This window comes from Dokdonia sp. Asnod3-C12 (genome assembly GCF_045063975.1).
GTDB lineage: Bacteria > Bacteroidota > Bacteroidia > Flavobacteriales > Flavobacteriaceae > Dokdonia.
Map to the genome: position 1 here is coordinate 2,208,286 of NZ_JBEFNY010000003.1, position 57,671 is coordinate 2,265,956.

Below are 57,671 nucleotides of genomic sequence, written 5' to 3' on the forward strand. Positions count from 1 at the left end.
TTAGTGCTGCAAAAAAGACAGCTGGCGCAAGTGATCTTATATTTATAGGCGGTAGTACTTTTGTGGTAGCAGAAATTATTTAATTTTTCTTCAAAAAGATTTCAAACTATTAAACTTTAATTCTATATTTGCACCCGCAATAAGAGAAAGGCAGTAGTCAAGATTTTATTGTTACCTGATTATAAAATATCGGGGCGCATAGCTCAGTTGGTTCAGAGCACTTGGTTTACACCCAAGGGGTCGGGGGTTCGAATCCCTCTGCGCCCACAAACAAGAAGCGACACTCTTGTATAAAAAAATAGTCGGGCGCATAGCTCAGTTGGTTCAGAGCACTTGGTTTACACCCAAGGGGTCGGGGGTTCGAATCCCTCTGCGCCCACAAAGGCTTCCAGAAATGGGAGCCTTTTTTGGTTTGTATGAGTTTCTACATCTACATATTATTTTCTTCTAGTCTCAATCGATATTATATTGGTTCGACTAATGATGTAGAAGAACGTTTCAAAAAGCATTTGTCAAGTAATAAAGGTTTTACTTCAAAAGCAAAGGATTGGGAAGTTAAGTATACAGAGTCTTTTGAGACTAGGAGTGAGGCGGTGCAGCGCGAGATGCAAATAAAGAAATGGAAGAGCCGCATTATGATAGAAAAGCTTTTTAAAGCATAGCGATAGTTTTGTAAAATATACTCAGAGCATCCCGATTTTACATCGGGAGAGTCGGGGGTTCGAATCCCTCTGCGCCCACAGAGGCTTCCAGAAATGGGAGCCTTTTTTCGTTTACATGAGTTTTACGTCTACATATTATTTTCTTCTAGTCTCAATCGATATTATATTGGTTCGACAAATGATGTAGAAGAACGTCTCAAAAAGCATTCTTCTATAAAATTAAATTAAAGAGCGAGATTTTCTCAAAGCAATGTGCACTCAAATAGGCTGTCTTTAGCTATTTCTTCTTTATTTATATAATTACTTGTAACAAACTCTATATATGTCATACCTATGCTACAACTAAAAAGCAACAGGTATGATTCTCAGTTTAAAGAATGTTTCAAAAACATATAGCAATGGTGTAAAAGCCTTAGATGATGTAACTATAGATATTAAGGCAGGAATGTTTGGTCTTTTGGGGCCTAACGGTGCAGGAAAATCATCTCTTATGAGAACCATTGCCACGCTTCAAGAGCCAGATATAGGAAGCATAGAGTTTAATGGACTTGATATTCTTAACAATAAAATTGAGTTTAGAAAAACCTTAGGCTATTTACCACAAGAATTTGGGGTGTACCCAAAAATGAGCGCAAGCGACCTCTTGCATTATTTTGCAAGTTTGAAGGGGATTACAAATAAAGCAGAGCGTAACGCAATTGTTGATAAAGCTTTAGAAGTTACAAATCTTAGTGACGTGCGCGATAAGCACGTTGCTGGTTACTCTGGAGGAATGAAGCAACGTTTTGGTATTGCACAACTCTTACTTAATAATCCTAAACTTATTATTGTAGATGAGCCTACTGCTGGTTTAGATCCTGCAGAGAGACATCGATTTTTAAATGTATTACGTGAGATAGGCACCAATCACATCGTTATTTTTTCTACGCATATTGTAGATGATGTTAAAGAACTATGTACTGATATGGCAATCCTTAATGGAGGAAGAATATTATCGCAAAGCACACCTAAGGAATTAGTACAAAGTCTATCTGGTCATATCTGGAAGATATCTGCTTCTAGAGATAAAATAGACGAACTACAAAAGCAATACAATGTGATTTCTTCAAGCTTTAATGATACCAATGATCTAGATGTAAGAGTATATAGCACTACCTCACCTGGAGAAGGTTTTGAATCTGCGGTTGCAACCCTTGAAGACGTATATTTTACTACGTTAAATCAGAACCAACCTGAAAACGTACAGTAATATGTTTAGCACAATATATCTACACGAAATAAGAACGTGGTTTAAGAAGCCACTTTTTTACATTTTTGCAGCAATCATGTTTTTACTAGGAGTCTTAATTATGGCAGCTGGTTTAGGCGTTTTTAGTAGTGATAATGTCACAGTAACGAGCAATGTATATCTTAATAGTCCGCTGGCAATAACGGGTATTTTATCCCAGCTGGCATTGCTATCTTATTTGTTAATTCCATCAATTACTGGAGGAACTATAGATAGAGATTTTAAAAATAACATGCATAATGTATTGTATTCTTATCCTCTTACAAAGGTGCAATACCTTCTTGCAAAGTTTTCTGCTGCAATAACGGTAAATCTTTGTATTGCCGCTGCAACTATTTTAGGGTTACTGATAGGTTCTATATTGCCTGGCGCAAATGAAGAACTTTTGGGACCTTTTGGATTATGGAACTATATACAGCCATTTGCGTTCATAATTTTCCCTAACGTACTTTTTTATAGTGCTATTGTTTTTGCTATTGTGGTGTTCACACGTAACATGAATATAGGTTTCATGGCCATACTTACCATGATTATCATACAGCTTATCGCTACAAGCATGGCTGATAATGCAGATGACAAATTTTGGTTCTCATTATTAGACCCTATGGCAAATGTGGCACTGGCAGATGCAACAGAGTACTGGACTCCAATTGAGCAAAATAGTCGTTCTATACCTATGGTAGGAGCATTACTGTATAACCGTTTATTATGGGCGGGGATTTCATTTGCAATCTTATTTGGGGTTATAGCACGCTTTAATTTTTCTCAACATGCAATGACCATTCGTCTTTTTAAGAAAAAGACGGTAAGAGCAACTAAGAAAAACTTTAGTGAAGTAAGAAACATTGAAATGCCAGCAGTATCTACAGATTTCTCTCTCGTTGGGCAGTTAAAAACATTGTGGCTATTGGTTAAAAGTGATACTAAATATATAATTACAGGCTGGCCATTTATTATCATTAGTTTTCTAGCAATTGTACTTACCATTGTTATGATGAGTTTTTCTCAGCTCATTTTTAACACGGCTATACTACCAAAAACATGGACCATGCTTGCAGAGCCATCTGCATACATTATAATATTTTCATTTTTACTTATTCACCTGTATGCTGGATTCTTGATGGATCGCTCCAGAGCAGCTCATCTTAACCAGATAGTCGATGTAACGCCTACAAAGGACTGGGTGTTTCTAGTGTCAAAAGGGATATCGCTATTTCTCATGACAGGCTTTCTACAAGTAGTACTTATTCTTTGTGGTCTAGCATTTCAAACGGCAAATGGTTTTTATGATTACCAGATAGACCTTTATGTATTCCAAGCTTTTTTTATCAATATCTGGAAGTATATTCCGTGGATTTTGATGGCGCTTCTTGTGCATACATTGATTAAAAACAAATGGCTAGGCCTTGTGACTTTATTAGTGCTTGCTGTTGCGATTCCATTATTGCAAAATGCAATTGGAGTAGAGCAGGCTATCTATGATTTTAATTCGGGAGGTACACCTAGTCCCTCAGATTTTGATGGTTACGGTTCTGTATTACCTCGTTTCTATACGTTTAGGGTCTATTGGATCTCATTTGGTATTATTCTTTTAATGGCAGCTATTTTATTCTACAGACGCGGTATGGGGACAAATGTAAAAGGTCGTATCGCTTTCGCGAAAGCGAGATTATCTACACCCATCATTGCAACGGCAGTAGTTTCTCTAGTGATATTTTTAAGTATAGGTAGCTACTCTTGGTATGTAAATAATGTTGAGAATGAATTACTCACAGGAAAGGAACGTGAAGAACTACGCGTGCAAGCCGAAAGAGATTTAGGAAAGTATGCAGGAATACCACAACCTAGACTCGTAGCTGTAAATACGTTTATGGATATGTATCCAAAAACTAGAGACTTTAAAGCAGGAGCAACATTTACCATGATTAATAAGGATAGTGTTGCTATAGATACATTACATGTGAATCTCACAGATTACCCTACAGAAATCACGCTAGACAGAGATGCAGAAGTGGTTTATGATAATGAAGATTATAACTATAGGATGTATGCTTTTAGTAAGCCTATGCAGCCTGGAGATACTTTAGTGTTTAAGTTCACCATGCATAATGAGGAGAATAAATTTCTAGATGATAAGTCGCCTATTTCTACTAATGGAACCTTTGTAAATTATGGTATGTTTCCTTCTATAGGTTACAATGATAATTTTGAATTGAGAAACACACAACTACGTGAAAAGTATGAGCTAGCACCTAAGGATCGCTTACCAAATCCAGATGCTCCTGGGGCAAGAGATCGTAGTTATATAGGTGGTTATAGTGACTGGATAGACTTTGAGGCTACATTGAGTACTTCTCCGGAGCAAATAGCGATTGCGCCAGGTTATCTCATTAAAGAGTGGGAAGAGGATGGAAGAAAGTATTTTCATTATAAAATGGATTCAAAAATGCTCAACTTCTATTCTTTCTTAAGTGCAGAATATGAAGTAATGCGAGAAGAATATAAAGGAATTAATCTTGAAATTTATTACAATCCTGGTCACACTTATAACCTTGATCGTATGATGAATGGTATGAAAAAGGGCCTGGCTTATTATAATGAGAATTATACACCTTACCAGCATAAACAAGTTCGAATTATAGAGTTTCCAAAGGCGTACGGGAGTTTTGCACAAGCATTTGCAAATACAATTCCTTTTAGTGAGGGAGTTGGCTTTGTGGCAGATGTAGATGATGAGGATCAAGATGCAGTAGATTATCCGCTGGCAATAACGGCGCATGAGCTAGCACACCAGTGGTGGGCACACCAAGTGATAGGAGCACAGGCTAAAGGAGCAACATTACTTTCAGAAAGTATGTCTGAGTATAGTTCGCTCAAAGTGCTTGAGAAAACCTACGGTAAAAACCAGATGCGTCGTTTCTTAAAAGACGCGATGGATGGATATTTGACAGGTAGAACTAGTGAGCAGATTAAGGAGCAGCCGTTAATGTATAATGAGAACCAACAGTATATTCATTATCAGAAGGGATCATTAGTATTATATGCTATGAGTGATTACTTAGGAGAAGGTGTCTTTAACGGTGTGGCAAAACGCTTTGCCGAGAAATATCAATTTAAAGGACGTCCTTATCCAGTAGCTACAGAGTTTGTGGCAGATATAAAAGCGGTCACACCAGACTCGCTTAAATATCTAGTTACAGATATGTTTGAGACCATCACGCTTTATGATAATAAAGTAGAAGATGCCACTTATACAGAATTGCCAGATGGTAGTTATGCTGTACATATAGATGCGATTATAAGTAAGTATCGTTCTAAAAAGAAAGGTAAAAAAGAATATAAGTCCATCGCAGGCGATAGTCTTTCATTTACTCCAGAAGGTGAGGAGGATGCCATTGCATCGCTACCACTAGCAGATTATATTGAGCTAGGAGTTTTTGGCGAAGAGGATGAGGAAACAGGAGCAGAGAATGTGCTCTATTTAAAGAAAGTAAAAGTGAGCGACATCAATAATAGTTTTGATATTATAGTTGATGAGAAACCAGTAGAAGCTGGAATAGATCCTTTTAATAAATTAATAGACCGTCGTGGTAGTGATAACCGTAAGAAAGTAAAAGAAAACGGGAGCGACAAGGAAGAATAATTTGTGGTGATTTTTAAAAGTAAAAACCGTAATTCTTATATAGAATTACGGTTTTTTTATGCTTAGTAATAAGTTGCTATCGCAATATTATGATGGATTTATAGCCCTGCCGCATTATACAACTTAGCCTTTGCTGTAAGCTCCTTTACAGAAAGTGCATTTGCTTTAAGTCTTGCGTCTATTAACTTTTGCTCGCGGGAGTTAATGAGGAATAGTGAACTTTCTCCTAGAAAGAATTTACGCTCCTCTGCTTTTACAAGGGCTTCATAATCTACCACAATCTCAGTGATGAGGTTGTTTTGTTCTAAAAGGGATGTAATCTCTGCCTCTGTGGCGTCAAGCTTGTTTTTGATAGCCAGGGAAGTTGCTGTACGTTCAAACTCGGCGTCTTGTACTTTAAGCTTAGCAAGATTTAAATCTCCACGTTCCTTACGCAAGAAAATAGGAAAGCTTACATCTAAAAAAGCCTTGTAATTTGCTGTATTGAAACCATCTAATCGATCTGCATCTGGTGATAGAAAATTGTATTGCAAGTTTACCTTAGGAAGCAGCTTATTTTTCTTTAAAAAGCGATCTACTTCTAGCCCATCAATCTTTGCGTCTAGACTTTTAAGTTTAGGGTGATTGTTTAAAAAAACCGAGGTATCTGTAATGCCTACTAATAATAATGAAGCGTCTAGCACTGAAAGTTCAGGTTTTTCTGGATATACTGTTTCTTGTATTTCTAAAGGAATACCATCTATCCATAAAAAATTACTAGCAACAAGACGTGCCTTCTGCGCGTTGAGTGACGCAGCTTCTAGGTCAAGTCTTCTTGTCTGAGCAGTGATTCTGGCCTCTGTGATGTCTATGGATGCTTTGTCACCTTCGGCTACGCTCCTTGTTACGGCATCTAGTCTGGTGGTAGCATTCTTCAAAAATGTATCATAAATGACTTTCTCATTTTCTGTTTCTACCCAGTCAAAATAAGCTAAGCTCGCCTCATAAATTAAGTTGTTTACGAGTAAGTCACGATCTGCGATGGTTTGCTGTTCAAAAAAGCGCGCTTTCTTTAACGTAGCCATGCGTTCATTAATAAGAAGCCCTTGTGCCAGTGCAAAGGAAACTCCGGCGCTATATAATCCATCTTCGGGAACGGTAAGGTTAGGGTTGAGAAACTCACCTGTGTTTTCCTCAAAGCTTCCTTTTAACTCAATTCCGTACCAAGTAGGGATTTTAAAAGTAGCGTTAAGCTGATCAAAATATTCGGTGTCTTTAAATTTTTTACGGTCATAGTCTACCTCAATTTTTGGATCAAAACCTCCCCTTGCTTTAAGTAGATTTGCTTCTCCTGTGCTTAACACTAATTCGGCTTGTTTGATTAATGGATGATGTTGCTTTACATACCCTAAGTATTCCTCAAAAGAAATAGTTTGCGGAGAAAGTACAGGTGTTTGAGCTAGTCCCGCTTTCGCGAAAGCGTAACACAACACAAGTACTGTATATTTTATAAGTAACCTCATTTTTTCTCTTTTCTAGGAGTTAATGTGCCTTCTGGTAAATAGTAATCTGGTGGAAATCCGTTGAGTTGTCTCCATAACTCGTACCAGATAGGAACATCTTGTAGTAAGGCGATTGTTTGTGCTCCAGAGCCTACACGTACATTTTTTGGCCATGCTTCTGCTTCTTTATCTGGCGCGATAAGCACTCTAAATTTTCCATTAGTACTAATGAATGTTTCCACAGCAACTACGGTTCCTCCATAGGTTCCGAAAGAGGCGTCTGGCCATCCACTAAAAACAATTGCCGGCCATCCGTCAAACTGGACGCGTATTTTTTCTCCAGCGTGTATGAGTGGTAAGTCTATGGGTCTCACAAAAGTCTCCACGGCTAGGTCATAGTCGGCTGGCATGATTCCTACTAGTTGCTCTCCTTCTTTAAAAGTTTCTCCTAGCCCTGCTTTAATCGCTTTATTTATGAATCCATTTTGAGGAGCTGTGATATACTGCAGTGCGCTACGCATCTCGTAGTTGGTGCTTGCATTTGCTAGTTTGCTCACTTGGGCTTCAGTGTCATATTGCGCACTAGATGCACTAAACTTGTCACTTTGTGCTTTGCTTATCTTCTCGGCATACGTGGCACTTGTTCTAGTTATATCTATAGATGCGTTAAGTACATTATTTTGACTTGCGAGTAGCTTATTATTTTGAGAGATTAATTTTGCCTCTGTCTCTTGTAGCTTTAATCGCTTGTCTTCTACATCTGCGGTAGATTTTAAACCTTCAGACTCAAGCGTAGCAGTACGTTCATATTGTTTTAAGGCAATATCACGATTAGTTGTCGCAGCAACAAGATCAATACTATCACTTTGCACTTTAAAACGAGCTTGTTTTAATTTATTTTCTGCCTGTTGTAGTTTTAATCCGCGTTCACGTTGCAAAGCTCCTAACTGATTTTCTAGTGCTATTACTTTAGATTTATAAGAACCTACCGCATTACTCTTTGCATCGCGTTGCTGTCTCGTACGTTCAGCAAGGAGAGGATCTTGATACTCATTTTTGATTTCAGAAATGCGTAAAATAGTATCTCCTTTTGCTACATAGTCTCCTTCCAGCACGTACCATTGTTCTACACGCCCAGGAATGGGAGATTGTATGGTTTGCGGTCTTTGATCTGGCGTTAAGGTGGTCACATATCCTTTGCCATTCACGTTTTGCGTCCATGGTAAGAAAAGTACAATAACACCTATGATAGCAAATGCTAGCAAAAATCTATTGAAGTATTTGTAGTGACGTGCTTTATACGCCTTTGCAAATGCAGAATACCCTTCTACATCTACCGTTTTATTAAGCTGATTATTAGATATGTTAAGCATCGCTTATTTGTTTTTTGAAATGATGTTACCTTTATCTAGCACTATATGTTGATTACACATCTCTTGCCAGTCTTTATTATTACTTGCTACTATAAGCGCCCATGGTCTCTCAGGACTTGCTAGATATGTCATGATCTCTCTAGCTTGTTTTCCTTCAAAGTGTTCTAGAGCATCCTTAAGTAATAATATCCTTGGGTTGTGTACAAAAGCTCTAGCTAGCAGTATGCGTTTTGAGATAGTATGTGGTATTTTCTGTCCCTCTGGAAACAGTTTAGTTTGTAAACCATTAGGCTGCGTGCGCACAAACTCTTGTAGGCCTACTATTTTAATCACCTCATTTACACGAGTTGTAGAAACATCTGTATTACCAAAACTTATATTTTCAAGAATAGTCCCTTCAAAAGGGTTTTGCTCTGGTAGTACCTGGCCTATTTTTGATCTATAAGCATTAGGTCGCATTCCTTTGAAAGAGAAGTTGTTTACATAGATACCTCCAGAAGATGGCTGTATAACTCCAGAGAGTAACTTTAATAACGTAGTCTTACCAGATCCAGATAATCCTGTTATTAATATGCGATCATTATCTTTTACATTTAAGTCAATCTCATTAAGAATAGCGCCAGTTTCTTGAGTGCTATAGCTTACTTTATCCATCTGGATATCGATAGTATCGTTTATCTCAAAAGGATCTGAACCATCTTGTGGTTCCAGTTTTTTATCAACTACTTGTCCTATTTTTTCAAGAGAAGTAAGTACATCATAAAAACTTTCTAATCCAGAAATGAGTTTCTCGACAGAACTTATAACTAAAAGTATAATGATCTCAGCCGCTACAAACTGTCCTATATTCATTTGCTGGTTAAGAACTAGTAAACCACCTATAACTAAAAGCCCTGCTGTAACGAGTACCTTAAAACCTATCATCTGTATAAACTGTATCATCAATACTCTAAAGTGACTTTCACGCGCCTCTAGGTATGATTGTGTGAGCTTATTGTTGCGATTCATAGCAAGTGAAGTACGACCAGAAAGCTTAAAGCTTATAAGTGATCGTGCTATTTCTTGTAGCCAGTGTGCAACTTTATACTTACTCTTAGACTCTGCAAGACTAGTTTCAAGACCCTTCTTTGCTGTAAACTTGAATACTAAGTACACGAGTATCACAAGTAGAAAACCATATATGATGAAGAATGGGTGGTAAAAAGAAAGTAATATTAACCCAAAGAGTATCTGCAGTATAGCCGCAGGAAAATCTAATAAGATTTTTGATAATCCTTTTTGCACGGTAAGCGTATCAAAAAATCTATTTGCAAGTTCTGGTGGGTAGTAATTGTCTAGTTCGCTCATTTTTAATTTAGGAAAGCGATACGCAAACTCAAAAGAAGAACGAGTGAAAATCTTCTGTTGTATGTTTTCAAGGATGCGTACTTGCATTAATTGCAAGATTCCTTGAAAAGCCACTCCTAGTGTAACGAGAATAACAAGTACAATCCAAGAAGTACTCACCTGAGCACCCTGAATGAGGTTAATAATAGCTTGGATACCTAGTGGTAATGTAAGCGCTACAAGTCCAGCAAAAATTGCGTAAAATAAAATTTGCTTAATATCTCGTCTATCTAGTTCGAGCATATTTACAAATCGTTGCCAAGGTGTCATTTCTTTCATTGAAAAACGGTGTTTTTCATCTCCATAACAGAGATTTTTGTTTAAATAATATCTTAGTTGATGGCTTTAAAAACCATGTCTGTATAAAACTTTTCTATTGTATTCAATCCTTCTTCTACGTTAGTAAGCGCAGGAAGATGTTTTGAGAAATAACGTTGATGGTGTGCTCCTTCTATCACTGTAGAGATAAGCATGTGAGGAAATGCATACGCTGGGTTAATCTCAAGAACAATATCACTTATGCGTTGTACCACACGTTTATACGTTTTATAATACCCCTTTGCGTTTTCCTTGTCTACATCCTTTGTGTGGTATGCTTTTGACGACTCTGAGATAATAATACGATGTAGCAACATCTCATTTACATAAGAAATTGCGCTATCTTGAGTAGCATCCTTAGTGATAAGCGCTAGTGCACTTTCAAGTTTTATCTTAGGGTTAGAAACGTTTGTAGTAGAGAATACAAGTTTATACTCTACCCAGCTCCAGTACCAGCTTGTAAGATAGACTAGTAAAGTGTGTTTACTATCAAAGTATCTGTAAATCGAACTTTCATTTGAGTTAATTGCTACACCTAGTTTCTTAAATGTAAATTTCTCAAAGCCCAGCTCATCAATCATTTCTATACTCTTGCTCACGATATTCCTGCCCAGTTCTGTAGTCTCGGGATTACGCGTATACAACGCTGGATCAATAGTAATTTGTACATGCAATTCTTCCATGCATCAAAGATATGATAGTAATACTATTATAATATAAAGTTTAACTATTTATTATGAAAATATAACTATCAAAAAAAGCCCTGAGAAGGGCTTTTGATTTTATGAAGTAACGCTTTCGCGAAAGCTAAACTTTAAAGAATGTTAGGCAAGGTTGATAAATACCTTGCTATCGTCTTCTCACTGAATTTACTGTACAAAGCATTAAGTTCCATTGGTGTGAGTTGGCTATAAATGCTTGGGTAATTAGTAGCTAAATACTTATTGAATTCCTGCTGCTCGTTAGACTTCCTGCTTGCTTTTCTAAAAATTTTGACCAATTCTTTTTTAGAGATTTGCTTCCCATCCACTTTATAAACTGATTTTGATTCTTTGCTTTTGGTTAAAAACTGTTTGTAACTAAAGCTTTCGTCATCTATTACTTCTATGGTAAATGAAGATAAAGAGGTCGATGATCTAGAAGAAGATGTTAGCCTGTTTCCATTACTAGCGATGTAATCTTGTGAAAATGTTTGGCCAGTAATTAATATGGATAGGAGTGTGATGAATAGTGTTTTCATAGTAAATTTAATTTATAGCATAGTCTGTTAGTACTATTGTGATTAAAGATTGTACAAAGTTATCGTAAGGTTACCTGGTATAGTATGGACATACTTCCTAGCCTCTTGTACATTTTGTACATTGTCTTAATTTATATTTATGAAGCTCACATATACATCTATAAAAGAGGATAGCAAACTAGTGCTTACTGACTTTAATTGTGCGCCGTCGCAGCAATTGCTTTCAGACAAAGGAATGTATAAAGTGCTATGGGCAAAAGACGCTTCTAGGGATATTGTAATTGATGGATATACGCTTCGTTTAGAAAAAGGGCAGCTTATCTTTTGCACGCCACTCAATGTATTAGAGATTACACAGAGTGATGGACTACTAGCGCTAGTTTTTAATAGAGAATTTTACTGCATAAGAGAGCATGATGAGGAGGTTTCTTGTAACGGTTTTCTCTTTTATGGATCATCACAACCGCCAGTAATAACGTTGAGTGAGAAGGAACTCAAAAGTTATGATGCTATGTTTTTAATGATTCAAGAAGAGTTTGAGACACGAGATCATATACAAGGAGAGATGTTGCGAGTACTGCTCAAAAGGTTATTGATAACCTCTAGCAGGCATATTAAAAGCCAATTACCAGAACCAGAGATGCCTAGCAATCAGTTTGATTTAGTGAGGCAATATCATATTCTTGTAGAGCAACATTTTAGAACCTTGCACAAGGTCTCAGATTATGCAGAGCTACTCTTTAAATCGCCTAAAACGTTATCAAATCATTTTAAAAACATGGGTGATGCATCACCACTTAAAGTGATTAATGATCGAATCATTTTAGAAGCAAAACGTTTGCTTCTTTACTCAGATAAAAATGTAGAAGAAGTCTCTTATGACATTGGGTTTAACGATGCTGGGCACTTTTCAAAATTCTTTAAAAAGCACACGGGAGTCCCGCCAGGAACTTTTAAAAAGTCAAAAAGCCCACTATAAAGTGAGCTTTTAAACAAAACAATCAATCTAACTAGTATCACTACTATTTACTTGCTCAATAAGGTTACTGCAGGGAAATCTACAGGAATCTTTGTAGTATTATTAATGTAGTTTGAGATAGTTTTATCTCCTACTAATGAGATGGTATCTATAAGATTTTCCTTTGTCCATCCAGCGTTAAAAAAGTTTTCTAAAACCTCTTCACTCGTGTTACCACGATTTTCTGTGATGTTTTGTGATAGCTTAGCTAGTGCATCTAGCTTGGTGTCAAAAGAAGCTTTTCCAGCTCTCAACTCTAATATTTGCTCTGGTGTATAACCATTCATGCCTGCAATAGCAGTGTGTGCAGAAAGGCAATACTCACAGCCGTTAACCTCACTCACAGCTAGATTTACAACCTCTTTTTCCTTAGCCTTAAGGGAACTTGGCGCATTTGCAAAGTCTAGATAGTTTTTAAGAGCATTGTTTGAGTGTGCATATGTTGCATATAAGTTTGGTACAAAGCCCACTGCTTTTTTAAGATTATCAAAAATTCCTTGGTTAGTCTCGCTTACTTCTGCTCTTGTTGGTACGTTAAATGTGCTCATAATTTTAAATTTTTATAATTAGAATATTATTAGTGTGATGTATTTATATTTTTTCTGCGTCGCAGTAATAGTCATCGTTAAAGTTGGTCTCGCAATTAGTTTTAAAAAGTTGCTTTGAGACGCGATTTGTAGTATTTCTAAAAATCTCAATGAGATTAAAAATGGAGTTGGTTTTTGTTTTCATAATGTTGTTACTCTTTTGGTACACAACAATAGACGAGCAGTTACAAGCAACCTTATTGTGTATACTTCCTCGCTTATGGTATATTATTCCCTTCCTTATATTAAAAGAGTTTACTTAGGAGCGATTGGATATTTTGTATTTGCATTGTAGTATCCCGCTTTACATTGCAATTCCTCGCGCCTGGCCGTGCCAGACAGCTGCGGGATTTACATTGCAATCGGGACTAGAGACTACTGCCATTGCATTACTTGGTAATTTATCGTGGTGCAATAATTATATAATTCTTAACTATAACGAGACTAGCTTTTGCATACCTTCAAGTAATAAATACTGTACTATGAAAATTAATTTTAAAGTATCACCAAATCACGTAAAAACTATCGAAAAGCTTCCAGGCGCTTGGAGTGTGGATGACTATAAGAAGCTTTTAGAGATTATGGATTATGGCGATACTACAGGTATGACGGATGCAGAGCTTGAAGAAATGGCGCTTCTTTCCCTATCTGATAATGAAACCAACGATGCTGCCGAAATCGTACTAGAATACCTTTTTAAAGACCAGCTCAATAAGGGGCAAAGAGAAAACCTATCGCATGAGATGCTTAATGAGCATCCATGGGAAGAATACTCAGACCTGTCTATGCATGAAACATTTTTTAATGCAGGGCAAATTTTATACAAAGCCTACAATGGAAAGTTTCCACACCCTAAAGCGATACATTTTAATGTTACTTTTAGTGTCAAGAGTAGTATGATGCTAGATGTGTTTAAGGAAGATACAGAAGAGCAGGTTATACGTATACTATCTCAAGGAATGCCAGAAAATACACTTCTCAAAAGACTTTTTAAAGATGAGTTAGCTCACGGAGGCTTAACTGATGCCGCAAATATTATCTGGCAACTTAAGAAAGTATCACAAGAAGAAACGGCTATAACATTTGATGTACTAAGTTCAAACCGATGGTTTGAAGATATTAAATATGTGGAGGATTTTGAGGCAACTATTGACTTTGAACAAGAATAAATAGTACTTGCTATCTCAAACAGGAATTTTTTAAGAGGTGCTTATTAAAAGCTGCACATAAAAAAAGCTCTCAGTGTTCCTGAGAGCTTTTTTATTATTACATCATCCTTATCAGGATCTAATTTTTTGCTCCCATTTCCAGGCAGAAGCCATGGCCTCATCTAGCGAGCTTTCTGCTTTCCAGCCTAGTTCATTATTTGCTTTGTCTGTATCTGCATAAGCAGCTGTGACATCACCTTCTCGTTTATCTGAAATCTTATATTTAAGTGATTTTTCGGCTACTTTTTCATAAGAGTTGATCACTTCTAATACAGAGCTACCTGTGCCTGTGCCCACATTAAAAACTTCATAATTAGACTTGTTGTTTTCTTTAATGAGCCGTTCTAGCGCAATTACATGTGCCTTTGCAAGATCTACCACATGTATGTAGTCACGCACAGCAGTACCATCTGGAGTAGGGTAGTCATTACCAAAAACAGAAAGCTCCTCCCTTAGCCCTATTCCCGTTTGTGTGATAAAAGGAACTAGATTTGCAGGTACTCCTAGTGGTAATTCACCTATCTCTGCAGTAGGATGCGCTCCTATGGGATTAAAGTATCTTAAGGAGATAGCATTAAGCTGTGGTTGTATACTGCAAGTGTCACGTATAATTTCTTCGCCTACTTGTTTCGTGTTCCCATAAGGGGATGTCGCTGGTTTAACAGCTGCATTTTCTGTTATAGGTAATTCATCTGCCTGCCCGTATACAGTGCAAGAAGAGCTGAAAATAAATGAAGCCTTCTCCTTTTTTTGTAATTCTTGAAGGATGTAAATTAAGGTAACAAGATTGTTTTCATAGTATAATAAAGGTTCCTTTACGCTTTCACCCACCGCTTTTGATGCAGCAAAATGGATGACACCTGCGATGTCATTATGACGATTGAAAAAGTCTTGCACTTTTGACTTATCACGAAGATCAAATTCTTCAAAAAGAGGAGTCTTCCCCGTAATATTTGAGATACCCTTTAACACCTCTATAGAAGAGTTTGAGCAATTATCAATAATGACCACATCGTGTCCAATTTTTTGAAGTTCAACAACTGTGTGTGACCCTATAAAACCTAGACCTCCTGTTACTAAAATTTTCATTCTATAACCTATTTAGATATCTGCTAAAGTAATTGATTTTGTCAGTCCTCTATTAACACTAAGTACTTAATGATGCCACTTTCCATTTTCGCAAAAGCGGATATTTACCATATTTAAAAAATGAGGTAGGTACTTAATACTAGTAATACGATTAGTGCGCCTACGATGTATGCATATTTCCACGGAGTAGTATCTATCGCTTCTGTTTGCTTAGGTACGTAAATATCTGTTTTAGGCTTAATAGCCCCTACTATGAGCATGATAATTACATTCACCACAAATAAAATTCCCATAATATGTAAAAAATGAGGGAATGCCTCCGCTTTTATGATTGCGAGTTGTGCAGCATCTGTTATGCCATTTGCATCTGCCTCTGCAAGGGCAGTTGCTTGATAGCTAGGTCTCATAAATATGGTACATACGTACATAATTACACCAGCTATTAAAACAATTTTTGCACCGATTGCGGGCACTTTTTTTGTTACAATACCTACAAGTACTACTGCAAGAATAGGTACACTTAAACTTCCTAGTGCTTGCTGGATATAATCAAATAACCCTGCAGGTGCATTTGCAATAAACGGGGCAATTATCATTGCGATAATAGCAACAACAACTCCAAAAAGCTTTCCAGCCTTTACCGCTTTATGCTCTGAAGCATCGCGGTTAAAGAATTTTTTATACAGATCAAACCCAAATAGCGTTGCACTACTATTTAATAAACTATTAAAAGAACTAAGTACAGCTCCAAATAAAACAGCCGCAAAAAAACCAACAAGCGCTGGAGGTAGCACCTCTTTTACAAGTTCTGGATAAGCTTTATCTGCAGAGCTTAAATCCCCTTCAAACAGGTGCCAAGCTATGATACCTGGTAATACTACAATCACTGGTATTAAAAACTTTACAAAGGCTGCTAGCATCATCCCTTTTTGCCCTTCTTTAAGGCTTTTTGCTCCAAATACACGTTGCAAAATAGCTTGATTTGTTCCCCAGTAATACATCTGCGCAATCATCATACCTGTAAAAATAGTCCCCACAGGAATAGATGATGTTACATCTCCAGTTACATCAAATTTATCTTGATTTTCTGTCCATAACTCGTTCAGACCATCTCCTACACTACCATCACCTATCATTTTGAGACCAAAATATGGGATTAGTAATCCTCCTATTAAGAGACCAACGGCATTTACTAAGTCTGATACGGCTACTGCCTTGAGACCTCCAAAAATCGCATATACAATTCCTATAACACCTATTGTCCACACACAAAGCCAGATTACTGCTCCCTCAGACATACCTAGTAAAGTAGGTAAGTCAAACATAGTGCTGAAGGCGAGCGATCCAGAGTAGAGGATAGTAGGCAGTAATACGATACTAAAAGCGATAAGAAATAATACAGAGAGAATAGCTTTTGTGTTTTCATCAAAGCGTTCTTCTATAAATTCTGGAATCGTGGTGATTCCCTTATGCATATATTTAGGTAGAAAATAAACTGCTGTAATTACCATTGCAATTGCTGCGAGTGTTTCCCATGCCATTACAAGTATTCCTTCTGAGAAAGCTTGACCGTTAAGTCCAACAATTTGCTCTGCAGAGAGGTTTGTAAGTAATAATGATCCTGCAATTGTGAGTGCGCCTAGACTTCTACCACCTAGGTAATAACCGTCTGCACTTTTTTCATCAGTACCACGTGTTTTCCACCAAGCGTATCCCGCTACAAGTAATGTAAATCCAAGAAATGAAATGAGTCCCATGTAATTAGGTATTTATTAGTATAGCGTGTAAAATATGACTTTTTAATATAATATTATGAGTTCTATTACGAACCTTTTTACGATAACGTTTTCGTTAGTAAAAGCGAATGAAATGTTTTTTTTTAGAGTTTGTGTTACTCAAATTCTTCCTCATAATATTCACTAGCATCTTTTAAGAGAATATGGAGATATTCATTTTCCTGCAATACTCTCTTTTCATCCCAACCTAAATATCGTATCATATCCTCTTGAACGAGGTCACGATATTGATGCACAGAGTATATATCAAAATATAATCTACCCGTACGTCGCACAAAAAAGTCAGCTAGGCTGTTTGTCATCTCATGATGGATGCTGTACCAAACTTCTGCACGTATTAAGCGCTCCTCTGGATTTTCATTTAAGAAATAACTCATCTTATCAATGATGGTATTGCTTTGCTTCCCATACGTAGTTGCTAGGTACCAACTTTGATATTCATTTACAATACCTACATCTTCAAGACGCTTTTTAATCTCTTGTTGGTAAATATCTACTTCTACCGTGTTTTTTAAAGGCTCAGAGGTAAGCGGTATTTTTTCTGTGTATGATTTTACGAGGTGTGCTTTCTTCTTCTCTGGCACATCTTTAAGAACACGATCTATAACTCGCTGTGCCATTTTACGATATCCAGTAAGTTTGCCGCCAGCAATAGAGATCAACCCTGTGTCAGACACAAAAATCTCATCTTTACGACTTAATTCAGAAGGGTCTTTTCCATCTTCATGTATAAGAGGTCTTAGTCCAGCCCAGTTGGACTCTATATCGTCTATCGTAAGATTTACACTTGGGAACATATTATTAGTCGCATCAAGTAAATAGGTTGCATCATCTTGAGTAGCTACAACTCGGTTGAGGTTTCCGCTATAGTTCGTATCTGTCGTTCCTACGTAGGTCGATCTACCGCGAGGGATGGCAAAAATCATACGACCATCCGGCACATCAAAATAAATAGATTGAGTCAATGGAAAACGCTCTCTAGAAAATACAATGTGTACTCCTTTTGTAAGGTGTAAATACTTGCTATTCATGGAGTGGTCTTTCTTCCTTAAAAGATCAACCCAAGGTCCTGCAGCAGATATGTAGTGCTGTGATTTTAGTTTAAAATTCCTTTGTGTATTGTGGTCGTAACATTGTAAGCTTTTTATTTTTCCTTGCTCATCATATTTAAAGGTTTTCATCTCGCAATAGTTAATAATAGTAGCGCCAAAACTGGCTGCCTTCTTTAATAACTCTACGGTAAGTCGTGCATCATCTGTGCGATACTCTGCATAATAGCCACCACCTATTAATTGGTCTTTGTTAAGTAAAGGTTCTCTAGTAGCAGTTTCTTCTCCACTTAACATTTTACGTTTATCATCACCTTCTACATTTGCAAGAAAGTCATAAACCTTTAAGCCTATTGCCGTCATCATTTTACCATAGGTGCCACCTTCTATAAGTGGAAGCAGCATTTTTTCTGGAACAACAAGGTGAGGAGCAAGGGTATGCAATATTGCTCGTTCACTTCCCGACTCTTGTACTAAGCCTATTTCCATTTGCTTAAGGTAACGCAGTCCACCATGAATAAGCTTTGTAGATTTATTACTTGTTCCAGAAGCAAAATCATTCTTTTCTATAAGACATACATTCATACCACGAGATGAAGCGTCAAGTGCAATTCCAGCTCCAGTAACACCACCACCTATAACAATAAGATCAAATTTTTCTTTTTGTGCACGAGCTATCTGGCGCTGTCTGTCAAGTACAGAGAAACGCATTGGGATATCTTCTTGGGTTGTGAGCATCTGGTTTGTAGTGCTCTTTGTGCGTGCTACGGCATTTTTCCAGCCGGTATATTTCTTGTTACGCTCATATTCAGTGATCGTTGGTTCAAAAATGGAATCTACTTGACGTATTTTAGAAATATCTTTTTTGTTCCAAATCCCTGCTTGAATTCCAGCTAAAAATGCAGCTCCTAGTGCAGTAACTTCTAGCATCTCTGGACGATCTACAGCTATATTAAGAATGTCTGATTGAAATTGCATGAGGTAATTATTTGCAGTGGCCCCGCCATCTACTCGTAGCGCTTCCATTTGCTTGCCAGAATCTTCAATCATTGCATCTAGAACATCTCGTGTTTGATAGGCAATCGCATCTACCGTAGCTTTGATAATATCTTCTTTGCCTGAGTCTAGTGTTAATCCATAAATAGCTCCTTTTGCATCCATGTCCCAGTAAGGTGCTCCTAATCCTGCAAAAGCAGGAACTACGTATAAATCATCTGTAGCTGCTGTATTCATACAGATATCTTCTGTGTCTCTTGCATGATCTATGAGGTCAAGTTTATCCCGTAACCATTGTACAGATGCGCCTCCCGCAAATATGGAACCTTCTAGAGCATATTTAACTTTACCATCTGGTAAGCTAGCACATAAGGTAGTAAGCAGTCCATTTTTTGAAGTAACAGGTTTTTTTCCAGTATTCATAAGTAGGAAGCAACCGGTACCGTAGGTGTTTTTAGCTATTCCAGATTTGTAACCTCCTTGACCAAAAAGCGAAGCTTGTTGATCTCCAGCAACTCCACAAATAGGAATGCTGTGGCCGTCTAGTACGATATTTCCAAAATCTGAGGCGCTATGTTGAACCTTAGGTAACATAGACGCTGGAATGTTTAATGCTTCTAGCATCTTTTCATCCCATTTTAAGTCTATAATATTGTAAAGTAATGTTCGGCTGGCATTAGAGTGGTCTGTTGCGTGTACAGAACCATTGGTGAATTTCCAAATGAGCCAAGTGTCTATGGTTCCAAAAAGTAAATCGCCTTGTTGCGCTTTCGCGAAAGCATTATCTACATTATCTAAGATCCACTTGACCTTAGTTCCAGAGAAGTAGGAGTCTATAATCAGTCCCGTATTCTTATTCACATACTCTTCTAGATCTTGAGATTTTAATTGTTCACAAATCTCTTTAGTGCGCTTATCCAGCCATACAATTGCATTGTAGGCAGGTTTTCCAGTATGCTTATCCCAGACTACGGTAGTCTCTCGCTGGTTAGTAATACCTATCGCAGCAATCTCATCGATAGATATGTCAGACGTTTCGATAACTTCTTTGAAGGTAGCTTGCTGTGCTTCAAAAATCTCTATAGGATCGTGTTCTACCCACCCGTGTTGCGGGTAATGTTGCTTAAGTTCCTTTTGGGCAATGTTTTTTATGGTTCCTTGATGGTCAAATATGATAGCTCTCGTGCTCGTTGTACCTTGATCAAATGCAATGATATATTTATTTTCCATAGAGAGAAGCTTCATTAATGAAGTCGCCTAAAGTTAAGAATTACATCTTTAATTGATCTAGAGTTAATATTTAGAAAATCAAAAGTTATCTCTATTGAGAATCTTTGGGGTTAATTTTCTAAGAGATTTAATATTCGCTCCATTTTCATTCCTCTAGAACCCTTTATAAGTACCGTTGCGCCGGTTGGAATTTTGTTTGAGTACGCTTTCGCGAAAGCATTATAATCTTCATAAACCTCTTGGTTCAATTGAGGTACCGAAGTGCCGAAATCTGGACCTATTGCATACACTTGGTCAATACTAAGGTGATGCGCTAAATCTAACATCGCTTGATGTTCTGTTTTTGAGGTGACACCTACTTCAAACATATTACCTATGAACGCAATGGTCTTAGTGTTTGTAGCCATTAAATTTTCTAGGGCTGCTGCCATGCTCGTAGGGTTTGCATTATATGCGTCTAGAATTATGCTATAAGAATCTTTCTTTATGATTTGAGAGCGATTATTTGCAGGTATGTATTTTTCAATTCCTGACTTAACCTGATCAACAGACAGGTCAAAATAGGTGCCCATTGCAATAGCAACAGCAATATTTGTATAGTTATAGATGCCTATGAGTTGGCTATTGATAGTGGTTTCCTTAAACGATAGTTTGAGATTCTCAGATCCATCTACTAAGGTGATAGGGTGGTTGCTTTCTGTAGAGCCAAATGTTTGTAAAGTAATGCCAGTAGCTTTTTCCACTTGTAGCTTGTCTGTGTCGTTTATAAAGGCCATTTCCTTATTAACTCTAAGGTAATTATAAAGTTCACTTTTTCCTTTTATAACACCTTCAAACCCTCCAAAACCTTCGAGGTGTGCCTTTCCAAAGTTTGTGATATACCCAAAGTTAGGTTGGGCAATCTCACATAGCATTGCAATTTCGCCTTGATGATTTGCACCCATTTCTACAATACCTATCTCTGTAGTCGTATCCATAGATAAGAGGGTAAGTGGTACTCCAATGTGGTTGTTGAGGTTCCCTCTAGTAGCTACAGTTACATATTTTTCATAAAGGACTGCGTTTATAAGCTCTTTTGTAGTGGTTTTTCCATTGCTTCCAGTAAGACCTATTATAGGTAGGTTAAGATAATTGCGGTGGTAGTTTGCTAGTTGTTGCAATGTTTTAAGAGCGTCATCTACCAGCACCGTATAATCATCTTCATATTCTTTTTCATCAATCACTGCGAGTCTAGCGCCATCTAGTAATGCTTGTTTTGCAAACTTATTACCATTAAAATTATCTCCTTTTAAAGAGATGTAAATCTGATTTTTTTGTAAAGATCTTGTGTCAGTACAAACTCCGTTACTGTTTAAAAAATGGAAGTGTAGCTCTGCAATGGTCATAATGATAGTAAAATTTTAATATGAAAAAAGCCCTCGTAAGAGGGCTTTTAAAAATACTGTAAAAAGAGAATGTTATCTAGCTCTTTTTCCTTTTTTAGCTTTTGATCCCACTCTTGACATAGCGCAACGGAAACCAATATCGTCTGACGCCATTCCTTGTGGAAGGAATCTTCTTTGTGCTGGATCTAACCAGTATGCTCTATCTCTCCAAGAACCTCCTTTGTAAACACGTACTTCGTCATTTACTAAAGATGTTCTATTGTTAGACTCATCATAACGACGGTCCATTTTTCCTGCGCTGTCTCTCTCTACTTTATGTTGAGGAGCGTTGTACATGTTTTTTCCAGAATCTGGATTATCTACATCTTCATTAAAAGATTCAAAATATCTTGTAGATCTTCTATCTCCATCTCTAAAGTTACGGTTGTCACTTGTAGAGAATTGTGTTCTTAAATAAGTCTCATCTTCGTCTACAGGTACTTGAAGGATCTCTCCTGGTAAGTCTCTAGCGATAATGCTTCCATTTGCTAGTGTGTCATATACGATAGAATCTACAGTAACGATTTTTACTTTACCATCTTCTCCTATAGCGTTCTTTGTATATACGTTACCTCTGTAGTAGTTAAAGTCGTTAAACTCATCATCTACGATAGGACGATAAACATCTGCAACCCACTCAGAAACGTTTCCTGCCATGTCGTAAACGCCAAAATCGTTAGGCTCATAGCTCTTTACTTCTGCAGTAATATCGGCATTATCATCAGACCATCCAGCGATACCACCGTAATCTCCATCTGCTTGTTTAAAGTTTGCTAAATGATCTCCACGTGTACGACGATCTGAAGATCTTGTGTAAGAACCATCCCAAGGATATTTCTTACGACCACGGTATACATTGTAGCTTCTTAATTCTGTAAGACCAAGAGCTGCATATTCCCACTCTGCTTCTGTAGGGAGTCTGTACTTAGGAAGAAGTATTCCGTCAGTACGTTGTATAAAAATATTTGTACTATCATTTTGCTTCATACGACGCTCACTAGAACGACCACCTCTTGCAAGGCTATCACTTCCACCATACGTAAGTGTTGGAGCATTTAAATAAGTTTCTGTATCAAAAGTTGAACCAGCATCTACATCAAAACGAGCACCTCTTGCAGTATAGCCTTGTTCTTCTAGAATAAGTTCATTTACTCTGTTTGATCTCCAGTTTGCATATTCTACAGCTTGTATCCAGCTTACACCTACCACAGGGTAGTTTGCATATGCTGGGTGACGAAGGTAGTTTTCTGTCATAGTTTCATTAAAACCAAGACGATTTCTCCATACTAACGTATCGGGTAGTGCACCTTTGTAAATATTGCGGTAATTTTCTTCTTCTGGAGGAAATACTTTCTTTAAGTAATCTAGGTATTCTAGATACATACCGTTAGTAACCTCAGTTTCATCTATGTAAAAAGATTGAACGTGTTGCTGGTTTGGAGAGTTATTCCAGTCATGCATTACATCATCTTGTACTTTACCCATAGTAAAAGTACCTCCTTCTACAAACACAAGACCAGGTCCAGTGGCCTGTTCTTCATAGTCTGTTTTAAGCTTAAAACCTCCGTTTTTACCGTCGACTTTCCAGCCAGTTCCTCTAGAACTGTCTTTGTAATCGTTTGATTTGCTACAACTTGCGACTGTAATCGAAATCACGGCAAGTGCCAGCATTTTTAATGCAAAGTGTAGTTTCATAGGTAATTATGTTCAATGTATTTGGGATTGCAAGATAGTAATAACTCGTTAAAGTGCAAGCAATTTACGATGTCGAGCCCAAAAAAAATTCGTTGGTTATGGTTAACTCATTAGTAACGGCGCTATTTATTCTTTATTATTGTCTTAAGTAAAAAAAAACTACACTACAACTATCAGTTAATAATAAGCCGTACAGGCTTTCGTTATCCTACTAATGAAAACGTTACTCTCACTATTTTTAATATTTATAGGGATTTGCACATCTGCACAGTCAGAGCAAATGGTTATAAACTGGGAAGGTGCTTTAAAAATCACCCAGAAAGGTAGTACGCTAGAAGTAATGAATCTTGTGGTGAGTGAACAAGGTGAGTACACTTATAGTATGCAGTGGGATGCTAGAAATGCAATTGATCCCCAATCTTCAAAATTTGTAAATGTAAAAATAGAGACTGTTCCTCAGTCGTGGCTCAACGCTATTGATAAAAAGCAATTACCCTCAGAGGTTAGCTATCAATTCCATACATCTAAAGCACGTAATACATATTATAGTGTATTAGAGATTTCACCTTTCATAATAAAGAACGGTCACGTGATGAGGGTGATCTCTGGTGATGTGATGTTCGCTTTCGCGAAAGTGCAACAACAACAACAACAACAACAACAACAACAACAACGAGCGCCTCTTGTAATAAGTAATTCATTGTTGGCTACTGGAGACTACTATAAATTCTATGTCGAGGAATCTGGAATACATGCTATCAATAGAAGTTTTTTACAGAGTTTAGGAGTCGATGTAAATGGAATTAATCCTGAGCAGATAAAAGTGTATGGTTATGGAGGTTCTCCTTTGCCATTGCGTAATAGCGATAACGAGAATTTTGATCTTAGGGAAATTCCTATTCAAGTACTAGGAAGTGGTGATGGGACTTTTGATAATGATGATAGGATTCTCTTTTATGGTGAGAGCACAAGAAAATATCATGAAGAATTAGATACTCATATTAATCCATACGAGGACAGATCGTATTACTATATAACAGTTGCAGGTGTAAATGGGCAGCGTGTAAGTCCTAATGTAGAACCCTCTGGAGCTCCAGTTATAACGTATGATACATATAAGGACTATCAATTTCATGAGGAGGATGAAAATAGCTTAGTAAAAATAGGTAGACGCTGGTTTGGTGAGCGATTTAGTTTTGAGAATGAGCAATCATTTGATTTTGATTTTGAAAATGCAGTCTTAGGGCAAACAGCTACCTTAAGAGTAGAAGTTGCAGCTACATCAGAAACTGTAACATCTTTTGATGTGCTCGTTAATGGTGCTTCTGTGGGATCTGTAAATATTCTTGCGATAAGTGATATTGTGCTTGCTAGAGGTGGTTCTCTTGATATTGAGGTGCCTGTATCTGGTAGTGAAATGGTTGTGACACTCATTTATAATAATAATGGTAATCCATCTAGTGTGGGATACCTTGATTTTATAAGCCTCGATGTAGACTCACAATTAAGTGGCACTGGGAATCAATTTACCTTTAGTAATCCAGATGCAGGTATGCAGTTAGGAGTAGGTGCGTATTCATTAAGTAATATGCAAGGTTATACTCAAATCTGGGATGTAACCGATCAAACAGCGATAAGAACTTTGGAGCTAGATGGGGAGCAGAATGTCTCTTTCAAAAGTTTGTTAGGTACAGAAGGAATATTTGTAGCTGTTACCCCATCTGATTACTTGACACCTTTTCGCGAAAGCGGAAATACGCAGTTATCTAATCAAAATTTGAAAGGGACTATTTTTCAAAACAATAGTGGTGATTTTGAAGATGTAGATTACTTAATGATTACAGGTAATACCTTGTTGTCTCAAGCGGAAAGACTAGCGCAACATAATAGAAATTTAAGAGGACTCAATGTAAAGACAGTTACACTTGAGCAAATTTATAATGAATTTGGAGGTGGTAAAGCAGATATAGGTGCGATTAGAAACTTTATAAAATATGTTTATGATAATGCATCCTCAGACGCTGGGAGATTAAAATATGTATGCCTTTTTGGCGACACCTCGGTGGACTATAAAAATCGTATTTCAGGGAATAATAATGTGATGCCTACCTATCAAACTTTTGATAGTTTTAGCCTGGTGCGTTCCTTTATGAGTGATGATTTCTACGGTTCATTAGATCCATCTGAAGGAACAATGATTGCGTCAGATAAGTTAGATCTAGCTGTAGGAAGAATTATTGCCGATTCTCCTAGTCTTGCCGCTACGGTGGTTGATAAAATTATTAATTATGATGCTCGTGAGTCTTATGGTCGCTGGCGAAATAATTTTGTACTGGTATCAGATGATGTGGATGAGGTCTTTGAATTTGCTCAGTTGCAAGGAACTTTAGATAATCTTGGTGATCAAATAAGTGTAGAGAAGCCTTTTGTAAATGTTATCAAGATACATAGTGATGCGTTTCAACAACAATCGTCTGCTGGTGGAGATAGATATCCTCAAGTAAACGAAGCTATTGAAAATGCCGTTGAGGTAGGTTCACTTGTGGTGACATATCTAGGTCATGGAGGTGAAGAACTTCTCGCAGCCGAAGCTATAGTGACACAAAACGAAATTAATAACCTAGATAATGGCGCACGTTTGCCGCTTGTGGTAACTGTCACGTGTGAGTTCGGGAAGTTTGACAATCCTGAACGTCCTACGGGAGGAGAAGCATTGTTTTGGAATGCCGATGGTGGAGCAGTAGGTCTTGTGACGACTACGAGAGAAATCACAGTAACTCTCGGGGTTAATTTTAATAACTCATTGGTGGAGCAGCTATTTTCCTTTGGTACAAATGAAGTCAAAAGTGTAGCCGAGAATATTAGAGCCTCAAAAAATGGAATATCAGATCCGTTACGTAGGGTGATTTTCTTTGTAGGTGATCCAGCCATGAAACTTGCTTTCCCTAAGCCAGACATACAGCTATCTGCAATTAATGATGTGCCAGTAGGGACTGAGCTTCCTGTGTTAAAGGCGCTTGACCTAGTTAAGGTAAATGGTCGGGTTACCTCACAGGGAGGTCAAACGCTTACAGATTATAATGGCACACTAGCAGTTACTTTGTATGACAAACGTATAGATAGACAGACGCTGGGTAATGATGGTGTAGTAATAGGTGGAGAGCTCGCAATTATGGATTTTACAACCCTAGGTGCTATTCTTTATAGAGGTCAGGCATCTGTGACAAATGGTAATTTTGAATTTACATTCAGAATGCCACGAGATACTGCAATACCGCTAGGTAATGGTCGGCTTAATTTTTATTCAGAACGATTAGGAGTATTAGAAGATCAGACAGGTGTAGATGAAACTATAATTATAGGAGGTCTTAACGAGAATGCCCCAGAAGATAACCTAGGCCCTAGGATTAAGTTATTTATGAATGATGAAAACTTTGTAAATGGAGGTATTACAAACGACTCTCCTATTATACTTGCAAAACTAGAAGATGAAAACGGGATTAATACCGCTAGTGGTATAGGTCATGATATTGTGGCAATAATAGATGGTGACGAGACGAATCCTATTATAATGAATGACTTTTATGAGACAGAGGTGGATGATTTTATGAAGGGTACTGCTGCTCGTAAGATTAGAAATTTAGAGCCTGGACCACATACATTGTCATTCAAGGCATGGGATGTATATAATAATTCATCTACTGCAGAGCTGCAGTTTGTGGTGCTGGGAGATGAAGAGTTAGAACTCGAAAATGTGCTTAATTATCCTAATCCGTTTGTAAATTATACAGAATTTTGGTTTAATCATAATCGTCCTTTTGAGCCTCTTGATGTGCAGGTTCAAATTTTTACGGTAAGTGGTAAAGTGGTGAAAACCATTAATCAGACAGTCGTAACAGAAGGGTTCTTGTCACGTACAATTACATGGGATGGTCTTGATGATTTTGGTCAAGCTATCGGAAAAGGAGTATATGTGTATAAGATAACTGTTAAATCTACGTTAACTAACAAGCGGGTGGAGAAAATAGAGAAGCTCGTAATCCTCTAATCATAATCATAGAAAAGTCTATATTTGTTTTAAATGCCTCAACATATGAATAAAGTTTTTACACTATTAGGAGTAGTTTTTTGTAGCGTGTTTGCTACTAGCGTTCAAGCGCAAGATCAACCTAATACTATTACAACGGCAGTACCATTTTTAATAATAGCAGGAGACGCGCGAGCGGCTGGAATGGGAGAGCAAGGTGTTGCTACTAGTCCAGATGCATATGCTGTACAGTGGAACCCAGCTAAACTTGCATTCTTGCCTAACAAACATAATGTAGGTATTAATTATACGCCTTATCTCGGTAACCTCGTAAACGATATCGGTTTACTGCAGGCGGTTTATGCAAATCGTATTGATGATCGTAGTGCTTTTGCGGCTAGTGTAAGATATTTTAGTCTTGGTACAATCAACACGAGAAACAGTGCTCAAGATCCTGGTCTTGATGTAAAGCCTAACGAATTTTCTATAGATGCAACCTACGCGCTAAAACTTGATGATCAGTTCTCTATGGCAGTTTCTGGACGTTTCTTACAAAGTAATCTTCGTTTGCAACAACTAGATCAATTTGCAGATGCAAGTCCAGCGAGTTCTTTTGGGGTAGATATCTCGGGTTATTACCAGTCTGAAGAGCAAGTGTATAGTAATTTTGATGGTAGATGGAGAGCAGGTTTTAATATTTCCAATATAGGGCCTAAGGTTAAATATGACGATGCTGGGCAAGAAAATTTTATACCAACCAATTTAAAACTTGGTGGTGGATTTGACTTTATACTAGATAGCTATAATAAGATTTTTGTAGGTCTTGAATTTAATAAATTACTAGTGCCTACACCGCCTATTCGTGGTCGAGCAGATACTAATGGTGATGGAGAAATCACTCAAGATGATGACGTCGTGATCCTAGCGGGTCAAGATGATGATGTAAACTTCTTCTCGGGAATCTTTCAATCTTTTGGTGATGCGCCAGATGGATTTAGTGAAGAACTTAAGGAAGTTACATGGTCACTTGCTACAGAATATACTTATAATGATGTTTTTGCGTTGAGAGCTGGTTATTTTAATGAAAGTGAGTTAAAAGGTTCTCGCAAGTTTGCAACACTAGGAGCAGGTTTTGAGTTTAATGCGATAGATGTAGATCTTTCTTATCTTTTCTCAACTGGCTCTGTTATTAGTCCTCTAGAAAGTACACTTCGTTTTGGACTTACCTTTCATTTTGGAGATGAGTACGACGAGTATTAAAACATGATATTTGCGAAAGCGAAAAAAGCTTATGAAAAAAATAAAAATTGAATCGTTTCTAGATGTGTACCCTTCAAAAGATGCACTTCCAGAAGCGATTTCATCATTAATGGATGCTGCCTTTGAAGCAAGAGAAAAGGCATATGCACCTTATTCAGACTTTTTAGTAGGAGCTGCATTGCTTCTAGATAATGGAGTTGTAGTTACTGGTAATAATCAAGAGAATGCCTGCTATCCTGGTGGTTTGTGTGCTGAGAGAACGGCTATTTTTTATGCATCTTCACAATATCCAGACGCTGTGATGGTCTCAATGGCAATCACGGCGAGAGCAAAAGATAAGGAAACCACGGTGCCTATTCCTCCATGCGGTATATGTCGTCAGGCTATTGCAGAGTATGAAATAAAGCAAAAATCACCTATCTCACTCTATTTTATGGGTGAGCGAGGAGAGGTTTTAAAGAGTGATTCTTTAGAAAATATACTTCCACTATTGTTTACTTCAAAATATTTGTAGTTCCTGTTGGACGTTGCTTGGCTTCGTGGTCGACTTAAGTAAGCTGTTGTTTTTGTGTGAAGTACGCTTTCGCGAAAGCTAAAAAGTGCTACTATAAATTTACGATAGCGTTTGCGTAACTTTTCCTTGCATTCAATTTTACCATATCTTCTTAATTGGTTATTTTTGTTACTCGCTCAAAAATGAGCGGCATTTATACGCTTTTAAATGAAAAAGATAACCAAAGAAACATACCTTAATTGGTACGAGGAAATGCTCTTCTGGCGCAAGTTTGAAGATAAGCTAGCTCAAGTATATATACAGCAGAAAGTCCGCGGATTTCTTCACCTTTATAATGGTCAAGAAGCAATCCTTGCTGGTTCATTGCATGCAATGGATTTATCCAAGGATAAAATGATTACGGCATACCGTAACCACGTGCAACCTATTGGTATGGGTGTAGACCCAAAACGTGTGATGGCAGAGTTGTTCGGTAAAGCAACTGGTACTTCACAAGGTCTAGGAGGTTCTATGCATATTTTTTCTCGTGAGAAAGGATTTTATGGAGGTCACGGGATTGTAGGAGGACAGATACCTTTAGGAGCTGGAATGGCTTTTGGGGATAAGTATAATAAAACTGGAGCGGTAACACTTTGTTATTTTGGAGATGGTGCAGCTCGTCAAGGATCTTTGCATGAAACGTTTAACATGGCAATGCTCTGGAAACTTCCAGTAGTATTTTGTGTTGAAAATAACGGGTATGCGATGGGAACATCTGTAGGTCGTTCTGCAAACCATGAAGATATCTGGAAGCTAGGATTAGGGTATGAAATGCCTTGTGGCCCTGTAGATGCTATGAACCCAGTTGCGGTAGCAGAAGCTATGGATGAAGCAATAGAGCGTGCGCGCCGTGGTGATGGACCTACATTTTTAGAACTTAAAACATATAGATATAGAGGTCACTCTATGTCTGACGCTCAGCACTATCGTACTAAAGATGAGGTCGCAGAGTATCAAAAAATAGATCCTATTACTCAGGTTAAGGAAATACTTCTTGAAAAAGAGTATGCAACTGAGGAAGAGATTAAGGTGATGGATAAGCGAGTAAAAGCTCGTGTGGCAGAATGTGAAAAATTTGCCGAAGAAAGTCCATTCCCAGATGTAAACGTGATGTACGATATAGTGTACGATCAAGAAGATTACCCATTTATACCTCATAGACTTTAAGTTATGGCAGAAGTAATAAACATGCCGCGTCTAAGCGACACGATGGAAGAAGGAACAGTCGCTACTTGGCTTAAAAAAGTAGGTGACAAGATAGAAGAAGGAGATATCCTTGCCGAAATCGAAACAGATAAGGCAACCATGGAGTTTGAATCTTTTAATGAAGGTGTGTTATTGCACATCGGGATTGAAGAAGGTCAAACCGCAAAAGTTGATGTGCTTTTAGCTATCATAGGTGAAGAAGGAGAAGATATTTCTGGATTATTAAATGGTGGTGACGCTTCAGCGAAAAGTGGAGAAGACGAAGCATCATCTTCTAATGAGAAAGAAGAGAATACTTCTCAAGATGAAACTAGTGAAGCATCTTCTGAGGAAGAAGAATCTACCGATAGTGAATCAGATATTCCAGAAGGAGTAATTGTAGTTAACATGCCGCGCCTGTCTGATACGATGGAGGAAGGAACGGTTGCTACCTGGTTAAAGGCTGTAGGTGATAAAGTAGAAGAAGGAGATATCCTTGCTGAAATAGAAACCGACAAGGCGACTATGGAGTTTGAATCATTCCAGTCTGGTACATTATTACATATAGGTATTAATGAAGGTGAGACAGCAAATGTTGACGAACTTCTAGCAATCATAGGCCCAGAAGGAACAGATGTTTCTGGTGTGGTAAAAAGCGGCGGAGCTACTAAAAAAGAAGCTCCAAAGAAGGAAGAAAAGAAAGAAGCTCCAAAAGCTGATAAAAAGGCAGATGCTCCAAAGGCAGCGCCTAAGAAAGAGAATAATACAAACTCTGCTTCTGGATCATCAAAGCCTGCGGCAAATACTAATGGAGGACGCATATTTGTGTCTCCACTAGCAAAGAAAATTGCAGACGAGAAAGGAATCAATCTTTCTCAAGTAAAAGGATCTGGAGAAAATGGACGTATCGTAAAGAGTGATGTAGAAAACTTCACACCTAGCGCTAGCCAATCTTCGGGAGCTGGAGTACAGCAATTTGTTGCAACAGGAGAAGAAAGCTTTGAGGATATTGATAACTCTCAAATGCGTAAAGCAATCGCTCGCGGACTTGGTAAATCTAAGTTTACAGCGCCTCATTACTACTTGAACGTTGAGTTCAATATGGAGAACATGATGAGCTTCCGTAAGCAGTTCAATGTATTACCTGATACAAAAGTTTCTTTTAATGATATGATCATTAAAGCAACCTCTATCGCTTTAAAACAGCATCCTCAAGTAAACTCTCAGTGGTTTGATGATAAAATGCGTCTCAATCACCATGTACATATTGGTGTGGCAGTAGCAGTACCTGATGGTCTCGTTGTTCCTGTAGTAGAATTTGCAAACGAAAAATCATTACAGCAAATTAATGCTGAGGTTAAAGTACTAGCTGGAAAGGCTCGTGATAAGAAACTTACTATCCCAGAAATGGAAGGTTCTACCTTTACGATTTCAAATCTAGGAATGTTTGGAATCACAGATTTCACATCTATTATCAATCAGCCTAACTCTGCTATCCTATCTGTAGGAGCAATTGTAGAGAAGCCTGTGGTAAAAGATGGGAAGCTTGCTGTAGGACACACTATGAAGCTTACGCTTGCTTGTGATCACCGTACAGTAGATGGTGCAACTGGAGCACAGTTTTTACAAACGCTTAAAACGTACATTGAAAACCCAGTATTAATGCTGGCGTAGTCAATAATAAATATAGAATGATAAACCCACGCAACTGCGTGGGTTTTTTTATCTTTAGCTTTATGAAAAATATCTTAGTATTAGTAGGAGCCCTTGTCTTAGTGGGCTGTGGGTCACCCGCTCCTTTAGTAGGTGTAAAGGGTGAAAACGTGAGTACTGCACCAGCGAGCCAAGTAACGATGGTGATGCCAGACATCAAAGAAATGAAGTCTGTAAAGAGTACGATGGAGTTTCTAGCTTCAGATGAGCTTCAAGGTCGTGATACGGGAAGTAAAGGAATTGAGATGGCTGCTCAGTTTATAGAAGCTCGCTTTAAAGATGCTGGAATCAAGCCGTATTTTGAAAATTACCGTGACCCATTTGATGTTAATGGTGTGGAGGCATTTAACATTGTAGGTGTGATTGAGGGAAATGATCCTAAGCTCAAAGATGAGGTTATTATCATAGGCGCACATTATGATCATATTGGTGCCGCAAAAGCTGATGGTGATGATACCATCGCAAATGGAGCAAATGACAATGCTGCTGGAACAACTACAGTACTTGCACTTACAGATCATTTTACTAAAGCAAAGACTAATAAACGTACTATTATATTTACACTATACTCTGCCGAAGAAAAAGGACTTTTAGGGTCAAAAGATTTGTCTAGTAGACTTAAGGCTGCTGGTATTGATCTTTATACGATGATAAGTATTGAGATGGTAGGAGTGCCTATGGTAGGTAAAGATCACTCGTTATATGCTTCAGGATATGAGAAATCTAACTTTGCAGAAAAGTTTAATGAATATGCTGGTGAGAAGGTTATTGGATTTCTTCCTAAAGCAAAAGAATTTAATCTTTTCAAACGTAGTGATAACTACCCTTTCTTCTTAGATTTTAATATCCCTGCGCATACTATTTCCTCTTTTGACTTTACAAACTATGATCACTACCATGGCGTAGGTGATGAGGCAGATAAAATGGATATTGATTTTATGGAAGGACTTATTAAAAAGCTAATCCCAGGAATCACTGGAATGGCAAATAGCCCTAACAAAGAGATTAAAATGAACTAATGAAAAGAATCATAATTACAGGCACGAGTAGAGGGATAGGTTTTGAGCTTGCAAAGAAGTTTGCAAAAGAAGGGCATCAAGTACTTGCGCTTTCGCGAAAGCATACTTCTTGTGCAGATTTAAATTTACAGAATCTTACTGCATTTCCATTTGATATAACAGATGCTTCACACTTTCAAAAAGTAGTAGATTTTATAGAAAGTGACTGGGAAGGAGTAGATGTGCTCATAAATAATGCGGGTGCTTTACTTAATAAGCCGTTTGCTGAGACTACCGTTGCAGATTTTGAAATGGTGTACAAAGTAAACGTCTTTGGCGTTGCCGAGTTAACACGAACGGTACTTCCATACATGACCTCTGGTGCACATGTAGTAACGGTCTCTAGTATGGGCGGAATACAAGGAAGTATGAAGTTTCCAGGTCTTGCAGCTTATAGCTCAAGTAAGGGAGCGGTAATCACATGGAGTGAATTACTAGCAGAAGAATATAAAGAACAGGGAGTAGCATTTAATGTACTTGCTTTAGGAGCTGTACAAACAGAAATGCTAGAAGAAGCATTCCCTGGGTATGAAGCGCCGTTGACGGCAATACAAATGGCAGATTATCTATCTAATTTTGCGTTAACAGGAAATCAATTTTACAACGGTAAAGTATTGCAAGTTTCTGCTAGCACGCCGTAAGTAGCAAGTAATTTTAAAAACGATTTATAGTTGACGTGGTAGAAGTCCTCAAGAAATATATCCCCGAAAGAGCGGCTGCTCCAGTTTTTGCATTAATAAAGGAACATGCCGTTTATCTCAAGATTGTAAATGAGCGGGTAACAAGGCACGGAGATTATAGAATACTGGCAGATGGACAGCACCAAATCACCATAAACGTAAGTCTTAATCAATACAGGTTTTTAGTCACTTTAGTGCATGAGATAGCGCACTTAGTTGCTTTTAAAAAGTATGGTAGAGCGATAAAACCTCATGGTAAAGAATGGAAACATACGTTTCAATATTTGATGTTACCCTTTATAAGGCCAGAAATTTTTCCAGCAGATTTATTACCTTATCTAGCAAGGCATTTTAAAAATCCTAAAGCGAGTAGTGATACAGATGCTCATCTTTCTGTAGCGCTAAAGAACTATGACCCACCTAGTGATAAAAATTATATATTTGAATTACCCATGGGATCTACATTCCAGATTTATAATGGGAAGATATTTAAAAAGGGTAAAAAACGTGTAAAACGTTATGAATGCACAGAGGTAAGTACAGGTAGAACATATCTATTTCAGCCTAACGCAGAGGTAGACATCATAGATTAGAAATTATGGAAAATACTAAGAATTATTACGCATTGTTAATGGCTGGAGGTGTAGGCTCTAGATTTTGGCCCGTGAGTACTCAGGCTTTTCCAAAACAGTTTCATGATATGCTTGGCACCGGGGAAACCTTGTTGCAAAAGACATTCAATCGTCTAGCTAAGATTGTTCCAGAAGATCAAATTCTCATACTTACAAATACAGATTATAATGATCTCGTAAAGGAGCAGCTCCCTAATATCAAACAAAAAAATATTGTTCTTGAGCCTGCAATGCGTAACACGGCACCTTGTATTCTTCTTTCTGCATTAAAGGTGGAAAAAGAAAATCCTGATGCTGTGATGGTCGTAGCTCCTAGTGATGCGTGGATAGAAGATGAAGACGCCTTTGTAGAAGATCTTCAGAAGGCTTTTGATGCAGCTCAACAAGAAGAAACTATAGTCACTTTAGGTATACAGCCTAGCTTTCCAAATACTGGTTACGGTTACATAAATTATGATAAAAGTGATAACGCTTTCGCGAAAGCGGTAAAACGTTTTACAGAAAAACCAGACTACCCTACTGCTAAAGAATTTGTAGCAAGTGGTGAATACTTGTGGAATGCTGGTATGTTTATATGGAGTGTAAAAACGGTCGTAAACAGTTTTAAGTCTTTTTTGCCGGATATGTACAGTTTGCTCAATGAGGGTAATGCGGTGTATAATCTGCCAGAAGAGCAAGATTTTATAAATGAGGCGTACCCCAAAGCAGAGAATATAAGTATCGATTTTGGAGTGATGGAGAAGCATCAAAATGTAAAAGTAGTCCCAGCAACTTTTGACTGGAATGACCTAGGTACTTGGGGATCTCTCTATGATAAAATGGAAGGGACTTCTGGAAAAGATGCCGTTGTAAATGCGCGTATCATCGCAACAAATACCTCAGGAAACATCATTAGAACTGCTAGTAATAAAGTGGTAGTAGTAGACGGACTTAAAGATTATATAATCGTCGAAAAAGAAGATGTCCTCGTTATTGTGCCTAAAAGCAAGGAGCAAGACATCAAAGAAATACGCAATGAGGTGCAATCTAAATTTGGTAATAACTTAGGATAGTGGAAAACAAAGATAATATAGGGGCAAATCCAGATCCAAAGCCCAGCGAACTCAATATTGATCCAAACGAGGATATGAGAGATGAGGCAAAGGGTCTCTGGGAAAGTATAAAGGAATTTTTAAGTGATCTTCTTGATATAAGAGAAGATACAGATAGATCTACCACGGTAGAGGCTATTCGTAAAGACATACCTTTTAAGGGTCATAACGCGTGGATTCTTATTTTTTCCATTTTTGTTGCGAGTATTGGACTCAATGTAAGTAGTACCGCTGTAGTAATAGGCGCCATGCTTATAAGTCCGCTTATGGGACCTATAGTTGGTATAGGGCTTTCTATAGCTATAAATGACGCTATCATGATGAAGCGATCATTTGTAAACCTTGCAGTGATGATAGTGCTAAGTGTGCTTACGGCTACTTTATATTTTAGTTTATCACCGGTTAAAGAAGTAACGCCAGAATTAATGGCGCGTACTTGGCCTACTATATTAGATGTGTTTATTGCAATTTTTGGTGGTCTTGCGCTTATTGTTGCAAAGACCAAGTCTGGTACCATAGCGAGTGTGATTTTTGGAGTTGCAATTGCTACTGCCTTAATGCCACCACTATGTACTGTGGGTTACGGTCTTTCTCAATCCATTATAGGCAACAGTGAGGGCCTTTATTGGGCGTTAGGAGCATTATATCTTTTCTCCATTAATGCTGTGTTTATAGCGCTTGCAACATTTACAGTGTCAAAACTTCTTAAATTTCCGCTGGTTAAATATGCAAACCAAAAGACTCGAAAGCGTACTACGCGTATGGCAACTCTTATTGCTGTATTAGTTTTAGTGCCTAGTGTATGGACATTTTTAAGATTACTTAATCAGCAAATCTTTATAACCAGAGCAAAAGCTTTTGTAACCAATACAATCAAGTACGAAGGAGCGGAGATTGTAAAAGAAACCGATGATGCAGAGAAGAGGCGTATAGATATTTACCTGATAGGAAAGCTAGTACCGCAAAATCTCATAACCCAATGGGAGGATGAGTTTAAAAAGACCGAAGATTGTGAGAATTGTACCTTAGTCGTACATCAAGGTGCAGATCAAAGTGGCGAACTCGCAGCAAGATTAAGTACAGAGGTGCGCTCTGGTATTCTTGAAGATCTATATGTAAAAAATCAAGAAGCAATGACTTCTAAGGATGAGCAAATTCGTCTTCTGGAGAATGAGGTGACCCAGCTTAGAGGTACAGCCTTACCATTTGCGTCTATGCGCAATGAGGCAAAGATTAATTATGATGGGCTTAAACGATTTGGTTATGCTACAGAGATTACTACAGACTTTTCTGGAGGTATTGATACCTTAACGGTAGTTCGAGTAGAATGGGCAGATAGCTTGTCCCAAAGCGTAAGAAATAAACAGCAGCAAAAACTAGGGCAATGGATAAAAGAGCGTTTTAGTCTCGATACTGTAGTTGTAAATGGTAATGTTTGGAGAAAGAAATAACATCACTGTTCTTTAGTATAGAAGACAGTTTCTTAAATACCTAGGTATAATATTAAAGCGCTATAATTCTATATAATGGCGCTTTCGCGAAAGCGTAACAATTAAGAGTTTTGTGCTTCTCTTACCATTTTAAATAGGTTTGAGGAGTACACAAAATTTGTAACGTCTTTATTGTCTGTTTTAAAGATTTCATCTTTCGTTCCTTCCCAGGCTAGGTGGCCTTTCTGAAGGTACACAATATGATCCCCTATTTCCATCACAGAGTTCATATCATGGGTATTAATGATGGTTGTAATATCCTGTTCTATGGTAATCTCTCTAATAAGATTGTCAATTACGGTAGCAGTATTAGGATCTAGTCCAGAGTTAGGCTCATCACAAAATAAATATTTTGGATTGTTTACAATAGATCTAGCGATAGCTACACGCTTTTGCATTCCTCCAGATATTTCTGAAGGTAACTTATGGTTTGCATTCTCTAGATTAACGCGGTTGATTACCACATTTGCTCGTTCTATGCGCTCCTTCTTTTTCATCTTTGTAAACATCTTGAGCGGGAAAGCGATGTTTTCTTCTACAGTCATTGAATCAAACAAGGCGCTGCCTTGAAAAACCATCCCTATCTGCTCTCTAAGATCACGTTGATGCTCATCATCAAGTTCTGAGTATGGATTACCATCGTAGATTATTTGTCCGCTGTCGGGCTTAAAAAGGCCTAACATCGTTTTTAAGAATACAGTTTTACCAGATCCAGAAGTGCCTATAATAAGATTAGTCTTACCAGATTCAAACTTGGTTGAGAATCCTTTTAAAACTTCGTTGTCACCAAATGACTTTCGTATTTCTTTTACTTCAATCATCTAGCTTAGTAATAATTGGGTGGTTATAAAATTCACTAGTATAATCGCCACACTTGTCCATACGAACGAAGTTGTACTTGCTTTTCCTACTTCGAGAGCTCCGCCTCGCATAAAATACCCATGATATGCAGGGATGGTTGCTAGTAGAAAGGCAAATAAGAACGTTTTGAAAAACGCATAGAACAGTTGGAAAGGTATAAAGTCTTGTTGAAGTCCAGATAAAAAGTCATTACTTGGAGCAAAGCCTCCATATACTGCGGCTGTATAAGCACCTATAATTCCTAAAAACATCCCTATTGCAATAAGGAATGGATAGATTAACATCGCAACAATTTTAGGAAATACTAAGTAATTAAGAGAGTTGATTCCCATAACTTCTAGTGCATCTATTTGCTCTGTAACACGCATAGTACCTATGCTTGAAGTTATAAATGATCCTACCTTACCAGCCATAATAACAGATACAAATGTAGGAGCAAATTCAAGTATAATAGACTGTCTTGCAGCAAAGCCTATTAACGATTTTGGCAATAGCGGGTTGTTTAAATTGAGTGCCGTTTGTATGGCAACAACAGCGCCTACAAAGAAGGATATAAATGCAACAATACCTAATGACCCAATGATTAGATCATCAATTTCTTTAAAAATAAGATCACGAAGAACCTTGCCCTTTGTAGGTTTTACAAAGGTGTTTTTTATCATTAAGAAATATTCACCTATAGAGTGTAGGTACGACATTGACGATGTTTAAGTGGCTAATGTAGGTATTAATACGATTGTTAAAATAGTATTTAAGATAGGTTTATGACTACTGCTGTTTTAGTAATTTCTTCATTTTGGCATGAATAGCAGTATTCTCATAGATTCCCATGAATTCAGAAGCGCCAGGTCCGTAAGCAAAAACTGGTACCATAGTAGCACTGTGTCCACCTGTAGAAAATGATGGTTCTATCGTGTTATAATCTCCCGCTTTTGATGCAAGTGTAAAGCCACCCGTCTCATGATCTGCAGTTACAATAACGAGTGTGTTTCCATCTTTCTCGGCGTAATCAAGCACTTGACCTATCACTGTATCAAAGTCTATAAGTTCGCTTATTAAGTACTCACTATCATTATTATGTCCGCCCCAGTCTACTTGAGAACCTTCTACCATTAAGAAAAAACCTTTCTTATTTTGAGAAAGTTTCTTGATGCCAAGTTTAGTAGCGTCATACAAGAAAGAACCACGACCATCTAAAAATTTAGGCATCCCACTGTCTGCTAGTAAGAAACCATAGTTTTTATCTTTTTTTAATGAAAGCATAGGATCGAGTCTGTCTAAGTACATTTCATAGCCCTTAGATTCAAGTGTTGCTACGAGATTATTTCCATCTTCTCTATTTTCAAAAAATTTACGTCCTCCACCAGCAAAAAAGTCAACGCCAGAGTTGATGATATCTTCGGCAATTTCTAACTCCATCTTTCTAAACTTTTGATGAGCATAAAAACTTGCAGGAGTCGCATGAGTGATGGTTGAAGTCGCGATAACGCCTGTAGCAAAACCTCTTTTTTCTAAATCTTCAAGAATAGTTGGTGCAGCGATGGTATCTGTATTAACTCCAATGGCTCCGTTATACGTTTTTAAACCTGTAGAAAAAGCCGTAGCTCCACTAGCCGAGTCTGTAATCAAATCACTTGCCGAAGAAGTTTTAATGAGTCCTATCGTTTTAAAACGATCATAATTAGACGGCTGCGTATTATAATATTGACTAGCAGAAATCTGGCTCAAACCAGTACCATCTGCTATCATAAGTATAATATTCTTAGGTTTTTTGTTTTGTGCTGTACTGCTTACAGATGCACAAGATATGGTCATACCTATTACACATAGCGATAGATATTTTGATATAGACTGTATATTCATTGTAGTAAAGATTTAAGCAAAAGTAATTAATGTCTCAGTGACAATTTTAAAGATTAGGTTAAGAATTAGACACCAAGCTTAGATCTTATTCCTTTCCATCGTAATTTTCTTATAAATGTGCCTTCTTGTGTACTTACAAGGTGATCTTTTTTAGATCGCTTTGCGCGAAAATATCCACGCAAATAATCCTTAGTTAAAAGCAAGTTCCCTTTGCGATTTGCTAACTTGATTGATGCTATCAAAGTAAGCCAAAAGCCGTATCTCATTCCATAGAATGCTTCTCCTTGTTTAAATTGTGCTGCCTTGTTGTAGGTATTTCCTGTTGGTTTCAGGTGTTTTACATGCAGCGTATCGTTTGTAATAACCTGCCAGTTATAATATTTTGCCAGAAGCTCATCGATGGTGTCCCAGCCCATTGCTGGTTTTAGACCGCCTATTTCTTTAAAACATTCTTTTCTATAAGCTTTAAGTGCGCCGCGTATGTGGTCTTTGTTAGTTAGGTTTTCAAGAACCCAATCTTCATCTTTTTCTACATAACAAAATCCTCCAGCCATTCCAATGCGAGGATTTTTTTCAAATTCTTGAGCAATGGTCTCCAAGTAATTTACAGGAAAAATAAGATCTGCATCAAATTTGCAAAAGATATTATAGTCTTCATCAAGCGTGTTTATACCTTTTTGAACGGCTTGTATTACTTTACTGCCAGGTAGATGTATATCGCTGCTAGTTGTGTTGAGAAGTTCTATGAAGGAGTGCGCTTTCGCGAAAGCGGAAATTATCTGCTCACTATCATCTGTACTTTGATCATTGACCACAATTACCTTTTTAGGGAGCAATGTTTGTGCAACTAAAGAGTCTAGTGTTTGTTTTATAAACTCGGCCTCATTGTGACAAGGTATGACGATGTAGAAATTCATCACGATTTGCGTTCGGCGTAAATCAAGTAATAGCGCGGAGTAACCATTCTTAATAGTGGTCTAATTCCTAATTTCTTAACGGGATTTGTAAACTTCTCACGTCTCTTAATTTCCCAACCAGCTTTTTCAAAAAGCCAGTCAAATTGCCAATCTTCAAATTCATGGTAATGTCTGTCCCACATATCGGTCTTAGAACGATAGGCAGGGGAGAACCATAGTTTTAATGGGATGCTCGCTACAATTTTATCTGCCTTTATATCTTGCAGCACATTAAAAGGGGCGAGTAGGTGTTCAAAAATCTCAAAAGCAGTTATCACCGAAGCGTCTGATTCTTGTACAGCACTCGTGTCTATATCCAGATCTTCTCCCGATGTATTTTGTACAGTGTATCCTTCACGTTCCATAAAATCTACAAACGGGTTACGTACGCCAAGATCAAGAATATGCTCATTTGTATCAGGAATTACTTCCTTGAGAAAATTGATGGTGTGCTTATAACGTTTGTTTGGAAAAGTGTTTTCGTACACGTTTAATAAAGATTTACAGTTAGTAACACTCAAAAAGGAGCTTATTTGCTCGTTTAATTAATAGCGATATACCATAGCGTTGATATTCATACCAGCACCTACACTCGCAAAAATAACAACATCACCTTTGTTGATTTCGTGATTTTCTAGAGCTCCTTGACGTACTAAGTCAAATACTGTAGGAACCGTAGCAACAGAGCTGTTACCTAGTGTGTTTATGCTCATAGGCATGATATGCTCAGGCATTTCTAAGTCGTGAAGTTTGTAAAAACGACTTACAATAGCCTCGTCCATCTTCTCGTTTGCTTGATGGATAAATATTTTCTTTACATCAGCAATTGTACAGCCACTATTTTCAAGGCATGTTTTCATGGCTTGAGGTACTTGTGTGAGGGCAAAATTATAAATCTTGCGACCGTACATTTTTATGTACTTAGTTTGCTGTTCTGCTTCTGGGTTGTATGAAGATCCGTTAAATAGGAAATAAGCTTCATCATAGGTAAATGTAGCTGTCTCAAAAGATAAGATACCAGTGTCGCTATCATCTTGCTCAATAATAGATGCTCCAGCACCATCACTGTAAATCATGCTATCTCTATCGTGATCATCTACCACGCGAGAAAGCATTTCAGTACCAATTACAAGACATTTTTTCGCCATTCCTGCCTTAATATATGCTTGCGCTTGAATGACACCTTCAATCCACCCTGGACATCCAAAGAGAATATCATAAGCAACGCACTTAGGGTTTTGGATACGTAAGTTGTGTTTAATACGTGATGCAAGACTAGGTACAATATCACTAAAGTTTGATCCCTTTTGCACATCACCATAATTGTGAGCACAGATAATGTAGTCTAGTGTTTCAGGGTCTACTCCTGAGTCTTTAATAGCTTTTAGGGCTGCTTGCGTTCCCATATCTGAGGATTGCATACCAGCAGGTGCATAGCGTCGTTCTGAAATACCAGTGATGGCTTTGAACTTTTCTATAATGATACCATTTTCAGATTTAATGGCAGAGCCATCCATATTCAAAAATTGATGTTTTTGAAAGTTGTCATTTTTTGTTACGACTTCTGGAATGTAGCTGCCTAAACCTGTTATCTTAATTGCCATATAGGGTATTTTGTAAGGAGGTAAAGTTAATGAAACAGAATGGGATTGCCCGATGTCATAACTGTTCCTATTTATTTTGTGAAATCCATAATAATTAGCTCTTTTTAGCTACTTATCAGCGAGAACTTTACCGTTATTAAATTAATCTTGATGTATGTATAAAATAGCAAAGGTCAAAATGCTAGATTTTGACCTTTGCTTATGAGATCATCTCAATTTTGACGATGTTTTTATCAAAATAATAGATGTTTCAATTATTGTGCATTTATGCTTCCATGTATTCCTCAATAGGAGCACAAGTACATATTAAATTACGATCACCATAAGCGTCATCTACACGACGCACAGTAGGCCAGAATTTATTTTCTGCAACATAGCTTAGCGGGTAAGCGGCTTTCTCTCTAGAGTATGAGAACTCCCAAGTATCTGCAGTGACCATAGCTAGTGTATGCGGTGCATTTTTCATAATGTGGTTAGGCTCATCAGAACTTGCTGTGTCAATTTCCTTTCTAATAGAAAGCATTGCTTCACAAAAACGATCTAGTTCTTCTTTGCTTTCACTTTCTGTAGGTTCTATCATCATAGTTCCTGCTACTGGGAAAGAAACCGTAGGAGCGTGGAAACCATAATCCATAAGACGCTTTGCAATATCTGTTACTTCGATACCATGAGCTTTAAATGGACGACAATCTATAATCATCTCATGTGCAGCACGACCGCGTTCTCCTACATATAAACATTGATAAGCGCCGTCAAGACGCTCTTTAATGTAGTTTGCATTTAAGATGGCATACTCTGTAGAGTGACGCAATCCTGGCTCACCTAGCATCGTGATATACGCGTAAGAGATAAGACATGCAAGAGCAGATCCCCATGGAGCTGCGCTTATTGCAGTAATTGCTTGCTCACCACCTGTAGTAATCACAGGGTTAGTAGGTAAGAAAGGAACAAGTTGCTTTGCAACACAAATAGGTCCTACTCCTGGGCCACCACCTCCGTGAGGAATGGCAAACGTTTTATGTAAATTTAAGTGACATACATCTGCACCAATTGCTCCTGGATTAGTCAGGGCAACTTGTGCATTCATGTTTGCACCATCCATATATACTTGACCTCCGTGATCATGTATGAGTGATGTTATTTCCTTTACGGCACTTTCATATACTCCATGCGTAGAAGGGTATGTGATCATAAGCGCAGCAAGGTTATCCTTGTGCTTCTCTGCTTTTTCACGTAAATCATCTACATCGATGTTTCCGTTTTCAAGTGCTTTTGTAACTACTACTTTCATGCCCGCCATTACTGCACTTGCAGGATTTGTTCCGTGTGCAGAAGATGGTATAAGACAGATGTTTCTATGGCTATCTCCACGAGACTCGTGGTATGCGCGTATTACCATAAGACCGGCATACTCTCCTTGAGCACCAGAGTTAGGTTGTAATGATGTGCCTGCAAAACCAGTGATCTCCGTAAGTTGATCTTCTAGTTTTTTAAGCATAGTCTGGTATCCTTCTGCCTGATCTAGTGGTGCAAATGGGTGCATGTTCCCCCATTGCGGATCGGAAAGTGGTAACATCTCAGAAGCCGCATTGAGCTTCATAGTACAAGAACCTAGAGATATCATTGAGTGATTTAATGATAAATCTTTACGCTCTAATTTTTTGATGTAACGCATCAATTCTGTTTCAGAATGATAGGTGTTAAATACTGGAAGTTGTAAGAATGATGTCCCACGAGCTACACTTGCAGGGATTGCATTTCCTTCGGCGATTGCTGTTACGACAATAGTTTCTTTTGAGTACGCTTTCGCGAAAGCGGAAACGATATCATTTACATCTTGTAAGGTGGTAGCTTCATGTATAGAGATTGCTACAGTCTCTGCGTCTGGGTAATGGAAGTTGATTTCCATTTCTTGTGCTACGGCAGCAACTTTGGCAGCATCTACTTTTATTTGGATAGTGTCAAAATAACTCTCGTTAGTTTGATACAATCCCAGTTGTTCAAGTGCATCTGCAACAGTAGCTGCAGTGTTGTGAACCTTATTTGCTATATTTTTTAATCCTTCTGGACCGTGATATACACCGTACATTCCCGCCATAACAGCAAGTAATACCTGAGCAGTACAGATGTTTGAAGTTGCTTTGTCACGTTTGATGTGTTGCTCACGTGTTTGAAGCGCCATACGCAGGGCACGCTTACCATCAGTATCTTTTGTTACTCCAATGATACGTCCTGGGATGCTTCTCTTATATTCTTCCTTAGTAGCAAAGTATGCTGCATGAGGACCTCCGTATCCTAATGGAATACCAAAGCGTTGCGTAGTACCTACTACCACGTCTACTCCAAATTCTCCTGGAGCGCGCAGTTTTACAAGGCTCAATATATCTGCTGCTACAGCTACTTTAATATCTGCTGCATTTGCATTTGCTACAAAACCTGCATAGTCAAATACTTTTCCAGATACACCTGGATATTGTAAGATGGCTCCAAAGAACTCTTTAGAAAAATCAAATTCCTCATGATTTCCTATTACTAGTTCAACACCTATTGGCGTTGCACGAGTTTGTAATAAAGAAAGCGTTTGAGGTAGAATCTCTTCAGATACAAAGAATTTATTTACGTCTGCCTTTTTCTGATCACGGCTACGTACAGAAAAGAGCAATGCCATTGCTTCTGCAGCTGCGGTAGACTCGTCAAGTAAAGATGCATTTGCAAGCTCCATACCTGTAAGATCTGTGATCATGGTCTGGTAGTTAAGCAATGCTTCTAGTCGTCCTTGAGCAATTTCTGCTTGGTAAGGCGTGTAAGCCGTGTACCATCCCGGGTTTTCTAGAATATTACGCTGTATTACCGCTGGTGTAATCGCTTGATTGTATCCTAGACCTATAAAAGATCTAAAAACTTTGTTTTTATTAGACAGTGCTGTGATATGTGCAGAAAACTCATGCTCGCTTAGCGCAGGGTCTAGCGTAAGGTTGTTCTCAAGTCTAATGTTATCAGGAATAGTCTCAAATATGAGTTGCTCGATAGTTTCAGCGCCTACGGTTTTAAGCATCTCAGGAAGATCACTTCTACGCGGGCCTATATGGCGTAATGCAAACGAATCTGTATTCATCGTATTGAATATTTTTAGGTGCAACAAAAATAAGGCAACCAAATCGATTTTTACGACTTATTTGCCTCATAGCGAGCTAATGTTTTCAACGGAAATGCAACCTTATTAACAGTTGTAGTATTTTTGTCTAATGCAGTTGTTTAAACGTGTTTTTGACTTTTATATAAACAGTAGTATCCACGTGAGCTTAGCCGTGGTTGCATTAGGGAGGGTGACTTGCTTGTCTTTAGACATAAACGTTAATTACGAGTTGCTTGCGTTTTTATTTTTTAGCACAGTGACTGGCTATAATTTTGTGAAATATGCAGAAATAGCCGGTTTACATCATCGTAGCTTAGCAAAATCATTAAAATCAATTCAAATATTCTCTATTTTCTGTGGATTAGCAATGCTTATTGCAGCATTTAGAATGCCACTAGAAGTATGGGTCGCATGCGGGATTTTAGGATTAATCACACTATTGTATGCAGTGCCATTTTTTTTACCCTCTAAAGTTGACCAAGACCGTAAGGGTAATTTGAGAAGTATTTCGGGTGTAAAGATTTACATTATAGGATTTGTATGGGCTGGAGTAACTGTAATATTGCCCGTTTTAGAAAATAAATTAGTTCCCTACTGGGATGTGTGGATTGTATGTATACAACGCTTTCTTTTTGTAATCGCTCTTATGGTACCATTTGAGATAAGAGATATGAGTTATGACTTAACATCTTTACGTACACTGCCGCAAGTAGTAGGCATAAAAAAAGCCAAAATCATCGGGATGATCTGGCTTTTTCTATTTGTTATTTTAGAGTTTTTAAAGGATGAGCTCTCTACGTCTCTATTAATTACACACTTCATCGTTATTGCGGTGGTAATGGTTTGTATTACGCTTTCGCGAAAGCGTACCTCACTCAAGAGTTATTTTACATCCTTTTGGGTAGAGGGAATCCCACTACTCTGGTTAGGACTAGCACTATTGTTTAATTATTTACTTGGTTAAGCTGCTCTTGCAAGCGTTGCTTTAATAGCTCCTTGTCAGACATAGAAACTGTTTCTACCGTAGGATTTTTTATAGCTTTAGTAAGCTTTCCATTACGAGCAGAATACTTCCTGCAGGCTCTACAATAAATAAGGTGAAAACTTAGTCTTATCTTATCGATTAATGAAGCCTCGTTATACTGGTTCTTGTCGCAGATGTGGTTAGCCTCGTGACATTCAGTTTTTAATTTCATTTTTTTACTTTTTTTTATTCTCAATAGTTACAGCCAGTTTTTCTCCATACAGCTTGCCATTGCGGTACGAGCTCTGTGGATTATAACCCAAAAGTTAGACGGAGTAATATCAAATTCATTACAGATAGCTTCTGTATCAAAATCATCCATTGTTTTCATTTTGAAAATCTTAGCTTGCTTCTCTGGAAGTTTTGCTAAGCAATTAAAAATAGCTTCGCCTAGTTCTTCATTTTCTATACTGTCTTCTGCAGTTTTATCAAATGGATCTGCTACGCGCTCCTCAAGCCAGTCACCTTCGCTCTCGTCATCTTTATAGTTTATATGTACTTCTGCCTTTCCTTTCTTAGAATTAGTCTTGCGGTAATGATCTATGATTTTACGCTTTAAAATGGAAATGAGCCACGTACGTTCTGTAGCCTCTCCTTTAAAGTTTTTCATAGATTTAAGCCCTGCGAGAAAAGTCTCAGAAATTAAGTCTCTTGCCATGTCACGATCGTTTACACGTGCGATGGTATAATTAAATAAGTAGTCCGAGTACTGGTCTACCCATTTTGTGGGGTCTATTTGGTTAGTGGACATAATTATCTGTCGTAGATTTTTTCAAAAATAACATAAAACTCAATAGAATGTTGGTTTTTAGAATAATCAAGTCGAGATACGCTACTTAGAAACCTAGTGAAAACTAACTTTTATTGCAGCATTACGTGTTTTTAAAAAGCGTGTGAGATAGCTTTTTAAAAATAGATTATCAAAAATTACACCTATAAAACCATAAGGAACTTTATAAGAAAGAGCATCTTTCATTATGGTTGTATTTCCAGTTTGGGTAAAGTAATGCTCATGTTTAAAGTTTTTAAAATTACCTGTAATCATTTCGTCTACAAAGTATTTAGGAGCCTCAAAAGCAGTGATAAGACTTTCATGCGTAAGCCATAATCCAAAGTGTTTACCCTTCCATGTTACTGTTTCTCCCATGGAGATATAGCCACTCTGTACTCCAGCGATGGTTCTTTCTTGTGTTTTGGAGGCAGTGTTTTTATGGAAGTCAATATCACGTGATCTATCAAAGACATATTCTATAGGAGCATCTATGTGAGTCGTGAGCCGTATCGTGGTCATGCTAATAAATCCTTAAGAGCCTTATCTAGTTGCTCATACTTAAATGTAAAGCCTTCTTCTAGTAATCGCTCTGGGATTACATTCCTGCTTTTAAGTAATAATTCGGTTTCTGTTCTTATCATAAAAGCTCCCACTTTTAGCAGTGGTTTAGGAGAAGGTATACCAAAAGGAATTTTAAGCGTATCACGCATCAATGACATAAGATGTGCATTTGTGGTGGGCTTAGGTGCCACTATATTAATTGGTCCGTCTATAGCTGTGTTGGTTATGAGAAAGTCAAGACTACGTAAAAAGTCTTCTTCATGAATCCAACTGAATTTCTGCTTCCCATCACCTTGTTTTCCTCCTAGTCCTAGTTGGGTGATTTTTTTAATGGGTTGCAAGGCTCCGCCATTTTTGCCAAGCACGATTGATGTGCGCAACGCAATCTTTCGGGTTTGAGGCGTCGTGCTTGTGAAGAATGCATCTTCCCATGCTTTTGCCACACTTACCGAAAACCCAGTACCTATTTCTCCATTGCTTTCGGTCATTTCCTTATCTAGCGAGTGACGATATATGGTCGCTGTAGATGAGTTAAGCCATACAGAAGGAGGGTTTTTGCATTGTGCAATTGCCTTACCTATAATGGTGGTAGTGTCTACACGCGAGTTCATGATGAGGTCTTTGTTTTTCTGGTTATAGCGACAGTCTACTGAGCGCCCAGCCATATTAACAACTACATCTGCGTCTTCAAATTCTCGCTCCCAGCCAGAGAATGTTTTTGCATCCCAAAGAACCGTTCTCACGTTGTTGTGTTGTGGTTTTTGCTTTCGCGAAAGCAAAACAATCTCACCAAAGCTATTCCCAAAATAATCAGTTAAGAGCGATCCTAAAAAGCCGCTCCCGCCTGATATGATTAATTTTTTCATGATGACGTAGTATTAAACTTGTTGAGGTTTGTGGTGAGTGTCTGTATACTCCATTTGCCATTTAGATAGAAGTAGAAAGTAAATAGCAAGGCAAATTCCACTAATCATTGGCATCCAAATGAAGAAACTCGAAGATTTAAAAAAGTTCATACAAATTAAGATGGATAGCGTAATAAGCACTGATATTCCATAGCCAATAAAATGATTTTTTAATGTAGGATTGATATTTTTCCAATGACATAAAAAGTAAACAAAAGAAGCTAATTGCACTATACCAGTAATAGGTAAAAACAGCATGCCTAAATATATGGTTAGGGCTAGAATCAAATTAATGATTACAATGACTTTGTTGATTTTGTAGATGGTTTTCATAATTATTTATTGGTTTGATTATCATAATCTTGCTGAGCGTCCGATAAAAAGAAAAAGTAAATACCTAAAATAAATCCGCTGGGTATTAGAATTAAGAAATAACTAGACTGAACTTTATAGTAGTATTGAATGAAGAAATAAAGTATAAGGAGCGTTATGAGAATTCCATAGACTAAGAAGTATATTTTTAGATTTGGTTTTATATCACTCCAAGAGCGTAGATATTGGACAAATTGGATTAGTTGATAAATGCCAATTATAATAGGTGACAATCCAAAAATTAGAATTAAGAAAAATGCAATCATTTGAGGATATTTAATTATTATACTTTCAGAAAATAATGAAACATTTTGTTCAATAAAAAGCACATATTTCAGTGCTTAGTTATGTTGAGTTTGAGAAGTATTACTTCATCAACTTCAATATGGTCTTAGTAATCCAGTTCTCTTTATAATCGGTGATTTTTTCAAGCATGCTGTCGGCTCTTGAGACAAATTCATAGAGCTCGGCTGTTTTTGCTTTAAAGTGAGCGGCTTCATTGGTGTCTGTGTTTTCTAAGTTTGTCACTTCTTCTAAAACACGTAGTGTAGGTTTGATTTCTCGCTTGCTGCGCTCCTTTGCAATCTTTCTGGCAAGTTCATCTATATTTCCTTCGGCAACAAAGTATTCTCTTCGCTCGCCGGCTTTGTATTCTTTAAAAATAATACCCCAGTCTATTAATGATCGTAAATTCATACTTGCATTACCACGTGAGATATGAAGCTCACTCATGATATCTTCCATGCTAAGTGCTTCTGGTGACACCATTAATAACGCATGGATTTGCGCCATGGTTTTATTAATTCCCCATTGAGATCCTAGAGCTCCCCAGGTTTGTATAAACTTATTTTTTGCTTGACTAAATTCCATGAATCAAATATACGAATGTTATTGTAGTTTCAAAAATAAATGAAAGATTATTTTTAATCAAAGCAATATTCTTATCTGTATTTTTGATTTTATGAACGTATTAGTAATCTCTACAGTATGGGTTGAGCCTACATCTTCAGCAGCGGGGAGCAGGATGTTGCAGTTATTAGATATAATGCTAGCAAAGGGTTGGAAGATTACTTATGCTAGTACGGCGGGAGTTTCAGAAAATGCTTTTGATTTAGAAACGCTCGGTATTGCTACCCAAGAGATACGTGTAAATGATGAATCTTTTAACGCTTTCGCGAAAGCGTACCAACCCAACATTGTCCTTTTTGATCGATTTATGGCCGAGGAGCAGTTTGGCTGGCGCATCGGAGAGCAATGTCCAGAAGCTATAAAAATACTAGACACCGAAGATTTGCACTGTCTGAGAAAAGCACGGCAGCAGGCAGTAAAAGAGGATAGAGATTTCAGCGAACAAGATCTTATCTCTGATGTAGCCAAAAGGGAAATTGCCTCCATTTATAGATGTGATCTCACCTTAATGATTTCTCAAGTAGAGATTGCATTGTTGCAAGACTTTTTTAAAGTACCTAGCTCACTCTTACATTATGTGCCTTTTTTATTACCAAAAGCACCAGCCAATTTTAAGTCTTTTAATGAGCGACAACATTTTATTGCGATAGGTAATTTTATACATCTCCCTAACTGGGATGCTACGCTAGCGCTCAAAAAGAATATTTGGCCACTTATTAAAAAAGAAATTCCCACAGCAGAGTTACATATCTATGGAGCTTATCCGTCAGAAAAAGTGATGCAACTGCATAACAAGAAGGATGGTTTTATTGTAAAAGGAAGAGCAGAAGATGCGCATGAAGTGATAGCCAATGCACGCGTATTACTCGCTCCGCTACGTTTTGGGGCAGGTTTAAAAGGAAAATTTATCGATGCCATGCAGTGTGGAACTCCATCTGTAACTACAACAATAGGGGCAGAGGGAATGCAACAAGGCTTGCCGTGGAGTGGTGCGATAACTGATGATGATGCGACTTTTGCAAGAGAGGCGATTACCCTATATAGTGATGAGATAGCTTGGAAAAAAGCGCAAGAGCAAGGAAAAGAAATCATCAATAAAAATTTTCAAAAAGAAGACTTCGAAGAAGATTTCATAACGCGAATCAATACCATTAAGGCTAATCTAAAAGCCAGCCGACTTAATAATTTCACAGGGCAGATGTTACTGCATCACTCGATGCGTAGCACCAAGTTTATGTCTAAGTGGATTGAGGAGAAAAATAAAAAGGAGCCCATATAATGAGCTCCTTTTGTAATCTGATTAATGGTTGAACTTAAATAAGTCCTGCACGTCGTAGTAATGCTTCTGGTTTAGGCTCTTGACCACGGAAACGTTTATACAATGTCATAGGGTCTTCTGTTCCTCCTTTTGAGAGTACGTGATCCTTAAACTTAGCTGCCACTTCTTTATTAAAAATACCTTCTTCTTTAAAGTATTCAAACGCATCTGCATCTAGTACTTCTGCCCATTTGTAGCTGTAATATCCAGAAGAATATCCTCCTTGAAAGATGTGTGCAAATGCTGTACTCATACACGTCTCTGGAGTGTCAGGATATAAAGAAGTATCTCCAAATGCAATTGTTTCAAACGCTTTTACATCCTTAATCTCACTCGGATCTTGACCATGCCAAGACATATCGAGTAAGCCAAAGCTTAGTTGGCGCAGTGTTCCCATTCCTTCTTGGAAGGTAGCGGCATCTTTTATTTTTTGAACTAAATCCATTGGGATTACTTCACCAGTCTCATAGTGCGTAGCAAAAAGCTCTAAAGCTTCTTTCTCATAACACCAGTTCTCCAGCACTTGGCTAGGTAACTCTACAAAGTCCCAGTACACAGAAGTCCCGGAGAGGCTAGGGTAGGTAGTATTTGCAAGCATACCGTGTAGCCCGTGTCCAAACTCGTGAAAGAGTGTAGTTACTTCATTAAATGTGAGTAAAGATGGTTTGCTAGGTGTAGAAGGAGTGAAGTTGCATACATTAGATATATGCGGACGATCATTTACACCATTCTCAATTTTCTGACCTTTAAAAGAAGTCATCCATGCACCACCACGTTTTCCTTTACGTGGGTGGAAATCTGCATAAAATAGAGATACATAGTTGCCATCTGCATCTGTAACACGATACGTTTTTACTTCTTTGTGATAAACATCTACATCATATACTTGTTCAAACTGAAGTCCAAAGAGGCGCGTAGCCACTTCAAAAACTCCGTCAATAACATTTTCTAACTTGAAATAAGGTTTGAGTTGCTCATCGTCAAGGCTAAAAAGTTTTTTCTTAAGCTTCTCAGAATAATAAGCACCATCCCACTTTTGTAATTGGTCAATGTTATCAAGTTCTTTTGCAAATTTCTCTAGTTGTCCAAATTCTTTCTGGGCAGCAGGTTTTGCTTTTTCTAGCAATTCGTTTAAGAAGCTTATTACTTTTTCTGGCGTTTTTGCCATGCGCTCTTCTAATACAAAATGGGCGTGTGTAGCATACCCGAGTAATTGGGCGCGTTCATAGCGCAGGTTTACAATCTCTAAGGTATTCTTTTGATTATCGAGCTCGTTGTTTTTAAATGCTCTACTCCCAAAGGCAAGCGATAGCTCTTTACGTAGCTCGCGATTATCTGCATACTTCATAAAAGGAATGTAGCTAGGGTAATCAAGAGTTACTACCCATCCATCTTTTTCTCTAGAGACTGCCTCGGCAGCAAATGCTTCTTTTGCACTATCAGGTATTCCTGCTAGATCTTTTTCATCGGTGATATGTAGCTCGTAGCTGTTTGTTTCGGCTAAAATGTTTTCGCCAAAACTCAGTTTTAATTGTGCTAGCGCAGTGTCAATTTCGCGTAAGCGGGATTTTTTATCCTCTGGTAAGTTGGCTCCGTTGCGAGAGAAACTCTTGTATTTTTTATCGAGAAGTGTTTTTTCTTCTACGGTAAGGTCTAAACTGTCCTTTTGAGCGTATATATCTTGAATTCTAGCAAATAACTGCTCGTTGAGAGTAACGTCATTACTAAAAGCTGTGAGCAGTGGAGAAACTTCTTGTGCTATTTTCTGAATAGATTCTGAGGTTTCGGCGCTATTTAAGTTAAAAAAGACGCTCGAAATACGATCTAGTTGCTGTCCTGCGTAGTCTAAGGCTGCGATGGTATTTGTAAAAGTAGCAGGCTCGTCGCTGGTAGCGATATCGTCTATTTCTTTACGACTTAAACGTATTGCTTCTTCAAAGGCTGGCTTAAAATGCTCGTCTTTAATTGTAGAAAAAGGAGCTTCATTAAAAGCTTGTAATAGCGGATTGTTTGTAAGCGACATGGACTTTTATTTTTGTAATTTTTTGAAAACATGTACTTTATCGAAAAAAGCAGTGATGTTGTCGGTAAATAGAATGAATTTTTTAAGTTTGTTTACGTAGAAAAAAACTAGAGTACTTTCACTTTAGTTTAAAACGATATTTCCCCCATCAATGTGTAGAAAAGGTTTGGTTAATATTTAGAATGGTTAATAAATACGTTATCATTTCCCAGTATACTGCATTGTTAGAGACCACCTTTTAGGTGGTCTCTTCTATTTTATGCTTTTTGCACCTTCTATAACCTTCTGCTTAAGCCCTTCTTTATAGGCTATAATTTTATCTTGTACTGCACCATCTCTAGCTCCTAGAATCTGAGCAGCAAGAATACCTGCATTTTTTGCTCCATCTAGGGCTACGGTTGCAACTGGTACACCTCCTGGCATTTGTAATATAGAAAGAACAGAATCCCATCCATCTATAGAGTTACGAGATTTTACAGGAACACCTATTACTGGTAGTGGTGATAGTGAAGCTACCATTCCAGGTAAGTGTGCAGCACCTCCAGCTCCTGCAATAATTACATTAATACCGCGAGTATGAGCATTTTTACCGTAATCAAAAAGCTTCTCTGGTGTGCGGTGTGCGCTCACAATGTCTACCTCTGTATCAATATTCATCTCTTTTAAGAAGTCTATAGCTTCTTGCATTACTGGCAGGTCGCTAGTGCTTCCCATTATGATTCCTACTTTCATAATATCTAATTTTTTTATTGTGCAATTACACGTATGTTTTCTTTAACCTCTTGTGCTACTTGTCTTGCCTTTGCAAGATTGTGATTTACAATGGTAACGTGTCCCATCTTACGGAAAGGTCTTGTTTCCTTCTTGCCATAAATGTGTGGTGTTACACCATCCATTGCCATAATTTGTTCTATGTTCTTATATTTTACTGCGCCTGTATGTCCCTCATCACCTACTAGATTTACCATTACAGATGCTACTTTACTATCTGTATTACCTAGTGGTAAGTCTAAAATAGCTCTAAGATGTTGCTCAAACTGATTTGTAAAACTTCCCTCTATGCTGTAATGACCGCTATTGTGAGGTCTAGGAGCAACTTCATTTACAAGAATCTCATCATCTTCTGTTTGAAACATCTCAACAGCAAGCAGACCTACGTGGCCAAATGCGTTTGAAACCTGTTCTGCTATTGCACGAGCTTTATTTGCAACATTCTCATCTATACGAGCTGGGCAAATTACATACTCAACTTGGTTTGCTTCTGGGTGAAATTCCATCTCAACCACAGGGTACGTCTTTACTTCGCCAGATACACTACGAGCTACAATTACTGCAAGCTCATTTTTAAATGGAATCATTTTTTCGGCGATGCATGGTACTTGAGGTAGGTGGTCTAAATCTTCGGCGGTTCTTACGACAGAGACTCCTTTTCCATCATATCCTCCTGTGCATGATTTCCAGATAAATGGAAACTCGATATCACTTGATGCTGTGTCTATGTTTTCCTTTACCGCTTTCGCGAAAGCGTACGTTGTATACACCGCTGTTGGAATTTCATGTTGTGCATAAAAATCTTTCTGCACTCCCTTATCTTGTATGTTGCGCAACACAGATGGTTGCGGAAACACTTTCACCCCCTCTTTTTCTAGTGCTTCAAGGGCCTCTATATTTACACTTTCTATCTCAAAAGTAAGTACATCTACTTTTTTGCCAAAAGCGACTACCGTATCATAATCCATAAGACTTCCTTGCTCAAAATGATCACAAGCAATCTTGCTAGGAGCATCATCACTAGGGTCAAGCACATATGTCTGAATATCATACTTTCTAGTGTCATAAAGCATCATCTTGCCGAGCTGGCCACCGCCTAAAATTCCAAGTTTAAACTGTGAAGAGAAGTAGTTTTTCATAATATTAAATCCCTTTCAAGGGGTTTTATGTGCAGACCTATGAGATCTAATTAAAAGTTATTTCTTTGATAAAACACAGCAGGCTAACCACCAAAGCTCGATTTTTTATAGCATCTAATTACTGTTTTCAAAAGTACAAATTTCCTTAGGATGGAGTTTGAGAAGTGGTTGAAAAAAGTCCTTTTGAGATTTGGGTTTTGGGTTTGAGTAAATTGTCATTTCCTCTTGGTATCTTTGCCCTTTGTTATTATGAAAAATACCATCACACTACACGACCTCTCTTTTGAGAAATTTATTACAAAAACAAATGTGCAACATGCCGTAAATGGTGTAGCTGTGCGTCTTAATGATGATTACAAGGGTAAATGCCCTGTCTTTCTTACGGTGCTTAACGGCGCATTTCTCTTTAGCTCAGAGCTTATTAAAAAGTTTGATCATGATTGTGAATTGAGCTTTATCAAGGTAGCGAGTTATGAAGGAACGCAACAAAGTGATGAAATTCATACCGTAATGGGAGCAGAGCCATCACTTAAAGGACGCGATGTGATTGTAGTAGAAGATATAGTAGACTCTGGGAATACTGTAGAGACGATAATAAAAATACTTAAAGACGAAGAGGTTGCTTCCTTTACGATAGCAACGCTACTTTATAAGCCAGACGCTTATAAAAAGCCTTATAAAATAGATTATATAGGGCTAGAAGTACCGAATGATTTTGTAGTAGGATATGGTCTAGACTATAATGGTCTGGGACGTAATCTTACATCCATTTATAAACTTAAAGAATCTACGATGACTAATCTGGTTTTATTTGGCCCTCCAGGTGCCGGTAAAGGAACACAAGCCGAAGTTTTAAAAGAAAAGTATAACCTAGTACATATAAGTACTGGTGATGTTTTTAGATATAATATCAAAAATGCTACAGAGCTAGGAACACTAGCAAAGTCATATATTGATAAAGGACAGCTTGTCCCAGATAGCGTAACTATAAAAATGCTCAACGCAGAGGTAGAGAAAAATGCTGATGCCAAAGGATTTATTTTTGATGGTTTTCCTCGTACAGAAGCTCAGGCAGAAGCGCTAGCAGTATTACTAGCTAGTAAGAATACTGGAGTTTCTGGTATGGTAGCTCTTGAGGTAGATGATGAAGTACTTGTGCAACGTTTACTAGAACGTGGTAAGACTTCTGGTCGTGCAGATGACGCAGATGAGGCTGTAATACGCAACCGCATAAAAGTGTATTATGCAGAGACTGCTATTTTAAAAGGATTTTATGAGAAGCAAGATAAGTACCATGGTGTTGACGGCGTAGGTACTGTAAGTGAGATTACAGACAGATTAAGTAAGGTGATTGACACCTTATAAATAGTACTAGTGTACTTAATATACAATTAAAGAAATAAAAGGCTAGCTGAAAGATGACTGAAGGAAATTTTGTAGACTATGTAAAGATTCACACCACCTCTGGAAATGGAGGTTCTGGTTCTGCGCATTTACACCGTGAGAAGTTTATTGAGAAGGGTGGTCCAGATGGAGGAGATGGAGGTCGTGGAGGCCACATTATTATAAGAGGAAATACTAACCTATGGACGCTTATACATTTAAAGTTTAAAAAACACTTGCGTGCTGGTCACGGAGGAAACGGTGCAAAGTCAAGATCTACAGGTCATGATGGTGTAGATGAATATATAGAAGTGCCACTAGGGACTACTATAAAAGACACAGAGACCGATCAGGTGATTTTTGAAATCACAGAAGATGGTCAAGAATTTATTGCCGCTCGAGGTGGTATGGGAGGTCGTGGTAACTGGCACTTTAAGACGAGTACAAACCAAACTCCTAGGCACTCACAGCCAGGTATAGATGGTTATGAAGTACACCTTACTTTAGAGCTTAAAGTACTTGCAGATGTAGGTCTCGTAGGATTTCCAAACGTAGGTAAATCTACTTTGCTAGCGGCAATTACAGCGGCAAAGCCTAAAATTGCCAACTATGAGTTTACTACACTTAAGCCTAACTTAGGTATTGTAGCTTATAGGGATTTTAGATCTTTTGTAATGGCAGATATTCCTGGAATTATAGAAGGAGCTGCTGAGGGTAGAGGATTAGGACATCGTTTCTTACGTCACATAGAACGTAACTCTACACTACTGTTTATGATTCCTGCAGATGCAGATAGTATTGCAGAGCAGTATGAAATACTTCTTAACGAGCTTCAAAAGTACAATCCAGAATTACTAGATAAAAGTAGACTCATTGCAATCACAAAAAGTGATATGCTCGAT

Annotated in this window: 48 protein-coding genes and 2 tRNA genes (2 of these 50 only partly in view); 23 read left to right on the forward strand and 27 right to left on the reverse strand. The window is 37.8% G+C overall.

Annotation, left to right across the window (positions count from 1 at the left end; translation table 11 throughout):
* The 7 genes from ACJJVW_RS10035 to ACJJVW_RS10065 all read left to right on the forward strand — a co-directional run.
* Window positions 1-83 carry the end of a bifunctional folylpolyglutamate synthase/dihydrofolate synthase gene (locus tag ACJJVW_RS10035; RefSeq protein WP_405253094.1) on the forward strand. The gene continues 1,135 nt to the left of window position 1, outside the view, so 83 of the gene's 1,218 nt are visible here — the last part of the coding sequence; its start codon lies off the left edge, out of view; it ends in the stop codon at window positions 81-83.
* A 109-nt stretch (window positions 84-192) separates the two neighbouring features.
* Window positions 193-267, forward strand: a tRNA-Val gene (locus ACJJVW_RS10040).
* 37 nt (window positions 268-304) lie between these two features.
* Window positions 305-379, forward strand: a tRNA-Val gene (locus ACJJVW_RS10045).
* A gap of 37 nt (window positions 380-416) precedes the next feature.
* A complete protein-coding gene (locus ACJJVW_RS10050; protein ID WP_405251644.1) occupies window positions 417-662 on the forward strand; it encodes a GIY-YIG nuclease family protein in 246 nt (81 codons plus the stop codon).
* A 93-nt stretch (window positions 663-755) separates the two neighbouring features.
* Window positions 756-890, forward strand: coding sequence for a GIY-YIG nuclease family protein (locus tag ACJJVW_RS10055; RefSeq protein ID WP_405251646.1), 135 nt, complete (start codon window positions 756-758; stop codon window positions 888-890).
* Window positions 891-1,020: 130 nt separating this feature from the next.
* Complete coding sequence (locus tag ACJJVW_RS10060) at window positions 1,021-1,911, forward strand: ABC transporter ATP-binding protein (RefSeq protein WP_405251648.1); 891 nt, start codon at window positions 1,021-1,023, stop codon at window positions 1,909-1,911.
* 1 nt (window position 1,912) lies between these two features.
* Window positions 1,913-5,593 carry a M1 family aminopeptidase gene (locus ACJJVW_RS10065; RefSeq protein ID WP_405251650.1) on the forward strand — a complete coding sequence of 1,227 codons (3,681 nt, stop codon included), beginning with the start codon at window positions 1,913-1,915 and terminating at the stop codon, window positions 5,591-5,593.
* Window positions 5,594-5,691: 98 nt separating this feature from the next.
* On the opposite strand, the gene ACJJVW_RS10070 is transcribed toward ACJJVW_RS10065, so the two are convergent.
* From ACJJVW_RS10070 to ACJJVW_RS10090, 5 genes are all read right to left on the reverse strand, one after another.
* Window positions 5,692-7,095 carry a TolC family protein gene (locus tag ACJJVW_RS10070; protein ID WP_405251652.1) on the reverse strand — a complete coding sequence of 468 codons (1,404 nt, stop codon included), beginning with the start codon at window positions 7,093-7,095 and terminating at the stop codon, window positions 5,692-5,694.
* Entirely contained in the window at window positions 7,092-8,447 is a 1,356-nt protein-coding gene (locus ACJJVW_RS10075; protein WP_405251654.1) for an HlyD family secretion protein, read from the reverse strand. The genes ACJJVW_RS10070 and ACJJVW_RS10075 overlap by 4 nt, the downstream gene beginning before the upstream one ends.
* Window positions 8,448-8,450: 3 nt before the next feature.
* Entirely contained in the window at window positions 8,451-10,112 is a 1,662-nt protein-coding gene (locus ACJJVW_RS10080; RefSeq protein ID WP_405251656.1) for a peptidase domain-containing ABC transporter, read from the reverse strand.
* 53 nt (window positions 10,113-10,165) lie between these two features.
* A complete protein-coding gene (locus ACJJVW_RS10085; RefSeq protein WP_405251658.1) occupies window positions 10,166-10,834 on the reverse strand; it encodes a TetR/AcrR family transcriptional regulator in 669 nt (222 codons plus the stop codon).
* A 131-nt stretch (window positions 10,835-10,965) separates the two neighbouring features.
* Window positions 10,966-11,391 (reverse strand): hypothetical protein, encoded by a 426-nt coding sequence (locus tag ACJJVW_RS10090; RefSeq protein WP_405251660.1) that lies wholly within the window; start codon window positions 11,389-11,391, stop codon window positions 10,966-10,968.
* 139 nt (window positions 11,392-11,530) lie between these two features.
* On the opposite strand from ACJJVW_RS10090, the gene ACJJVW_RS10095 reads away from it, so the two are divergent.
* Window positions 11,531-12,370 (forward strand): helix-turn-helix domain-containing protein, encoded by an 840-nt coding sequence (locus ACJJVW_RS10095; RefSeq protein ID WP_405251662.1) that lies wholly within the window; start codon window positions 11,531-11,533, stop codon window positions 12,368-12,370.
* 47 nt (window positions 12,371-12,417) lie between these two features.
* On the opposite strand, the gene ACJJVW_RS10100 is transcribed toward ACJJVW_RS10095, so the two are convergent.
* Window positions 12,418-12,957, reverse strand: a complete 540-nt coding sequence (locus tag ACJJVW_RS10100) for a carboxymuconolactone decarboxylase family protein (protein ID WP_298326920.1) — start codon at window positions 12,955-12,957, stop codon at window positions 12,418-12,420.
* 521 nt (window positions 12,958-13,478) lie between these two features.
* Here ACJJVW_RS10100 and ACJJVW_RS10105 point away from each other — a divergent pair.
* On the forward strand, window positions 13,479-14,165 hold the full coding sequence (locus ACJJVW_RS10105; RefSeq protein WP_405251664.1) for a hypothetical protein: 687 nt from the start codon (window positions 13,479-13,481) through the stop codon (window positions 14,163-14,165).
* A gap of 111 nt (window positions 14,166-14,276) precedes the next feature.
* On the opposite strand, the gene galE is transcribed toward ACJJVW_RS10105, so the two are convergent.
* From galE to gldJ, 5 genes are all read right to left on the reverse strand, one after another.
* Window positions 14,277-15,293, reverse strand: coding sequence for a UDP-glucose 4-epimerase GalE (gene galE / locus ACJJVW_RS10110; RefSeq protein ID WP_405251666.1), 1,017 nt, complete (start codon window positions 15,291-15,293; stop codon window positions 14,277-14,279).
* A 113-nt stretch (window positions 15,294-15,406) separates the two neighbouring features.
* On the reverse strand, window positions 15,407-17,050 hold the full coding sequence (locus ACJJVW_RS10115; protein ID WP_405251668.1) for a solute:sodium symporter family transporter: 1,644 nt from the start codon (window positions 17,048-17,050) through the stop codon (window positions 15,407-15,409).
* A gap of 134 nt (window positions 17,051-17,184) precedes the next feature.
* On the reverse strand, window positions 17,185-20,364 hold the full coding sequence (glpK, locus tag ACJJVW_RS10120) for a glycerol kinase GlpK (protein ID WP_405251670.1): 3,180 nt from the start codon (window positions 20,362-20,364) through the stop codon (window positions 17,185-17,187).
* Between the two features lie 110 nt (window positions 20,365-20,474).
* On the reverse strand, window positions 20,475-21,749 hold the full coding sequence (murF, locus tag ACJJVW_RS10125) for a UDP-N-acetylmuramoyl-tripeptide--D-alanyl-D-alanine ligase (RefSeq protein ID WP_405251672.1): 1,275 nt from the start codon (window positions 21,747-21,749) through the stop codon (window positions 20,475-20,477).
* Window positions 21,750-21,821: 72 nt separating this feature from the next.
* Window positions 21,822-23,483 (reverse strand): gliding motility lipoprotein GldJ, encoded by a 1,662-nt coding sequence (gene gldJ / locus ACJJVW_RS10130; protein WP_405251674.1) that lies wholly within the window; start codon window positions 23,481-23,483, stop codon window positions 21,822-21,824.
* Between the two features lie 214 nt (window positions 23,484-23,697).
* On the opposite strand from gldJ, the gene porU reads away from it, so the two are divergent.
* The 10 genes from porU (at window position 23,698) to ACJJVW_RS10180 (ending at window position 37,133) form a co-directional block, all read left to right on the forward strand.
* Window positions 23,698-27,531, forward strand: coding sequence for a type IX secretion system sortase PorU (gene porU / locus ACJJVW_RS10135; protein WP_405251676.1), 3,834 nt, complete (start codon window positions 23,698-23,700; stop codon window positions 27,529-27,531).
* A gap of 45 nt (window positions 27,532-27,576) precedes the next feature.
* Window positions 27,577-28,770 (forward strand): type IX secretion system outer membrane channel protein PorV, encoded by a 1,194-nt coding sequence (porV, locus tag ACJJVW_RS10140; protein WP_298326898.1) that lies wholly within the window; start codon window positions 27,577-27,579, stop codon window positions 28,768-28,770.
* Between the two features lie 31 nt (window positions 28,771-28,801).
* Window positions 28,802-29,284 carry a cytidine deaminase gene (locus ACJJVW_RS10145; RefSeq protein ID WP_405251678.1) on the forward strand — a complete coding sequence of 161 codons (483 nt, stop codon included), beginning with the start codon at window positions 28,802-28,804 and terminating at the stop codon, window positions 29,282-29,284.
* 207 nt (window positions 29,285-29,491) lie between these two features.
* Complete coding sequence (gene pdhA / locus ACJJVW_RS10150; RefSeq protein WP_405226850.1) at window positions 29,492-30,490, forward strand: pyruvate dehydrogenase (acetyl-transferring) E1 component subunit alpha; 999 nt, start codon at window positions 29,492-29,494, stop codon at window positions 30,488-30,490.
* A 3-nt stretch (window positions 30,491-30,493) separates the two neighbouring features.
* Complete coding sequence (locus ACJJVW_RS10155; protein WP_405251680.1) at window positions 30,494-32,182, forward strand: pyruvate dehydrogenase complex dihydrolipoamide acetyltransferase; 1,689 nt, start codon at window positions 30,494-30,496, stop codon at window positions 32,180-32,182.
* Window positions 32,183-32,244: 62 nt separating this feature from the next.
* Complete coding sequence (locus tag ACJJVW_RS10160) at window positions 32,245-33,240, forward strand: M28 family peptidase (protein ID WP_405251682.1); 996 nt, start codon at window positions 32,245-32,247, stop codon at window positions 33,238-33,240.
* Complete coding sequence (locus ACJJVW_RS10165) at window positions 33,240-33,920, forward strand: SDR family NAD(P)-dependent oxidoreductase (RefSeq protein ID WP_405251684.1); 681 nt, start codon at window positions 33,240-33,242, stop codon at window positions 33,918-33,920. The genes ACJJVW_RS10160 and ACJJVW_RS10165 overlap by 1 nt, the downstream gene beginning before the upstream one ends.
* A gap of 35 nt (window positions 33,921-33,955) precedes the next feature.
* The gene (locus tag ACJJVW_RS10170) at window positions 33,956-34,552 is read left to right on the forward strand and encodes a SprT-like domain-containing protein (RefSeq protein WP_339848828.1); all 597 of its coding nucleotides are present in this window, start codon (window positions 33,956-33,958) and stop codon (window positions 34,550-34,552) included.
* Window positions 34,553-34,557: 5 nt separating this feature from the next.
* Window positions 34,558-35,643 carry a mannose-1-phosphate guanylyltransferase gene (locus ACJJVW_RS10175; RefSeq protein WP_144783105.1) on the forward strand — a complete coding sequence of 362 codons (1,086 nt, stop codon included), beginning with the start codon at window positions 34,558-34,560 and terminating at the stop codon, window positions 35,641-35,643.
* Entirely contained in the window at window positions 35,643-37,133 is a 1,491-nt protein-coding gene (locus tag ACJJVW_RS10180) for a DUF389 domain-containing protein (RefSeq protein ID WP_405226833.1), read from the forward strand. Before ACJJVW_RS10175 ends, ACJJVW_RS10180 begins: the two co-directional genes overlap by 1 nt.
* 101 nt (window positions 37,134-37,234) lie before the next feature.
* On the opposite strand, the gene ACJJVW_RS10185 is transcribed toward ACJJVW_RS10180, so the two are convergent.
* The 7 genes from ACJJVW_RS10185 to gcvP all read right to left on the reverse strand — a co-directional run bounded on the left by ACJJVW_RS10185 (window position 37,235) and on the right by gcvP (window position 45,571).
* Window positions 37,235-37,993 (reverse strand): ABC transporter ATP-binding protein, encoded by a 759-nt coding sequence (locus ACJJVW_RS10185; protein ID WP_108878004.1) that lies wholly within the window; start codon window positions 37,991-37,993, stop codon window positions 37,235-37,237.
* On the reverse strand, window positions 37,994-38,731 hold the full coding sequence (locus tag ACJJVW_RS10190) for an ABC transporter permease (protein ID WP_298326873.1): 738 nt from the start codon (window positions 38,729-38,731) through the stop codon (window positions 37,994-37,996).
* Between the two features lie 70 nt (window positions 38,732-38,801).
* Window positions 38,802-39,896, reverse strand: coding sequence for an alkaline phosphatase (locus ACJJVW_RS10195; protein ID WP_405251686.1), 1,095 nt, complete (start codon window positions 39,894-39,896; stop codon window positions 38,802-38,804).
* A gap of 65 nt (window positions 39,897-39,961) precedes the next feature.
* Complete coding sequence (locus ACJJVW_RS10200) at window positions 39,962-40,813, reverse strand: glycosyltransferase family 2 protein (protein WP_405251688.1); 852 nt, start codon at window positions 40,811-40,813, stop codon at window positions 39,962-39,964.
* Window positions 40,813-41,340 (reverse strand): methyltransferase, encoded by a 528-nt coding sequence (locus ACJJVW_RS10205; protein ID WP_405251690.1) that lies wholly within the window; start codon window positions 41,338-41,340, stop codon window positions 40,813-40,815. The genes ACJJVW_RS10200 and ACJJVW_RS10205 overlap by 1 nt, the downstream gene beginning before the upstream one ends.
* Before the next feature lie 57 nt (window positions 41,341-41,397).
* On the reverse strand, window positions 41,398-42,456 hold the full coding sequence (locus ACJJVW_RS10210; RefSeq protein ID WP_405251691.1) for a 3-oxoacyl-ACP synthase III family protein: 1,059 nt from the start codon (window positions 42,454-42,456) through the stop codon (window positions 41,398-41,400).
* A 265-nt stretch (window positions 42,457-42,721) separates the two neighbouring features.
* Window positions 42,722-45,571, reverse strand: coding sequence for an aminomethyl-transferring glycine dehydrogenase (gene gcvP, locus ACJJVW_RS10215; RefSeq protein ID WP_405251693.1), 2,850 nt, complete (start codon window positions 45,569-45,571; stop codon window positions 42,722-42,724).
* A gap of 130 nt (window positions 45,572-45,701) precedes the next feature.
* Here gcvP and ACJJVW_RS10220 point away from each other — a divergent pair, with 130 nt between their 5' ends.
* On the forward strand, window positions 45,702-46,556 hold the full coding sequence (locus ACJJVW_RS10220; protein WP_405251695.1) for a hypothetical protein: 855 nt from the start codon (window positions 45,702-45,704) through the stop codon (window positions 46,554-46,556).
* Here the strand turns inward: ACJJVW_RS10220 and ACJJVW_RS10225 are convergent.
* The 6 genes from ACJJVW_RS10225 to ACJJVW_RS10250 all read right to left on the reverse strand — a co-directional run bounded on the left by ACJJVW_RS10225 (window position 46,537) and on the right by ACJJVW_RS10250 (window position 50,096).
* Window positions 46,537-46,788 carry a hypothetical protein gene (locus ACJJVW_RS10225; RefSeq protein WP_405251697.1) on the reverse strand — a complete coding sequence of 84 codons (252 nt, stop codon included), beginning with the start codon at window positions 46,786-46,788 and terminating at the stop codon, window positions 46,537-46,539. The two genes, ACJJVW_RS10220 and ACJJVW_RS10225, sit on opposite strands and share 20 nt — an antisense overlap.
* 27 nt (window positions 46,789-46,815) lie before the next feature.
* Window positions 46,816-47,367, reverse strand: a complete 552-nt coding sequence (locus tag ACJJVW_RS10230; RefSeq protein ID WP_405251699.1) for a sigma-70 family RNA polymerase sigma factor — start codon at window positions 47,365-47,367, stop codon at window positions 46,816-46,818.
* A gap of 93 nt (window positions 47,368-47,460) precedes the next feature.
* Window positions 47,461-47,907, reverse strand: coding sequence for a cell division protein (locus ACJJVW_RS10235; protein ID WP_405251701.1), 447 nt, complete (start codon window positions 47,905-47,907; stop codon window positions 47,461-47,463).
* Window positions 47,904-48,815, reverse strand: coding sequence for a TIGR01777 family oxidoreductase (locus ACJJVW_RS10240; RefSeq protein ID WP_405251703.1), 912 nt, complete (start codon window positions 48,813-48,815; stop codon window positions 47,904-47,906). Before ACJJVW_RS10240 ends, ACJJVW_RS10235 begins: the two co-directional genes overlap by 4 nt.
* Window positions 48,816-48,827: 12 nt before the next feature.
* Window positions 48,828-49,187 carry a hypothetical protein gene (locus ACJJVW_RS10245; RefSeq protein WP_405251705.1) on the reverse strand — a complete coding sequence of 120 codons (360 nt, stop codon included), beginning with the start codon at window positions 49,185-49,187 and terminating at the stop codon, window positions 48,828-48,830.
* Between the two features lie 405 nt (window positions 49,188-49,592).
* A complete protein-coding gene (locus tag ACJJVW_RS10250) occupies window positions 49,593-50,096 on the reverse strand; it encodes a GbsR/MarR family transcriptional regulator (protein ID WP_298326832.1) in 504 nt (167 codons plus the stop codon).
* Window positions 50,097-50,187: 91 nt separating this feature from the next.
* On the opposite strand from ACJJVW_RS10250, the gene ACJJVW_RS10255 reads away from it, so the two are divergent.
* Window positions 50,188-51,414 (forward strand): glycosyltransferase family 4 protein, encoded by a 1,227-nt coding sequence (locus tag ACJJVW_RS10255; protein ID WP_405251707.1) that lies wholly within the window; start codon window positions 50,188-50,190, stop codon window positions 51,412-51,414.
* A gap of 34 nt (window positions 51,415-51,448) precedes the next feature.
* On the opposite strand, the gene ACJJVW_RS10260 is transcribed toward ACJJVW_RS10255, so the two are convergent.
* The 3 genes from ACJJVW_RS10260 to purK form a co-directional block, all read right to left on the reverse strand.
* Window positions 51,449-53,476, reverse strand: coding sequence for a M3 family metallopeptidase (locus ACJJVW_RS10260; protein ID WP_405251709.1), 2,028 nt, complete (start codon window positions 53,474-53,476; stop codon window positions 51,449-51,451).
* Window positions 53,477-53,728: 252 nt separating this feature from the next.
* Window positions 53,729-54,211: a 5-(carboxyamino)imidazole ribonucleotide mutase gene (purE, locus tag ACJJVW_RS10265; RefSeq protein WP_298326973.1), complete on the reverse strand. Its 483-nt coding sequence runs from the start codon at window positions 54,209-54,211 to the stop codon at window positions 53,729-53,731.
* An 11-nt stretch (window positions 54,212-54,222) separates the two neighbouring features.
* Window positions 54,223-55,386 (reverse strand): 5-(carboxyamino)imidazole ribonucleotide synthase, encoded by a 1,164-nt coding sequence (gene purK / locus ACJJVW_RS10270; protein WP_405251711.1) that lies wholly within the window; start codon window positions 55,384-55,386, stop codon window positions 54,223-54,225.
* 249 nt (window positions 55,387-55,635) lie between these two features.
* Between purK and ACJJVW_RS10275 the strand changes: the two genes are divergently transcribed.
* Together ACJJVW_RS10275 and obgE are read left to right on the forward strand one after the other, a co-directional pair.
* Window positions 55,636-56,751 (forward strand): adenylate kinase, encoded by a 1,116-nt coding sequence (locus tag ACJJVW_RS10275; protein ID WP_405251713.1) that lies wholly within the window; start codon window positions 55,636-55,638, stop codon window positions 56,749-56,751.
* A gap of 53 nt (window positions 56,752-56,804) precedes the next feature.
* Window positions 56,805-57,671 carry the 5' portion of a GTPase ObgE gene (gene obgE / locus ACJJVW_RS10280; RefSeq protein ID WP_298326815.1) on the forward strand. Its footprint extends 132 nt past the window's final position, so only the first 867 of its 999 coding nucleotides appear in the window; the start codon lies at window positions 56,805-56,807; its stop codon lies beyond the right edge, outside the window.

Bases quoted from the DNA above. Each gene is read 5' to 3' on its own strand.
- ACJJVW_RS10050 (WP_405251644.1), top strand. From the start codon at position 417: ATGAGTTTCTACATCTACATATTATTTTCTTCTAGTCTCAATCGATAT.
- ACJJVW_RS10055 (WP_405251646.1), top strand. From the start codon at position 756: ATGGGAGCCTTTTTTCGTTTACATGAGTTTTACGTCTACATATTATTT.
- ACJJVW_RS10060 (WP_405251648.1), top strand. From the start codon at position 1,021: ATGATTCTCAGTTTAAAGAATGTTTCAAAAACATATAGCAATGGTGTA.
- ACJJVW_RS10065 (WP_405251650.1), top strand. From the start codon at position 1,913: ATGTTTAGCACAATATATCTACACGAAATAAGAACGTGGTTTAAGAAG.
- ACJJVW_RS10070 (WP_405251652.1), bottom strand. From the start codon at position 7,095: ATGAGGTTACTTATAAAATATACAGTACTTGTGTTGTGTTACGCTTTC.
- ACJJVW_RS10075 (WP_405251654.1), bottom strand. From the start codon at position 8,447: ATGCTTAACATATCTAATAATCAGCTTAATAAAACGGTAGATGTAGAA.
- ACJJVW_RS10080 (WP_405251656.1), bottom strand. From the start codon at position 10,112: ATGAAAGAAATGACACCTTGGCAACGATTTGTAAATATGCTCGAACTA.
- ACJJVW_RS10085 (WP_405251658.1), bottom strand. From the start codon at position 10,834: ATGGAAGAATTGCATGTACAAATTACTATTGATCCAGCGTTGTATACG.
- ACJJVW_RS10090 (WP_405251660.1), bottom strand. From the start codon at position 11,391: ATGAAAACACTATTCATCACACTCCTATCCATATTAATTACTGGCCAA.
- ACJJVW_RS10095 (WP_405251662.1), top strand. From the start codon at position 11,531: ATGAAGCTCACATATACATCTATAAAAGAGGATAGCAAACTAGTGCTT.
- ACJJVW_RS10100 (WP_298326920.1), bottom strand. From the start codon at position 12,957: ATGAGCACATTTAACGTACCAACAAGAGCAGAAGTAAGCGAGACTAAC.
- ACJJVW_RS10105 (WP_405251664.1), top strand. From the start codon at position 13,479: ATGAAAATTAATTTTAAAGTATCACCAAATCACGTAAAAACTATCGAA.
- galE (WP_405251666.1), bottom strand. From the start codon at position 15,293: ATGAAAATTTTAGTAACAGGAGGTCTAGGTTTTATAGGGTCACACACA.
- ACJJVW_RS10115 (WP_405251668.1), bottom strand. From the start codon at position 17,050: ATGGGACTCATTTCATTTCTTGGATTTACATTACTTGTAGCGGGATAC.
- glpK (WP_405251670.1), bottom strand. From the start codon at position 20,364: ATGGAAAATAAATATATCATTGCATTTGATCAAGGTACAACGAGCACG.
- murF (WP_405251672.1), bottom strand. From the start codon at position 21,749: ATGACCATTGCAGAGCTACACTTCCATTTTTTAAACAGTAACGGAGTT.
- gldJ (WP_405251674.1), bottom strand. From the start codon at position 23,483: ATGAAACTACACTTTGCATTAAAAATGCTGGCACTTGCCGTGATTTCG.
- porU (WP_405251676.1), top strand. From the start codon at position 23,698: ATGAAAACGTTACTCTCACTATTTTTAATATTTATAGGGATTTGCACA.
- porV (WP_298326898.1), top strand. From the start codon at position 27,577: ATGAATAAAGTTTTTACACTATTAGGAGTAGTTTTTTGTAGCGTGTTT.
- ACJJVW_RS10145 (WP_405251678.1), top strand. From the start codon at position 28,802: ATGAAAAAAATAAAAATTGAATCGTTTCTAGATGTGTACCCTTCAAAA.
- pdhA (WP_405226850.1), top strand. From the start codon at position 29,492: ATGAAAAAGATAACCAAAGAAACATACCTTAATTGGTACGAGGAAATG.
- ACJJVW_RS10155 (WP_405251680.1), top strand. From the start codon at position 30,494: ATGGCAGAAGTAATAAACATGCCGCGTCTAAGCGACACGATGGAAGAA.
- ACJJVW_RS10160 (WP_405251682.1), top strand. From the start codon at position 32,245: ATGAAAAATATCTTAGTATTAGTAGGAGCCCTTGTCTTAGTGGGCTGT.
- ACJJVW_RS10165 (WP_405251684.1), top strand. From the start codon at position 33,240: ATGAAAAGAATCATAATTACAGGCACGAGTAGAGGGATAGGTTTTGAG.
- ACJJVW_RS10175 (WP_144783105.1), top strand. From the start codon at position 34,558: ATGGAAAATACTAAGAATTATTACGCATTGTTAATGGCTGGAGGTGTA.
- ACJJVW_RS10185 (WP_108878004.1), bottom strand. From the start codon at position 37,993: ATGATTGAAGTAAAAGAAATACGAAAGTCATTTGGTGACAACGAAGTT.
- ACJJVW_RS10190 (WP_298326873.1), bottom strand. From the start codon at position 38,731: ATGTCGTACCTACACTCTATAGGTGAATATTTCTTAATGATAAAAAAC.
- ACJJVW_RS10195 (WP_405251686.1), bottom strand. From the start codon at position 39,896: ATGAATATACAGTCTATATCAAAATATCTATCGCTATGTGTAATAGGT.
- ACJJVW_RS10200 (WP_405251688.1), bottom strand. From the start codon at position 40,813: ATGAATTTCTACATCGTCATACCTTGTCACAATGAGGCCGAGTTTATA.
- ACJJVW_RS10210 (WP_405251691.1), bottom strand. From the start codon at position 42,456: ATGGCAATTAAGATAACAGGTTTAGGCAGCTACATTCCAGAAGTCGTA.
- gcvP (WP_405251693.1), bottom strand. From the start codon at position 45,571: ATGAATACAGATTCGTTTGCATTACGCCATATAGGCCCGCGTAGAAGT.
- ACJJVW_RS10220 (WP_405251695.1), top strand. From the start codon at position 45,702: ATGCAGTTGTTTAAACGTGTTTTTGACTTTTATATAAACAGTAGTATC.
- ACJJVW_RS10225 (WP_405251697.1), bottom strand. From the start codon at position 46,788: ATGAAATTAAAAACTGAATGTCACGAGGCTAACCACATCTGCGACAAG.
- ACJJVW_RS10230 (WP_405251699.1), bottom strand. From the start codon at position 47,367: ATGTCCACTAACCAAATAGACCCCACAAAATGGGTAGACCAGTACTCG.
- ACJJVW_RS10235 (WP_405251701.1), bottom strand. From the start codon at position 47,907: ATGACCACGATACGGCTCACGACTCACATAGATGCTCCTATAGAATAT.
- ACJJVW_RS10240 (WP_405251703.1), bottom strand. From the start codon at position 48,815: ATGAAAAAATTAATCATATCAGGCGGGAGCGGCTTTTTAGGATCGCTC.
- ACJJVW_RS10245 (WP_405251705.1), bottom strand. From the start codon at position 49,187: ATGAAAACCATCTACAAAATCAACAAAGTCATTGTAATCATTAATTTG.
- ACJJVW_RS10250 (WP_298326832.1), bottom strand. From the start codon at position 50,096: ATGGAATTTAGTCAAGCAAAAAATAAGTTTATACAAACCTGGGGAGCT.
- ACJJVW_RS10255 (WP_405251707.1), top strand. From the start codon at position 50,188: ATGAACGTATTAGTAATCTCTACAGTATGGGTTGAGCCTACATCTTCA.
- ACJJVW_RS10260 (WP_405251709.1), bottom strand. From the start codon at position 53,476: ATGTCGCTTACAAACAATCCGCTATTACAAGCTTTTAATGAAGCTCCT.
- purK (WP_405251711.1), bottom strand. From the start codon at position 55,386: ATGAAAAACTACTTCTCTTCACAGTTTAAACTTGGAATTTTAGGCGGT.
- ACJJVW_RS10275 (WP_405251713.1), top strand. From the start codon at position 55,636: ATGAAAAATACCATCACACTACACGACCTCTCTTTTGAGAAATTTATT.